Below are 56,208 nucleotides of genomic sequence, written 5' to 3'. Positions count from 1 at the left end.
CTCGTTCGACGTTAACCAGCATGAGGTCGTGGCGCTGCTCGGTCCGTCCGGATCGGGCAAATCGACGTTGATGAAATGCGTGAATCTTCTGGAGCAGGTGGATGACGGCCAGATCTGGCTGGCGGACACCGACATCACCGATCCGCGCGTGCATCAGGACGAGATCCGCTCCCGCATCGGCGTGGTGTTCCAGCAGTTCAATCTGTTCCCGCACATGTCGGTGATGAAGAACGTCACCCTCGCCGCGATCAAGGTCCACCATTGGCATAAGGACAAGGCGGAGGCCCGTGCGCTGGAGCTGCTCGACCGCATCGGCATGCGGGCCAAGGCGGGCGCCTATCCGGACCAGCTGTCCGGCGGACAGCAGCAGCGCGTGGCCATCGCCCGCGCGTTGATGACGAATCCGGAACTGCTGCTGCTCGACGAGATCACATCGGCGCTCGACCCGATGCTGGTCGGCGAGGTGCTTGACATGGTATCCGAGCTCAAGGAGCAGGGAACCACCATCCTCATGGCCACCCACGAGATGAGCTTCGCCCATGATGCGGCGGACCGTATCGTGCTGCTGCGCCATGGCGTCATCGCCGAGAACGGTTCGCCTCGGGAGGTCATGGACGAATCGCAGGATCCGGAGACCCGGGAATTCTTCTCTCACTTCCGCAACTAGGCCACGCGTTCCACGTCGTCTTTGCAAAACGGCCGTTGCCTCTTTGAATGCGCCTGCATTCCAGAGAGGCAACGGCCGTTTTCCATAGACCTGTGACGAGCCTGTACGGTCAGCGTCCCGGATTGACTCGTCCTTCGGCCACCATATCGATGACGCCCAGTCCTATCGAAGCGGCCGCCCGCGCCGCGTCGACCAGATCGTTCTGGTGGTCGTCCAACGATTCGTAGGATTCACCGCACTGGTTGCTGATGGCCCGGATGGCCAGGAACGGCACGTAGTTCTTCGTGCAGATGTGCGCCGCGGCGGTTCCTTCCATCTCCTCGCAGTCCGCATGCACCGTGGCCCTGATGCGTTCGAGGACGTCCGGATCCGTATTGAATTGGTCGCTTGTCGCGATGGTGCCGCATACGAAACGCCGTCCCCCGTCTTCCGGCGACCCGGCCGGCGATCCGTCGGAAGCGGCATCCTGCCCCATCGCAAGTTCACGCAGCGACGGGACCCTGCCCCATCCCTGCCGTAGCAGCACGTCCAAGGCAGCGTCGCGCAGCGCCTCGTCGGATGTGAAGGATTCCTTCCAAGGCGCGCATTCCGCGATGATCGGAGTGTTCGTCTCCAAGTAATGCAACTGGTCTCCGACCACGATGTCCCCGACCCGCAAAGCCGGATTCAGTCCCCCTGCGATGCCGCTGAAGACGAGGACGTCCGGCTCATAACGGTCGATCAGCATCTGGGATGCCGCTCCGGCGCTGACGGAGCCCATGCCGCCTTCGCCCACGACCAGCCGGATGCCACGATACGTTCCGACACCCACATCGACACCGCCGTGCCGTTCATGGGACGCGTCCTCGATCCGTTCGAGGAATGGCTTGGTTTCCTTGGCGAGCGCGCATTGCACGGCCACAGTGATGGTGTCGTTCATAAGCGCCGATTCTGTGCCAAGGCGCAGACAAACGTCAGGGGGTAATTCCGTTGAACACGTCATAACTATTCCCCATATCCCGCGCAGCATGTCGGTCGCATCGAAACGGTAATCTCCGAATGTTCATATATCCCAACTCACCAAATCGAGGTTTCCATTGTCCCGTTCACCACGTTTCCTTCGTCTGACAGCCGCGTTGCTGACCGTCGCCGCACTGGCCGGCACCAGCGCCTGCGGTTCCGGTTCCTCCGACCAATCCGCCCAGGACACGGTCTCCGCGGACACGCTCACGGTCGCCACCGGAGAACCGGCCTATGAGCCGTGGGTGATCGACAACAAACCGGAAAGCGGCAAGGGATACGAATCGGCCCTGATATACGCCATCGCGGACAAACTCGGCTATTCCAAGAAGCAGGTCACGTGGAAACGCACCACGTTCGACGCCGCCATCGCTCCGGGAACCAAGGACTGGGACCTCAACATCCAGCAGTTCTCCATCACCGACCAGCGCAAGAAGGCCGTCGACTTCTCCCCGAGCTACTACAATCCGACGCAGTCCATCGTGGTGCGTGGCGATTCGAAGTACGCGTCGGCCACGTCCCTGAACGATTTCAAGGGCGCCACGATCGGAGCCATGGTCGGCACCACTTCCTATGACTATGCCAAGCAGAAGCTCAGCTCCGACGTGCAGACCTTCAACGACAACGCGACGCTGGCCCAGGCGCTGGACGCCGACCAGATCGACGCGCTGGTCATGGACACTCCGGCCGCGGTCAATGTGGCGACGTCGTCACAGGTGAAGAACGGCAAGGTCGTCGGCCAGATTCCGGGTTCCGAGGACAAGCAGGGCATGGGCATCGTGCTGCCGAAGGATTCGCCGCTGACCTCGAAGGTGTCCAAGGCCCTCAACGAGCTGAAGAAGGACGGCACGCTGGAGAAGCTGCAGAACACTTGGCTGAAGGCGTACACCACGGATATCCCGACGTTGAAGTGACGGTTACCGGACGCCCGTAGACATGGGCGAAGAAATGTGCCGGATGGCGATGACGTCATCCGGCACATTTTTTAAATTTCGCGCGATTCAGGATTCGCGCGATACTGGCTTTCACGCGGTGAGGCGCTTCGTTTCCTCGACGTTGCGTTTCAGCTCAGCGACAAGGTCGTCGGCCGAATCGAATCTAATCTGCGGGCGCAGGAAGCCCACGAATTCCACACGCGCCTGATGGCCGTACAAATCCAGCCAATCGTCGGTGATGGCGTAGGCCTCGACCACTCGTTGCGCGTCCCCGTTCTCGTTGAACGTGGGTTTGGTGCCGATGGAGATGGCGGCAGGCCAACGATATGGCGATTGCGTGGCCAGTCGCGCGGCCGCCGAGGATGAATCATATTGCCGGGATACGCCGTCCGCCGGCTTCTCTTCGGCTTCGGCCGGTTTCTCCCCCAGATCGACCAGCCATCCGGCGTACACGCCATCCACCGGCAGGTATCCCTCCACGTTCTCGCTGAGATTGGCAGTGGGGAATCCGATGGTGCGGCCGCGTTCCTCGCCATGCACCACGGTTCCCTCCACGGCATGCGCGTGTCCGAGAATCGCGTCGGCGTCCTTGATACGGCCCCGTCCCAGCAGATAACGCACATTGGTGGAGCTCCACACGCGGACCGCCTTGGCCTGGTGCTTCTTGCTCCATGCACGGCGTTCGGCCTTCGAGGCGCCTGCCAGCGGATCGGAGGGCTCGCCGGGTTCCAACGGCATGACGGGCTTGGCGTTGACGGGCACGCGGGTCTCCCCCGGCCCCAGATCGTTCACGACATCCAGCTGGAACACGCCAGTGGCGAGCGCGAGATTCTCGATGGCCTTCACGTTCCCCGCGCGTTCCGCGCCCATGGCCGCGTCGGCACCGAGCACCAGCGTGCGCATGCCAAGCTTGCCGACCAGCTGTCCAAGGAAGAAACGGTACGATTTCGCCGCGAACGCCATCGTGTAGCGCACGATGAGCGTGTAGTCCACGCCGATGGCGTCGATGGCGCGCAGACGCTCGTCCACACTGGTCAGCGCTTCCGTGTCGCGCACACCGGCTTCCGGATCCTGGCCGTCATGCTGGGCCGCATACGCATGCGCCATTGCTGGACGTGGATCGAACAGCACCACCACGGAGAACGCCTTCTCCTGCTCGGCGAGTTCGGCCACACGGCGGATGACCGCCTGATGGCCCTGATGCATGCCGTCGAACGAGCCGACGGTCACCACGGATTTCTTGTCATTGCTCAGGGTTGGCCAATCCACCATGCCGTTGGCATCGGGGGTAAGCGTGATCGTTTTCATATGTCCTTCTTGTTGTGGTTTGTCTCTGTCTGTCGATCCGCCGGTCCCGTCATATGACGGTTTGGGCCGGCCCATGGTTCAGTTGAATACCGCGACCGGCTTGGCTTCGCCTTTTTTTGCCCGTTCTACGATTGCGACCAAATCGTTGGTTTCGGGAACGTACGCCGCCATGGTTCCGCGGATGTCCCTGGCGATTCGGCGGCCGAACCGCAGGTCCGCCGCCTCCCGTTCGTACACTGGCAGCATATCCATGGAGGCGGCGGCGCTGGCGACCAGATCGAGCGCATAGTCGACCGCATGATCGGCGTCGTCGAGCACCGCGCGGTTGCGTGTCACTTCGACGCCGTCGCGGTTGATGAAGGTTTTGGATTCCGTGTGCGCGGTCATGACGTTCGGCGCGTCCACCGAGAAACGTCCGACGCGGATGCGCCGCAGCATCGTCAGATGGCCTCCGAGGCCGAGCTCCTCGCCCAAATCGCGACCCAGCGCACGGATATAGGTTCCCGCCGAGCAGGCCACCCGCACGTCGATTTCCATAACCGGTTGCATGTCTGGTTCAGTCGAACCGGCATTCCAAGCTTCGTCCGGGGAAATATCGGCCGCGACGTCAAGCGGAGCTCCCGCGCGTGCGGACGATGCATAGCCGTAGCGCACGGCGGAGACGTGGAATTCCGAGATGGTCACCGGACGGGCCTTGAGGTCCACGTCCTTGCCTTCGCGGGCCAGATCGTACGCGCGCTGGCCGTTGATTTTGATGGCCGAATAGGAGTTCGGCACTTGTTCGATACGCCCGGTGAAATGTTCGGCGATCGTCGCTTCGATGGCCTGTCGGGACGGGAATTCGATCGCAGTCCATTCCGTCGGCAGCAGTTCGCCGTCCGCATCGTCCGTGTCGGTGCGCTGGCCAAGCCTGATGGTGGCCAGGTACGTCTTATCGTGGTCCACGATGTAGTTGAGCAGACGGGTGGCATTGCCGAAACCGACCACCAACACACCGGTGGCCATCGGATCGAGCGTGCCGGCATGGCCGACACGCTTCATGTGCAGCGCTCCCCGCACGGCAGCGACGACATCATGGCTGGTGACGCCACGCGGCTTGTCGATGACCAGCAGACCGGAGATGTCAGGCTTCGTCATCGTCCCAATCCTCGACCTCGACGTCATCGTCATCGTCGAAATCGCGATCGTCGGATTCGTCGTCATGCTTATACGGGTCGGCGTCGCCGGCATACTGCGCGTTGGCTCGCGCCTTGGCGAGCTCCTCGTCGCGCTTGCGTGCCAGCGCAAGGATGTCCTCGATCTCGTGCGCCTCTCCCGGCACCTCGTCGAAGATGAATTCCAGCTGCGGGGTGAGACGCAGACCGGCCTTGGTGCCCACCAGGGAGCGCAGACGTCCCTTCGCCTGGTTCAGAGCCTGCTGTGCGCGGCGGCGTTCGCCCTGCTCGTGCCCCTCATGGCCAAGCTGGGTCCAGTAGACCTTCGCGATCTGCAGATCGTTGGTGACGCGCACCTCGGTGATGGTCACGTTGGCGAGGCGCTTGTCATGCAGTTGCGCCTCCATGGAGGATGCGATCACGCGCTGGATCAGCGCCGCGATGCGCGCGGCGCGGGGATTGGTTCCTGCCATTGGTTTCCTTTGATGAAAGTTCGTGTTGTATCACGGAACGCCCGCAGTCGTGAACCGGCTGTGGGCGTTCCTTTTTTTCAATGTCTATCGTCCGGAAGAACGAAGCGTTCGGCTACTTCCGCTCGATCTCGCGCATCTCGAAGGTCTCGATGATGTCGCCGATCTCGATGTCGTTGAAGGAGCCGAGGTTGATGCCCGCCTCGTAGCCTTCCTTGACGGACTGCACATCGTCCTTGAAACGACGCAGCGAGGAGATCTCGAGGTCGTTGACGGTGGCGATGCCGTTGCGCAGGATACGGCACTTCGTACCGCGCTTGACCTCGCCGTCCTGGACCATGACGCCGGCGATGTTGCCGAACTTGGAGGAGCGGAAGATCTCGCGGATCTCGGAATGGGAGGTGACGACCTCTTCGAATTCCGGCTTGAGCATGCCCTTGAGGGATGCCTCGATATCCTCGATGGCCTTGTAGATGACCGAGTAGTACTTGATCTCCACGCCTTCGCGCTCGGCCAGATCGGCCACCTGGCGGTTCGGACGGACGTTGAAGCCGATGATGACGGCCTTGTCCACGGTGGCCAGGTTGACATCGTTCTGGGTGATGGCACCGACGCCGCGGTGGATCACCTGGATGCCGACCTCGTCGGACACCTCGATCTTCATCAAGGAATCTTCCAGCGCCTCGACGGAGCCGGAGGAATCGCCCTTGATGACGATGTTGAGCATATCCACCTCGGACTTGGCGAACTGCTCCTTGAGGCTTTCGAGCGAGACGACCTTGCGGCGCTTGGCCAGCTGGGCGGCACGCTCGGTGGCCTGACGCTTCTCGGCGATCTGACGCGCGGTGCGGTCGTCGGAGGCCACCAGGAAGAGGTCGCCTGCGGTCGGCACGGAGGTCAGACCCAGCACCTGCACAGGAGTGGACGGGCCGGCTTCCTTCATATGCTTGCCGTTCTCGTCAAGCATGGCGCGGACACGACCATAGGAGGTGCCGGCCACGATGGCGTCGCCGATATGGAGGGTACCGGACTGCACCAGCACCGTGGCCACCGCGCCGCGACCCTTGTCAAGTCGGGCTTCGACGGTGGCGCCGCGGGCGTCCATATCCGGGTTGGCGCGCAGGTCGAGTTCCGCGTCGGCGGTGAGCAGCACCGCTTCGAGCAGCTTGTCGACGTTGGTGCCCTGCTTCGCGGAGATGTCGACGAACATGGTGTTGCCGCCGTACTCCTCCGGAACCAGACCGTATTCGGTGAGCTGTCCGCGGACCTTCTCCGGGTTCGCGCCCTGCTTATCGATCTTGTTGACGGCCACCACGATCGGCACATGCGCGGCCTGCGCATGGTTGATGGCTTCCACGGTCTGCGGCATCACACCGTCGTCGGCGGCGACCACGAGGATCGCGACGTCGGTGAGTTCGGCGCCACGGGCACGCATGGCGGTGAAGGCTTCGTGGCCCGGGGTATCGAGGAACGTGATCTTGCGCGGTTCGCCCTCGAGGTTGACGGTCACCTGGTATGCGCCGATGCGCTGGGTGATGCCGCCGGCCTCGCCTTCGATGACGTTGGTGCGGCGGATGGTGTCCAGCAGTCGGGTCTTACCATGGTCGACATGGCCCATGACGGTGACGACCGGCGGACGCGGCTTCAGGTCCTCGTCCTCCTGCAGCTCCTCTTCATCAAGGTTGATGTCGAACTGCTGCAGCAGCTCCTTGTCCTCCTCTTCGGCGGACACGATCTTGATGTTCCAGCCGATCTCCTCGCCGAGGATCTGGAAGGTGGCCTCATCCAAGGACTGGGTGGCCGTGGCCATCTCGCCGAGATGGAACAGCACGGTGACCAGAGCCGCCGGATTGACGTTGATCTTCTCGGCCAGGTCGGCAAGGGACGCGCCCTGACGCAGACGGACTTCCTGTCCGTTGCCGGTCGGAATGCGCACGCCGCCGATGACCGGAGCCTTCATCTCCTGGAATTCATGACGCTTCGCCAGACGGTTCTTACGGGCCTTCGAGGACTTGCCTCCCTGACGTCCGAACGCGCCGGCTGCGCCGCCACGTCCGCGTCCGCCACGTGCCGGACCGTTGCTCGGGGCGCTGTTGCCACCCTGGAATCCACCGCCGTTGCCGCCGAAACGGTTGCCGCCGGCAGGACGCTGACCGCCCTGACCCGGACGATGCTGTCCCCACTGTCCCGGCTTCGCGCCGCCCTGGCCCGGACGGCCGCGGAATCCGCCGCGCTGGCCCGGACGGCCGCCACGACGTCCCTCGCCATTGTTGACGGTCGGACGGTTCATCGGATGCGGACGCGGGATATCACCCGGAGTCGGGGTGTGCATGCCCTGCTTGCGGCTGAACGGGTTGTTGCCCGGACGCGGTCCCGGAGCGTGCGGCTTCGCGCCGTTGGCGCCATTGCCGCCCTGCGGGGCGTTGCCACGCTGGGAACGGGGTCCCGGAACGGCCGACGGACGACCGGACTGATGGCGTTCGCCGCCCTGCGGGCGCGGGGAGTTTCCGTTATTGCGATTGCCGTGCTGACGGGATTCGCCCGGACGCGGGGCGCGCTGGCCCGGCTTCGGAGCTTCGGACCGGGAACCGGGACGATGCGGCTTCGGAGCAGCCGGAGCGGACGGCTTCGGCGTGCCTGCGGCAACGCCCGGACGCGGTGCGGAATGGGAAGGCTGCGGAGTCGGCTTCCTGGCCGGCGCGGACTTCTTGGATTCGGATGCGTTGCCCTGCGCGTTGGATGCGAATGCGGCTTTCAGCCTACGTGCGACAGGGGGTTCAACGGTGGACGATGCGGACTTCACGAATTCGCCCATCGCCTCAAGTTTGTTCAAAACGGTTTTGCTATCGACGCCAAGTTGCTTGGCAAGTTCATATACGCGTGCTTTCGGCACTCAATTCTCCTATCCCGGGCCGCGCGCATACGGGCGCGACCGCTACTGATTCACGGCGAGCTTGTTCCTTCTCATCGTGCAACCATGTTCGTGATACCTCGTCTTTTCCCTGGGCGCGACGGGCTTGGCCGGCGCGCTTTGGACTGTCGAGTCCAGCATACTCAAGCCCGTGGATTGTACATCCACGGGCTTGTTGGTTGCTGGAAGTGTTGTTTATTCCGCGGTTTCGGCGTCGGAATGGTCCGCCTGCTCCGCCATCTTCTTGGCGTGCGCCTCGGCGGATTCGATGCCAATCTTCCAACCGGTCAGCTTGGCGGCGAGACGCGCGTTCTGTCCTTCCTTGCCGATGGCGAGGGACAGCTGGTCATCGTGGATGAAGGCGATAGCGGTCTTGTTCTTCTCGCTGATCACCTGCACGCCGGTGGCGACCGCCGGGGACAGCGCCGCGGCGACGAATTTCGCCGGGTCCGCGGACCAATCGACGATGTCGATCTTCTCGGGTCCGAGGTTCTCCATGACGGCGCGCACACGGGCTCCACCAGGGCCAATCAGAGCACCCTTCGGATTGACGCCCTCGGTGTTGGCGCGGACGGCGATCTTGGTACGGGCGCCGGCCTCACGTGCGATGGCCATAATCGAAACCGCGCCGGAAACCAGCTCCGGAACCTCACGCTCGAACAGGCGGCGCACCAGCTCCGGATGGGAGCGGGACACCACGATCTCCGGTCCCTTCAGACCTCGCGCCACATTCACCACATACACGCGGATGCGTTCGCCATGACGGTAACGCTCACCGGGCACCTGCTCACGACGCGGCAGTAACGCCTCGACGTCGCCCACCGCCACATGCACGTTGGACGTGTCCTTGACGTCCTGTTGGACGATGCCGGTGATGAGCTTGCCCTTCTGTCCAGAGAAGGCGCCGAACACTTTGTCGTCCTCGGCCTTGCGGAACAGCTGGCTGATCACCTGACGTGCGGTCGCGGCGGCCAGACGGCCGAAATCATGCGGGGTGTCGTCATATTCCTCGCCCAAGGTCGGCGCGGGATGCGGATTGTCCTCAGTCGGTTCGCCAGGAATCTCGTCCTGGGCCCAGACGGTGAAGCTTCCGGCGCGCGGATCAAGCTCCACACGGGCGTGCTTCGCAGCGTGCGGTGTTTTCAGATATGCCAGTCGCAATGCTTCCGAGAGTGCGGCATCCAGCGTCTCGGGATCGATTCCCTGCCCAGCGGCGAGCTGGTGCATTCCTGCCAGGTCCAGTTCCATACTTCCAAGACCTCCTGTATGAAGTTATTCCGAGCGCATGGCCCAATGGTCACAGTCGGATATTATTCTAATGATTCATGCAGACACGTGCCCCTTCCCTTCGTTCGATTCCTTCCATCGCGAAACGCGTCTGCGCGACCCTCTGCGTCGGACTCGCGCTGTCGTCGCTGACAGCCTGCTCCATGCCGCGAATCGCAGGCAAGGATGAGGCCGAACAGCAGCAGAGCCCCTGCGAAAAAGCGTATCTTGACGCCTCCGGAAACGACACCATCGCACTTGACCAACGGCAACCCATCATCCGCCGGCATTTCGCGGCGCATCAGGCAATCTCGTCATGGACGGATACCGCCGCATACTGCCCGTCCCGTTTCGCCGACGGCACATTGCGCAGCGCAAGGGCACGGCACATCGCACGCACGCTGGCCGACCGGCTGTCGATCGCCGTCGAGCCAATCACCCTGTCCCGATTCGACGACATCGAATCGCTCGATGTCGATTCCGCATCGCTTGATGCGATGGCCAAAGCCGAGGACAAGGCCGGATTCGCGATGACGCTGTTCGCCGCACGTTCCATCGGCCACGCGACCCTCGACATCGCGGATCGGCACAAGACAACGTCGCAACGGCTCGTTTCATTCTCCGGCGACGCCGACGACCGCGGAAAAACGTACGACACGACCAGCCTGCTCGCCAATCCCGACACGATCGTCGATCCGGCGACCGGTCTCCTGGCCCCCACCGACGCCACCATCGAAATGAACTGCGCGCGCGCCGAGATCGCGGCGATCGAGAAAAGCTCCAATGCCGCGAAATCGCAATCGACGAGCGCGAGGGAGCAATCCCTCGGCGTGCTTGCCGGGCTGATCGCGGACCGTGTCGAATTGGCGCTTGACTGGGGTTATCCGTCCTTCGACGAGGCGTTGTTCGGAGAGGACGCGCAGTAGCGGACAAAGCATGAACGCGCCGGGCACACCGGACGCGCAACGTGACACGCCTGAAATTCCGCCATCCAAGCCCAACCGATTTGACAATCACCGATGCTGTGGCAGAATAGTCAAGTTGCTTGTTCTCAGGCAACGAATGGATAAGTGTCCGAGCGGTCTAAGGAGCACGCCTCGAAAGCGTGTGAGGGCGAACCCCTCCGCGAGTTCGAATCTCGCCTTATCCGCAAGCAATAAAGGTTGGAACAATGGCGTTCCAGCCTTTTTGTTTATTCCTTGTTTATCGCCTTGCGCGTGTCATCGGACGTCCATTTTCCGTCCATGCACATCTACGCGTCCCGTTCATGCACGGAGGCGTTCACCCACTGGCTCTGCCGCACATCGCATCCGGAGAAGATGCCGATATCGAGCATGCAGTCGCGGTAATCACGGCCGTGGGCGATGGTGATGTAGTTGTCGTCGACCATGCGGTTATGTGTCGGGTCCAAGCCGATCCAGCGCCCGCCATAATAGACCTCCACCCATGCATGCGTGGCGCCTTCACCGCACAGCAGGCCCGCGATGTATCGCGCGGCGAGACCGACATGTCGGCAGACCGACAGCATGACGTGCGCGTAGTCCTGGCATACGCCTTTGCGCTGTGCAAACGCCTCCTCGGCGGTGGTGCGGATGGTGGTGGACGCCGGCGTGTAGACGAACGCGCGGTACACTTCATCCATCACCACCTTGGCTTGGTCGATGGGTGTGCTGTCGGATGGCAAGGTACCGATACGCGCCTTGCATATGTCGATCAGCCGTTCGATGGCGGGCCCCGGCACCGTCAAGGCCGAGTTGAACCGGTACAACGGCTTGAATATCTCGGATTTGATATGCGCGTTGTCCACGAAGGCGATGCCCGTCACCGAATAATTGAACATGGTGTGTGGTTCGGGGATGAACCCGGTCATCACCACGGAATCGAAGGAATCGATGGTGGTTTCAAGTTCCGTTTCCGGTTCGAGCTTGACGGCCACGTCGATCACCTGCTGGCGCGGACCGGTCGCCGGAATGCAACGCAACTGAAAACGATGGTCGGTCACAGGCGAGCTGAACGAAAGTTTCATCTCATAATCGAACGCCAGTTTCTTCACATCGTCTCCTCAACGGTATCGCCGATTCCCCAGGAAATGTCAGATGCGCGCCGCATCCATATCCATGGTATTCAGCATGCCGAGATCCTTCAGGCCCTTTGTTGAAATGCGGCCATCGAAATCGTCAAGCAGCACGCCGAGCTTTTCGGCGAGCGCGCCATATCCTCGCTGCGGCAACTGCCCGACCAGCCAACGCAATCCTTCGGCGAAGCATTGCGGCACGGGCAGTCCCTGCAGGGGCATGAGGTATTTGGCCAGCTTGGTCAGCGGCGCCTTGAGCTCGTCCATACGGTATCCGAAGCGCGTGTACAGGTCGAGACGCTCTATATATTTGCCTACGAAGATGAAGGATTTCAATGTCGGATCAACCGGCGAATCCTCCACTCCTCCCCAGAATGCGAGCATGTTGTCCGCGATGTCGCGATGTTTGAAGATATCGGCATCCGCGCCGGTGCATTCCGACGCCTCCACAATGGAGCCCATGGCCAGCTCCACCTGCTGCAACGAACGTGAACCGAGTTCCGGACGGAGAATCACCGCGTTGTTGAACGCGTAGACGATGGCGCTGCGCACGGAATCCGGATTGCTCTCGTCATAGAGGAAACTGTGGATGAACGCGTCGAAGTCCTCGAAATCCTCCGGCAGGTCGAGCGCGCGTGCGAACGGTCGGAACGCGTCCACATCCGTGTCCATCACGCGGTCGTAGAACGGGAAGAACTGGCTCAACGTGGTGAACACGCGTTCCGTGTACCGGCCAAGCCAGAACAGGTTGTCCGCCTTGGAGGCGGTGACGAGCGCCAGCGAATGCTTGCGCGATTGCTCCAGAACACGCACACTTTCCGAGCCCGGAGCGCAATCGTGCTCCACACCGGAACCTTTGGCCAGCACCCATGTGTCCTTGAAGCCACCGCCCTGCGACGAGTTGACGATCATCTGCCCCGGAACCGACGAATAGCGGGTCAATCCCGAATACCACACATGCGTGTTCTTGCCGGTCACCACAAATGCGCGAAGGTCGCATTTGCGCGGCTCCAGCTCGCCGGTCTCAGGATTGGCCACGTCGATGTCCCTGAATTGGATGACCTCCTGCGCTATGAACCGCCGGGGTTCGGCCTTGATGCGGTCGGCGAGCTCCTCGCGCTGTCTGGCATCGAGCGACGATCCGAACACCACTCCGTAACCGCCCGCTTCGGCGACGTCCTTGATGACGAGCTCGCCGAGCCGATCGAGTACTTCGTTGCGGTCCCGCTCGAACATCGGCATGTAGGTCGGCGCGTTGTGCAGAATCGGCTCCTCGCCGAGATAGTACCGGATCATGTCCGGCACGAAATAATAGATGGCCTTGTCGTCTGCCGCGCCGTTGCCGGGAGCGTTGACGATCGCCACATTGCCGGACCGGTAGGCGGACAATATTCCTGGCACGCCGATCACGGAGTCCGGATTGAAGGCGAACGGGTCGAGGTATTCGTCGGACAGTCTGCGGTAGACCACGCCGACCCGATGCCGTTTGCCTGAATAATCAAGGAAGTACAACTTGTTGTCCACCACTTCCAGATCTTCGGGGAACGCCAGGGCGGCACCGGTTTTCTCCGCCAGGTACGCATGTTCGAAGAACGCCGAATTGTATCGGCCCGGCGTCAACACGACTGCGATGCCGTCGGTGGAGACGAAGTCCATGGATTTGCGCAGCAGACGTGGATAATCGCGATTGTCGCGCACATGCACGTTACGGAACAGGCTCGGTGTGATTCTGCGTTCGATGTCACGCGCGAACAGCGGATAGCTGGCGCCCGACGGGATGCGCAGATTGTCCTCCAGCACCCACCATCGTCCATCCTGTCCCTGCACCAGATCCTCTCCGGCGATGTGGGCGAATATGCCGCCGGGAGGCATCACGCCGTTGACCTGCGGAAAATATCCGGAGGACGTGTACACGTACTCCTCCGGCACGACGCCGTCCTTGATGGCCCGCTTGTCGGAATAGATGTCGCGCAGATAGGCGTTCAATGCGTCGACGCGTTGTTTCAGACCGGCTTCCATCTCATCGAATTCGTCCGATTCGATGATGCGGGGAATCGGGTCGTACGGAAACAGACGGTCATGGTACGTGCCGTTCTGGTAAATGCCGAAACGCACACCGTTGCGGCTCAGCTCGCGATTGATGGCCTCCCTGTGGTCCACCAATTCCGTGGCCAACTTACGTGCGGCGGATTCAATCATCGTTTCACGCTCCTCTTCCCCACGCCGATGCGACGCATGCATGCCGTCGCGGCTCTCGCTGTGATAGAAGAGAACGTATCGGCCCACGGTTACCGGAAAGCGCAACGCATTGTTACGGCAATGTCTCGGTTATGGATTTGTTCGTTCGTCGTAACCCCATCGTGACATATCCCGCCGCATATCCCGTCACACGCACCAATCACAGCGTGCGTTTGGCGCGAATCGCCTCCGCCCGCACGGCGAGCTGGTCGTCGGCCGGATATTCGATATGCTCCAAAGTCAGCCCCTGCGGCGCGATTGGGCCTGTGGAACCTTCCCGCAATGGTGTGGCCATCTTTCCCGCGAACCAATCGAGCGAACGCTTGCCGATGCCGACCTGCACGCAGCCGTTGACGAGCGACCTGACCATATTGCGGGCAAAGGCGTCCGCGACGATCGTGAAGCAGACAAGTTCCGATTCCGCCGCCGGCGTGCGGTAGCGCTCCCCCATCGTCATGCCGTCACCGATCAGAGGACGCTGGGGAATGCGGCGCCAATACGCGGTCTTCACCTCGCGTATGGTGGTGCCTCCCGGATTGGGGGTTGCGAACGAGCCGAAATCGTGCAGGCCGATTGTCATCGCCGCGGCCTCGTTCATGGCTTCGATGTTGAGCCCGTTGTCGACGTGCAGGACGAAGTTCCTGGTACGGGGGTCGACTTCGCTGTTGCTGTCGGCGATGCGATACACATATGTGCGTTCCAGCGCGGAGAAACGCGCGTCGAAGCCGTCGGGGGCTTCGGAAATGGCATGTATCGAGATGTCGTCCGGCAGCATGCGACGCAGCCGTCGGGTCAGCGCGGTGATGGGCGGCACATCCATATGCCCGACGCAGCGCGCCAGCACGTCCTCATCGACGTCGAGATGGCATACCTGATGCGATGCGTGCACGCCCGTGTCGGTCCGACCGGCCACGGTCAGACGCAGCGGCTCGTCCGCGTCGTGCTCCGGCACGCGGAGCACGGTGTGCAGCGTTCGTTCGATCTCCCCCTGCACGGTGCGTATTTCGGGTTGTTTCGCCCATCCATAGAAATGGGTGCCGTCGTATGCCAAGTCGATGCGTAATCTCACGGCATCGAGCATAGCAAACGGCTGTCATAGCGGTACGTATACGAAAAGCGCATACAAAAAAGGCCAGGGACCTTTCGATCCCCGGCCTTCAATCAGCCAGAATAGTGACTCACTCGGCCTTTTCGGCAGTGGTCTCCTCGGCGGCGGCTTCCGGAGCCTCAGCAGCCGGCGCTTCAGCGGCCGGAGCTTCTGCAGCGGCGACTTTGGTCGCGGCTTCGGCTTCCTTCACCACGGCCTGCTTCGGGCTCACCGGCTCGGTGACGAGCTCGATGATGGCTGCCGGAGCGGCATCGCCGCGACGCGGAGCGATCTTGACGATGCGGGTGTAGCCGCCTTCGCGCTGCTCCATCTGCTCGGCGATCTCGGTGAACAGCTTGTGCACGACGGACTTGTTGCGGATGACGCGCATCACGCGACGACGGTTGTGCAGATCACCACGCTTGGCGAGCGTGATCAGACGCTCGGCCAGCGGACGAAGACGCTTGGCCTTCGGCAGGGTGGTGGTGATACGGCCGTTCTGGAACAGGCTGGTGGCCATGTTCGCGAGCATAAGACGCTCATGAGCCGGGCTGGAGGCCAGACGCGGACCCTTCTTTGGTGTAGGCATTGTTTCTCCTTGAAAGCCCCGTCGGATTCAGGTGGGCAATCGCCCGAACATCCGAATCCAACGAAGCGGTTAGGTCAAAAGTGGCGAATCACTCGTCTTCCGGCGAGAAGAAGGTGCCACCTTCGAGGTTGTTGGTATCGAAGTTGCCCAACGGGGAAGCCTTGAGGGCGAGACCCAGAGACTGGAGCTTCTCCTTGACTTCGTCGATGGACTTCATACCGAAATTGCGGATGTCGAGCAGATCCTGCTCGGTGTGGGTGACCAGCTCACCGATCGTGTGGATGCCTTCGCGCTTCAGGCAGTTGTAGCTGCGCTGGGTGAGGTTCAGATCCTCGATCGGAATGTTCATCTCCGGGTTGGTTTCCTCTGCTACCGGAGCAGGGCCAACCTCGACGCCTTCCGCCTGGGTGTTGAGCTCACGGCACAGACCGAAGAGCTCCACCAAGGTGGATCCTGCGGATGCGACCGCATCGCGCGGGGAGATTGCCGGCTTGGTCTCCACGTCCAGGATGAGCTTGTCGAAGTCAGTGCGCTGTTCAACGCGCGTGGCTTCCACACGATAGCTCACCTTGAGCACCGGGGAGTAAATCGAGTCGACCGGAATACGGCCGATCTCGGCATTATCCTGCTTGTTCATCTGGGCGGGCACATAACCGCGGCCACGTTCGACGGTGAACTCGATCTCGAGCTCGCCATCCTCCGCGAGGGTTGCGATATGCATGTCCGGATTGGCGATGGTGACGCCGGCCGGCGGGGTGATATCACCCGCGGTGGCCTCGCCCTTGCCGCTCTTGCGCAGATACATGACAACCGGCTCATCGTATTCGCTGGTGAGCACGATGCCCTTGATGTTCAGCAGGATCTCGGTAACGTCCTCTTCAACACCCGGCAGAGTGGTGAACTCATGCGGGACGCCGGAGATACGCACCGAAGTCACAGCCGCTCCCGGAATGGAGCTCAGGAGGGTGCGGCGCAGCGAGTTGCCAAGCGTATAGCCGAAACCAGGCTCAAGAGGCTCGATGGTAAAGCGGGAACGCTGAGGGTTGAGAGATTCCTCGGTAAGTGTCGGACGCTGTGCGATAAGCACTGTGGTTATCCTTTCAGCTTCAGGCCGGTGGTGCACTCACCGGCCATAAGCGGCGTTGGATTGATGATTTCTTCTAGTGCTCAGACGCGACGGCGCTTCGGAGGACGAACGCCGTTGTGTGCCTGCGGGGTGACGTCGGTGATGGAACCGACTTCGAGTCCGGCGGACTGCAGGGAACGGATAGCGGTCTCACGACCGGAACCCGGGCCCTTCACGAACACGTCGACCTTCTTGAGACCGTGCTCCATAGCCTTGCGGGCTGCGGATTCAGCGGCCATGCCAGCGGCGTACGGCGTGGACTTACGGGAGCCCTTGAAACCGACATCGCCACCGGACGCCCAGGACACGACAGCGCCGGACGGGTCGGTGATCGAAATAATGGTGTTGTTGAAAGTGGACTTGATGTGCGCCTGCCCAACCGGGACCGACTTGCGGTCGCGGCGACGCGGCTTGCGCGCGGCTTGCTTTTGAGCTGCCATTGACCCTCGTTTCCTAATAACGAATTTGCTTTGATGTCCAGACGATGGAACTCACGTCCCGTGGCCCGGACTGCCAACCACCGATTACTTGGTGGCCTTCTTCTTTCCGGCGACCGTGCGCTTCGGGCCCTTGCGGGTACGAGCATTGGTCTTGGTGCGCTGACCGCGCACAGGAAGTCCCTTACGGTGACGCTGGCCTTGATAGCAGTTGATCTGAATCTTACGACGGATGTCCGCATCGATTTCACGACGCAGATCGCCCTCGATCTTGTAATTGCCTTCGAGGTAATCACGCAGCGTGATCAGCTGCTCATCCGTCAGATCCTTGACGCGAGTATCCGGGTTGATACCGGTCGCGGCAAGCGTTTCCTTAGCGCGAGTGCGACCCACACCAAAGATGTAGGTGAGGGCGATCTCGATGCGCTTCTCATTGGGGATGTCGACTCCGGCAAGACGTGCCATTGCGATTCCTTCTGTTTTCCGCAGGTCTTGCACCGAGTCGTCCGGTTTCCCGGCCCGGGCCTGCGTACCCGGGGTTCATCTCGTTCTCACGAGCTGTGACTCAGCGCCTGTACTTTATTTGTGCCGCTGGATCTGCTCTCAGCCCTGGCGCTGCTTATGGCGCGGGTTGACGCAGATCACCATGACGCGGCCGTGACGACGGATCACGCGGCAGTTCTCGCAGATCCTCTTCACACTAGGGCTGACCTTCATGGTTTTCCTTTGCTTGTGTACCTTACTTGTAACGGTACGTAATACGGCCGCGGTTCAGATCGTATGGGCTCATTTCCAACACAACACGATCCTGCGGCAGAATGCGGATGTAGTTCTTCCTCATCTTGCCCGAGATGGTTGCGAGCACGATATGCTTGTTCTCGAGTTCGACACGAAACATCGCGTTCGGCAGTGCCTCCACCACCTGTCCTTCGACTTCAATCACACCGTCTTTAGCCATGAGCCTCGTTCCGTTCTTTGGCGATTACTACGCGTGCCCGAAGACACGCCAACTTGTAAGAGTACACGAAAGCGGGAACCAGGACACGTTCGGCGTGTCGCGATTCCCGCTTTCGTTGAAAATATGTTATTCTGCTTGTTTTTGCTTTCAGCCAAGCTCGGCCACGATGGTGGCCTGGATCTCGTCCACAGCGCCGACACCGTCGAAGGTCTTGAGCAGTCTGCGCTGACGATAGATGTCCAGCAGCGGCGCAGTTTCCTTGGCGTACACGTCAAGACGCTTGGCGATGGCCTCCGGAGTATCGTCGGAGCGGCCTTCGATCTCAGCACGCTTCTTCATGCGCTCCATAAGCACGTCATGGTCCGCATCAAGGGCGACCACTGCGTCAAGCGGGGTTCCCAGCTCGTCCAGAATGGCGTCCAGAGCTTCCACCTGGGAGGCATTGCGTGGATATCCATCAAGGATCCAGCCGTTCTTGGCATCGTCCATGGCCAGACGGTCCTTGACGATCTTGTTGGTGAGCTCGTCCGGAACGAGTTCGCCCTTGTCGATGTACTTGAGCGCCTCGACGCCCAGCTCGGTCTTGTTCTTGATGTTGTAACGGAAGATGTCTCCCGTGGAGATGGCAGGAATCCCGTAATGCTTGCTCAGCAGGGCGGCCTGGGTACCCTTGCCAACGCCTTGCGGTCCCATGATCAGCAGTCGCATGTTGTTTCTCTCCGTTTCGCTTGGTCCGTGAAGGACATTCGGATAATCGGTTGGTTACAAAAAATCGTGATACCGCCCCATTGCCGGGACGGTATCACGATCAAGTGGTTACTTGCCTTCCTTGTGGTCGGTGTCCTCGAACAGGAAACCGGCGTACTGGAACTGTTCGGTCTGGGCCTTGGCCTGACGCAGGGTGTCGAGGCCGACGCCTGCGATGATCAGGATGGTGGTGCCACCGAACGGCAGCTTGGTGTTCAGGTTCAGAGCCATGATGAGCACCGTCGGGATGAGTGCCACGAACAGCAGGTAGACCGCGCCGACCGTGTTCAGACGGTTCATCACATAGCTCAAGTAGTTGCTGGTGGCACTACCGGCACGAATGCCTGGAATGAATCCACCGTACTGCTTCATGTTGTCGGCGGTCTCATCTGGGTTGAAGGTGATCTCGGTGTAGAAGAAGCAGAAGAACACGATCATCAACGCGTACAGGACGATGTACCACACGGATGTGGTGTTGGCCAGATTGCTGTTGATCCACTTGACCCAGGACTGGTCGGAATTGCCGAACTGCGCGATCAGAGTCGGCACAGCCAGAATGGAGGATGCGAAGATGGGCGGGATGACGCCGCTCATGTTGATCTTCAGCGGCAGATAGGTGGAGGAGCCGCCATACATCTTGCGGCCGATCATACGGCGGGTGTACTGCACCGGGATACGACGCTGGGACAGCTCGACGTAGATGACGAGGATCATGATGACCAGAAGCACGCCGACGACCGCGGCGAACTTGCCCCAATTGCCGTCGGTGCCGTTGGTTCCCCAACCGATCTCCCACAACTGCGGGAGGAAGCCGGAGCAGATGGACATGAAGATAAGGATGGACATACCCTGGCCAAGTCCCTTATCGGTGATCAATTCGGCCATCCACATGATAAGGCCGGTGCCGCCGGTCATGATCAGCACCATGACGATAAGGTTCCAGACGGAGCCGTCAGGGACGACCTGGGAGCACTGGTAGTTGAACAGCGCGCCGGAGCGTGCGGTCACCAGAATGGTGGTGGACTGCAGCACGGCAAGGCCGATGGTCAGATAACGGGTGTACTGGGTCAGCTTGGCCTCGCCCGACTGTCCTTCCTTGTGCAGCATCTCGAAACGCGGGATGACCACACGGAGCAGCTGGATGACGATGGACGCGGTGATGTACGGCATGACGCCCAGCGCGAAGATCGACAGCTGCAGCATTGCGCCACCGGAGAAGAGGTTCACCAAGCCAATGAAGTTCTCGGAGGTGTTGTTCATCTTGCCGACGCACTGCTGGACGACGGTATAGTCGACGCCAGGGGTCGGAATGAACGAACCGATACGATAAATGATGATGATGCCAAGAGTGAAGAGGATCTTGTTCCTCAACTCCTTGGTCTTCAAGGCCTGGATTAACGTCCTCACCTGGGATTCCTTCCATCGTCGTGCGCACCTGCGCACACGTGCAAAAACAGACTCTAAAAGCCGAGTTTAGCGTATGGCGTCTACCGATACGCCCTATTTCTCCAGTATTTGTCCGATTTTGCATTCTTCACGCGGTTTTCCTCCGCGTGGATTCTCTATTGAGAAAACGAATGAGGCTCCCTCGCATAAGCGGGGAAGCCTCATTTGTTTTCGAGCTTTAGTCAGCTACGTTTCCTGGAATCAGTCCTCGGAAACGGAACCACCAGCAGCTTCGATCTTGGACTTGGCGGAAGCGGAAGCCTTGACACCCTTGATGGTGTAGGCGGCCGAAACCTCGCCGTCGCCCAGGACCTTGACCGGATAGCCACCGCGGACGGCGCCCTTGGCGACCAGATCGGCCACGGTGATCTCTCCACCCTGCGGGAACAGTTCCGCGAGGGAGGCCACGTTGACGACCTGGTATTCCTTCTTGAACGGGCTCTTGAAGCCACGCAGCTTCGGAAGGCGCATGTACAGCGGCAGCTGGCCACCTTCGAAGCCCGGGCGGACCTGGTAACGCTTCTTGGTGCCCTTGTCGCCACGGCCCGAGGTCTTACCCTTGGAGCCTTCACCACGACCGACGCGAATGCGGTCCTTCTTGGCGCCCGGAGCCGGCTTCAGGTCATGCATCTGCAGAATGTCTGCCATAATCAGTCAGCCTCCTCAACGGTGATCAGGTGACGGAGGACCTGCAGCTGGCCACGAAGGGCCGGGGTGTCCTCACGAGTCACGGTCTTGCCGATCTTGTTCAGGCCCAGAGTCTGAGCCGCAGCGCGCTGCTTCGGAGTGGAATTCACCAGACCGTGGTGCAGCTTGATGTTCAGGTTAGTCATCACTCACCGTCCTTCTGAGCAGCCTTGGCCTGAGCCTCTTCACGAGCCTTGCGGGCCTCGGCGATGCCTTCAGCACGAGCACGCAGCAGCGCGTCCGGAGCCACCTCTTCAAGGGACATGCCACGACGTGCGGCGATCTCCTCCGGCTCTTCGAGCTTCTTGAGAGCGTCGACGGTAGCGCGCACCACGTTGACGGCGGTGGCGGAGCCCATCGACTTGGTCAGGACGTCGGTGATGCCAGCGCATTCCATGACGGCGCGGACCGCACCGCCGGCGATAACGCCGGTGCCCGGAGCGGCCGGACGCAGCAGCACGGTGCCAGCGGCGTCATGACCAATCACCGGATGGGTGACGGTACCCTTGATGCGCGGCACGGTGAACATGTGCTTCTTGGCATCCAGCTGGCCCTTGGCGATTGCGGCCGGGACCTCACGGGACTTGCCGTAGCCGACACCAACGGTGCCCTTGCCGTCGCCGACCACCACGAGGGCGGCAAAGCTGAACGTACGACCACCCTTATGGGTCTTGGACACACGGTTGATGGTCACCACGCGGTCGAGCATCTCGTTCTCGTGAGAATCCTCACGACGGTTGCGACGCTCGCCACGGCGACCCTCACCGCGCTGGCCACGACGGGACTTGCGGTCCTCGTTGTTGGACTCAGCGGCAGCCTGAGTGTTCTGAGTTTCTTCAGCCACTTGGGTTTCCTTTTCGTTGTCGCTCACAGTGCCAGACCTCCCTCGCGGGCGCCTTCAGCGACAGCTGCGACGCGGCCATGATACTTGTTGCCGCCACGATCGAACACGACCGCGGTGATGCCTGCGTCCTGAGCCTTCTTGGCAATCAGTTCGCCGACCTTCTTTGCGGCTTCGGTCTTGGTGCCCTCGAAACCAGCGAAATCGCTGGTCAGAGTGGATTCGCTCACCAGGGTGACGCCCTTGGTGTCGTCGATGATCTGGGCAACCATGTGACGGTTGGAGCGGGTGACCACCAGACGCGGAAGCTCCGGGGTGCCGCTGATGTGCTTGCGCAGACGAGCGTGGCGGCGCTTCAGCGCGACCTTCTTGCCCTTACCGAGAATCTGGATGCTCATTACTTACCAGCCTTTCCAGCCTTGCGCAGAATGTGCTCATCCGCGTACTTGATGCCCTTGCCCTTATAGGGTTCCGGAGCGCGAAGCTTGCGGATGTTGGCGGCGCACTGGCCAACAGCCTGCTTGTCGATGCCCTTGACGATCACCTGGTTCGGGTTCGGCAGCTCGAATTCGATGCCTGCCGGAGGCTCGACGGTGATGGTGTGGGAATAGCCGAGGGAGAACTCGATGCCCTTGCCCTTCATCTGGGCGCGGTAACCGGTACCGACGATCTCCAGAGTCTTGGCGTAGCCTTCGTGCACGCCCTTGACCATGCCTGCCACGATGGAACGGGCCAGGCCGTGCTTGGCCCTAGTCGGACGCAGGTCATCGGCCGGGGTGAGGACGACTTCATTGCCCTCGACCACAGCGGTGATGCCCTCAGGAATCTCATAGGAATCAGTGCCCTTAACACCCTTTGCGGTGAAGGACTGACCGTCGATCTTGACTTCCACGCCAGCCGGAATGGTGACGGGGAGCTTACCAATATGCGATGCCATGTTTCAGCTCTCCTTTCTCACCAAACGAAAGCGACGATCTCGCCGCCGATGCCTCGATCGAGGCATTCCTTCTGGGTCAGCAGTCCCGAGCTAGTCGAGATGATTGCGATGCCAAGACCACCGAGCGGCATCGGCAGAGCATCGGACTTTGCGTAGCGACGCAGGCCCGGCTTGGAGATGCGCTTGATGCCCTGGATGGAACGCTCGCCGTTCGGGCCGTACTTGAGGGTGACCTCAAGAGTCTGGCCGACCTTGGCTTCCTTGGCGGTGAAGTCCTTGATGTAGCCTTCACGCTTCAGAATCTCGGCGATGTTCGCCTTGAACTTGGAGTACGGCATATCCACGGTCTCGTGCTTTGCCGCGCTCGCATTACGCAGACGCGTAAGCATGTCTGCGATCGGATCTGTCATTGTCATTTGGGCTAACGCCCTTTCTCGCCATGGTTTCCGCCGCCCTCACGCCTTATTGGCGATCGGGCCGCGGACCTTCAGCGTCGATATTTACCAACTGGACTTCGTAACGCCGGGCAGCTCGCCGCGGTGGGCCTTCTCACGAAGGCAGATGCGGCAGAGGCCGAACTTGCGGTAGACGGAGTGGGGACGACCGCAGACCTGGCAACGCGTGTAAGCGCGCACCTTGAACTTCGGCTTAGCGGCCGCCTTGTTCTTAAGAGCGGTTTTTGCCATATCAGTTCTCCTTGAAGGGGAAGCCGAGGTGCTTCAGCAGCACGCTTGCTTCCTTGTCGTCCTTGGTGCTGGTCACCACAGTGATGTCCATACCGCGCTGGTGATCGATCGAATCCGGATCGATCTCGTGGAACATGGACTGCTCAGTGAGGCCAAAGTTGTAGTTGCCCTGACCATCGAACTGCTTGCCGTTGATGCCGCGGAAATCGCGGATACGCGGCAGAGCCATGGTCAGCAGACGGTCCAGGAACTCCCACATACGATCGCCGCGCAGGGTGACGTATGCGCCGATGGCCTGGCCTTCACGCAGATGGAACTGTGCGACGGACTTCTTGGCCTTGGTGATCTTCGGCTTCTGGCCGGTGATCAGGGTGAGGTCCTTGACCGCGCCTTCGATGAGCTTGGAGTCGCGAGCAGCGGCACCGACGCCCATGGAAACGACGACCTTCTGGACGCGAGCGACCTGCATCGGGTTGGAGTAGTGGAATTCCTTCTCCAGCTCCGGCACGATCTGCTCGTTGTACTTCTGCTTCAAGCGCGGAGTTGCCGGCGCTTCGACAGTGGTATCGGTCATGCCAGCTCCTTTCCGGACTTCTTGGCGACACGCACGCGCACGGTCTTCACCTTGCCGTCACGGGCCTCTTCCTTTTCGACGATGCGCACGCGGGTCGGCTGCTTGGTCTCCGGATCGATGACCATCACGTTGGAGCGATGGATCGGAGCCTCAACAGCCACGATGCCGGCCTGCTGGCCCTGCTGCGTGGCGCGGACGTGCTTCTTGACGATCTGCACGCCCTCGACGATCAGACGATCGTCCTTGAGCACCTTCTTGACGGTGCCTTCCTTGCCGCGGTCCTTGCCGCGGATGACCTTGACCAGGTCGCCGCTCTTGATCTTGGCTGCCATGTCAGATCACCTCCGGGGCGAGGGACACGATCTTCATGAAGCGCTTGTCACGCAGTTCACGACCGACCGGTCCGAAAATACGAGTGCCCTTCGGGTCACGGCCGGAGCCGAGAATGACGGCGGCGTTCTCGTCGAACTTGATGTAGGAGCCGTCAACACGACGGTGCTCCTTGACAGTGCGGACGACGACAGCCTTGACGACGTCGCCCTTCTTGACCGACCCGCCAGGGATGGCGTCCTTGACGGAGGCGACGATCACGTCACCGATGCCGGCATAGCGTCGCTTCGATCCGCCGAGCACTCGGATGGCGAGGAGTTCCTTCGCACCCGTGTTGTCGGCGACATGAAGCCGCGTTTCCTGCTGAATCATTGATTCTCCTTAGCCGAGCTGGTTCTCCCCAAGCACCCCGCCTGCCTGCTGGAAGCAGGCGGGGTGACTCACGGAGCCTTGCCGAACTTATTTACTTAGCGCGCTCGATGATGGTATCGAGACGCCAACGCTTGGTCTTGCTCAGGGGCCGAGTCTCCATAATACTCACGAGGTCGCCAACGTGCGCCTCGTTGTGTTCATCATGGACCTTGACCGTACGAGTGGAGCGCACAACCTTGCCGTAAAGCGGGTGGGTCGAACGCTGCTCGAGCTCGACGGAAATCGTCTTGTCCATCTTATCGGACACGACGTAACCGCGACGAACCTTGCGGAAGTTACGCTCTTCAGCCATTACTTCTCCTCAGCTTTCGTTTCGGTCGCCTCGGGGGCCTGGCTGATGCCGAGCTCACGCTCGCGCAGGACGGTGTACATCCTGGCGATGTCGTGCTTGACCGCCTTGAGGCGGGCGGTGTTTTCGAGCTGACCGGTTGCGGACTGGAAGCGCAGGTTGAACAGCTCTTCCTTGGACTTCTTGAGGAAGCCCTCAATCTCCTCATTGGTCTTCTCGTTCAGATTCTTCATGGTGTAGTCTGCAGTTCCGACTGCCATCAGATGTCACCGCCTTCACGAGCAATAACACGGCACTTCATGGGGAGTTTGTCGATTGCGCGGCGCAGAGCCTCACGAGCGACATCCTCGGACACGCCACCGATCTCGAACATGACGCGACCAGGGTGGACGTTGGCGATCCAGAATTCCGGAGTACCCTTACCGGAACCCATTCGGGTGCCGAGCGGCTTCTTGGTCAGCGGACGATCCGGGAAGATCGTGATCCACACGCGGCCACCACGCTTGATGTAGCGGGTCATGGCGATACGAGCGGCCTCGATCTGACGGTTGGTCACATAAGCCGGAGCCAGAGCCTGGATACCGAAATCGCCGAAAGCGATCTCGTTGCCGCCCTTGGACATGCCACGGCGGACCGGACGGTGCTGCTTACGATACTTGGTTCTCTTTGGGATAAGCATTTCTCAGCTCACTCCTTCGTTTCCGTTGCGGCAGGTGCCTCGGCGGCGGCCGGAGCCTCCGCTGCAGCGTTCTGCTGCGGAGCAGCGTTGCGCTGGCCACGACGCGGACGACGATCGCCGCGACGGCCCTGGCGGTTGTTGCTCTGCTGTGCCTGCTGCTCTTCGAACTCACGCTCGGTCATATCGCCCTTGTAGATCCAGACCTTCACGCCGATGCGGCCGTAAGTGGTCTTGGCCTCGAAGAAGCCGTAATCAATGAGGGCGCGCAGGGTCTGCAGCGGAACGCGACCCTCGCGATAGAACTCGGAACGGCTCATCTCGGCGCCGCCAAGACGACCGGAGAGCTTGATACGGATGCCCTTGGCGCCTGCGCGCATGGCATCCTGCTGGGCCTTGCGCATCGCGCGACGGAAGGTCACGCGGTTGGTCAGCTGCTCAGCGATGCCCTGGGCGACGAGCTGGGCGTCCAGTGCGGCGTTCTTCACTTCGAAGATGTTGAGCTGGACCTGCTTGCCGGTGAGCTTCTCGAGCTTCGCGCGGACGCGCTCAGCCTCGGCTCCACGGCGGCCGATGACGATGCCCGGACGAGCGGTGTGGATGTCCACACGCACGCGGTCGCGGGTACGCTCGATGACGATGCGGGACACGCCCGCACGCTCGAGGTCCTTGCTCATGGCCTTGCGGATGGCGTCATCTTCGAGGACGAAGTCGCGGTAGCGTTCGCCGACCTTGTTGGAATCGGAGAACCACTTGGAACGATGGTTCTCAGTGATTCCCAGGCGGTAGCCAAACGGATTGATCTTCTGACCCATCTTTAGCGGTTTCCTTCCTTGTTAGCGACGACGACCGTGATGTGGCTGGTGCGCTTGTTGATACGAGCGGCACGGCCCTGTGCACGAGCGCGGAAACGCTTCAGCGTCACGCCTTCGTCCACATAGGTCTCCTTCACGACCAGGTCGTTCTCGCGGAACGGCTCGCCGGCCTTGTCAGCCTTCACGCGGGCGTTCGCGATGGCGCTCTCCAGGACCTTGCGCACCGGAAGGGATGCGTCCTGCGGAGCGAACTTCAGAATGGTGATGGCTTCGGTCGCCTTCTTGCCTCGGATGAGGTCGACCATACGGCGAGCCTTGCGCGGCGTCACGCGGACGTGACGAGCGATTGCTTTAGCTTCCATGTGTCCTTACTCTCCTTTAGCGGCGTGCCTTCTTGTCGTCCTTCACATGACCCTTGAAGGTCTTGGTCGGGGCGAACTCACCGAGCTTGTGGCCAACCATGGATTCGGTGACGAACACCGGAACATGCTTGCGGCCATCGTGAACGGCGAAGGTGTGTCCGATGAAATCAGGGGTGATCATCGAACGGCGGGACCACGTCTTGATGACGTTGTGCGTGCCCTTCTCGTTCTGCTCGTCGACTTTCTTCTGCAGGTGGGCGTCGACGAAGGGGCCCTTCTTGATGCTACGAGTCATCTACTCGACACTCCCTTACTTACGGTTCTTACCATTCGGGCGACGACGAACAATCATCTTGTTCGAAGCCTTCTTCGGACGGCGGGTACGAACCTCGCCCTTGCCCCACGGAGAAACCGGCGGCTTGCCACCGCGGGTACGACCGCCGTGCGGGTGATCGACAGGGTTCATGGACTCACCACGGGTGATCGGGCGCTTGCCCATCCAACGAGCGCGGCCTGCCTTGCCGAGCTGGATGTTGGCGTGATCGGAGTTGCCGACCTCACCAACGGTCGCGCGGCAGCGGGCGTCCACGTTGCGGATTTCGCCGGACGGCATACGCAGCTGGGCGTAAGCGCCATCCTTGGCGACGAGCTGCACGGCAGCACCGGCGGAGCGGGCGATCTTGGCGCCACCCAGCGGGCGGAGCTCAATCGCGTGCACCACGGTACCGGTCGGGATGTTGCGCAGCGGCAGGTTGTTGCCCGGCTTGATATCGGCCTGGGCGCCGGTCTCGATGACGTCGCCCTGCTTGATGCCTTCCGGAGCGATGATGTAGCGCTTCTCGCCGTCTGCGTAGTGCAGCAGCGCGATGCGGGCGGAACGATTCGGGTCGTACTCGATGTGAGCGACCTTTGCCGGCACGCCGTCCTTGTCCCAACGCTTGAAGTCGATGAGACGGTACTGGCGCTTGTGACCGCCGCCGCGATGGCGGGAGGTCATACGGCCGTAGGAGTTACGACCGCCAGTCTTGCTGAGCTTGCGAACCAGCGACTTCTCAGGCGTGGAGCGCGTGATCTCGGAGAAATCCGAGACGGACGCGTTACGGCGGCCTGCAGTCGTCGGCTTATAAACGCGGATAGCCATAATCTAGTTCTTCCTTTAACTTTTCTCGGCTAGCCTTCAGTTACCGAAGATGTCGATCGTCTGGCCCTCGGCGACGGTCACGATAGCGCGCTTCTGATTGACACGCTGGCCGAAACCGTTGCGGGTGCGCTGACGCTTGCCGGCGCGGTTGAGGGTGTTGACGTTCGTCACCTTGACATTGAAGATCTCTTCGATTGCCTGCTTGATCTGAACCTTGTTCGCGTTCGGGGCCACCACGAAGGTGTACTGACCGCGATCGGACAGAGCGTAGCTCTTCTCAGAAACGACAGGCTTGAGGATGATGTCGTGTGCGGGCTTGTGAATAGCGACCATGAAAATCAGGCCTCCTTTGCAGCCGGCTCGGTCTTCGCGGCAATGAAGGCATCGAAGCCTTCCTTGGAGAAGACCACGTACTGAGCGGTGACCACGTCGTACGTGTTGAGCTGATCGGCGAAGATCGGGTGAACGGTCGGGATGTTACGAACGGAAAGCCATTCGTTCACATTCTCGCGAGAGAGCACCACGGTGGTGAACTTGTTCTCGGTCACCGGGGTAAGCGCGGCGATTGCGGTCTTGGTGGACGGGGCTTCGGACACACCGAAGTCCACGACGGCCACATGACCGGCATTGGCGCGATCGGAAAGCACGTACTTGAGAGCAGCGACCTTCATCTTCTTCGGGGTGCGCTGGGAGTAGTCACGCGGCTGCGGACCGAACACGGTGCCGCCGTGGTACCACTGCGGTGCACGGATGGAGCCCTGACGAGCACGACCAGTGCCCTTCTGCTTCCACGGCTTGCGGCCACCGCCGGAAACCATGCCACGGGTCTTGGTGGCGTGGGTGCCCTGACGAGCAGCGGCGAGCTGGGCGATGACGACCTGGTGGATCAGCGGGATGCGGGACTGGACTTCCTCGGCGGAGAAGCCGAAGATCTCAGCCGGCGCATCGACGGTGCCGGTGGCCTTGCCCTGGTTATCGGTGACGTTCAGAGTAACGTTTGCCATGATTTATCAGGCTCCCTTCACTGCCGAACGGACGAGAACGATGCTGCCCTTCGGGCCCGGAATGGCGCCCTTGATAGCCAGCACGCCGTTCTCAACATCCGACGAAACGATGGTGAGGTTCAGCGCGGTGTTGGTCACATGACCCATGCGGCCGGCCATACGCTTGCCCTTGAGGATGCGGCTCGGAGTGGCGCATGCGCCGACAGAGCCAGGACGACGCTCGTTCTTGTGAGAGCCGTGGGTACGACGATAGGACTTGAAGCCCCAACGCTTGATGGTGCCTGCGAAGCCCTTGCCCTTGGTGGTACCGGTCACGTCGACCAGGGTGCCCTCCGGGAACAGCTCAGCGGTCAGCTCCTGACCCGGCTCGAACTCTTCGGCGTTATCGGTGCGGACCTCAGCGAGGTGACGACGCGGGGTGACGCCAGCCTTGGCGAAGTGGCCGGCAAGCGGCTTGGTCACCTTGGTCGGGTCAACCTGGCCGTAGCCAAGCTGAACAGCCTTGTAGCCGTCGGATTCCTCGGACTTGACGGCGGTCACCACGTTGGTGGACACGTCAACGAGGGTCACGGGAACGAAGAAACCGTTCTCGTCCCAGACCTGAGACATGCCGAGCTTCTTGCCCAGCAGTGCAGTGCGATTAGACATAATGGTTCCCTCCTCCCTTACAGCTTGATCTCGATGTTCACGTCTGCGGGCAGATCAATGTGCATGAGGGAGTCCACGGCCTTCGGGGTCGGGTCCACAATGTCGATGAGACGCTTATGAGTACGCATCTCGAAATGCTCGCGAGAATCCTTGTACTTGTGAGGAGAACGGATAACGACGAACACGTTCTTCTCGGTCGGGAGCGGAACCGGGCCAACCACAGTTGCACCCGCGTTCGTCACCGTTTCGACGATCTTCTTCGCCGATTGGTCGATGACCTCATGGTCATAGGACTTAAGCCTGATGCGGATTTTCTGTCCCGCCATTGCCTTCCGCCCTTTCTAGCGATTCGTTAGTTACTGTTTACCAGCCTGCTTCCAAGGGCACCGGCGCAGAAAGACCCCCGGGACCGTGGAGTCCCGTGGCCATACCACATCAGTGCGCGGCCATGCAGTTCATCACCGGAGTGATTCACTGTGCCACGCTCGCTTTTTGAATTACAATTTGCGAGCCCTAAAATCAGGCAACTTCTTTATCTAAGCATCAGGGGTGAACAACTGAAATCCGCGCGTGTCGCGCATTTTCCAACGGTTTCTGCCATATCGTCCGCATGCGAGCCGACCACTCCGCATCGCCCCAGTCCGCATCAAAACAAGCTCCGGGAAAGACGCGGCAAGGACACTGTCACACCTTCCCCTATCTTGAAAAAACGAGAGGAAGCCCAGCGGTTTCCCGTCGGGCTCCCTCTCATGGTTCCTTATATATGTCCTATATATATAAGGTGTCACATCAATCCGGCAATCAGACGCGCTCGGAGGCTTCCTCCGTAGCGGCTTCGCCCTGGCGCTGAATGCGCAGCTGGTGGCCTTCCTTCTGGCTGACACCGTAATAGGCGGCGATGGCGATGTCCTTCATATCCTCGATCTGAGGGATACGCGGGTTCGCCGGAGCGCATTGGTCCTCGTAGGCGCGCATGCCGATCTGGTCGATGATGGACCAGTAGTAGTCCTCATCCACACCACACTCCTGGAAGCTCTTGTTCATGCCGAGCTTGTTGTCGCGGTAGTCCTCAACGGCCTTGGCCAGGTTCTCGACGCCTTCCTCAGGAGTCTTGCCCGGGTTGACGCCAAGGTTCTTGGCGATCTCCTGGTAGCGCTCCGGAGCGATGTACTTGTTGTACTTCGGCCAGCTGGTCGGCTCCTCCGGAACGGATCCGTTGTAGCGGATCACGTACGGCAGCAGGATGGAGTTGGTGCGGCCGTGGGCCACGTGGCACAGCGCACCGATGGTGTGGGCCATGCCGTGGCACATGCCGAGGAATGCGGAGCCGAATGCCATGCCGGCCATGGTGGCGGCGTTGTGCATCTTCTCCTGGGCACGGGTCTTCTCCTCACCCGGCTCGCCGTTGACGGACTCGGCGAGATTGTCCCAGACCAGCTTGGCCGCATGCAGAGCCATGGCGTCGGTGAAGTCGTTGGCATACACGGACACATAGGCCTCGAAGGCGTGGGTCAGGGCATCGAAGCCGGCGTCGGAGGCCAGCTTGCGCGGCTGGGTGCGGGCCAGCACCGGATCGACGATGGCGACGGACGGGGTCAGCGCGTAATCGGTGATCGGGTACTTGTAGCCGGTCTTGTGATCGGTGATCACAGCGAACGGCGTGACCTCGGAACCGGTGCCGGAGGAGGTCGGGATGCACACCAGCTTGGCCTTCTTGCCCAGCGGCGGGATCTTGAATGCGCGCTTGCGGATATCGAAGAATTTCTCGCGCACATCGGAGAAGGAGATCTCCGGGTGCTCGTACAGCAGCCACATGATCTTGGAGGCGTCCATCGGGGAACCACCGCCGACGGCGATGATGGTGTCCGGCTCGAACTCGTCACGCATCATGGCGGCGCCGCGCTCGACGGTCTCGACGCTCGGCTCCGGCTCGACATAGTCGATGATGCGGAAGGTCACGCGGTTGGAACGGGCGCGCAGCTGGTCGATGATCTTGTCGACGATGCCAAGCTGCTCCATCACCTTGTCGCACACGATGACGGCCTTTTCGATGCCGTACATGTCGCGCAGGTACTTGATGGCGTTCGGCTCGAAGTAGGTCTTGGCCGGAATCTTGAACCACTGCATGTTGTTGTTCCTCCGAGCAATGCGCTTGATGTTGAGAAGGTTGACTGCCTGGACGTTACCGGACACGGAGTTGCCGCCGTAGGAGCCGCAGCCCAGGGTCAGGGACGGAGCGATGGCGTTGTAGATGTCGCCCACGCCGCCGAGGGAGCTCGGGGAGTTCCAGATGATGCGGCAGGCGTGCATGCGCTGGCCGTATTCGCGGACCAGATCCTGGTTGTTGGTGTGGATGGCGGCGGTGTGGCCGGCGCCATGCTTCAGCATGGCCTCGCACATCTCGAAGCCCTGCTCCTTGTTGTCGGACTTCAGCACGGCCTGGACCGGAGCGAGCTTCTCCATGGTCAGCGGCTCGTTCTCGCCGACTTCCTTGCACTCTGCGGCGAGGATGGTGGCGTCTTCCGGAATCTCGAAGCCGGCGGCCTTGGCGATGTACTGCGGGGACTTGCCCGGCACCACGGAGTTGAGCTTCGGGGTCTGTCCGGAATAGGCGGTGCAGCCGAACATGTACTGCTCGAGCTTGGCCTTCTCCTCGTCGTTCACGAAGTAGGCCTTGCGGCGCTTGAGTTCCTTGACGAGCGGATCGTAGATGTCCTTGTCGGCGATGATGGCCTGCTCGGTGGCGCAGATCATGCCGTAATCGAAGTGCTTGGAAAGGATCAGGTCGTTGGCGGCGCGCACGACATCGACGTTCTTGTCGACATACGCCGGGGCGTTGCCGGCGCCGACACCCAAAGCGGGCTTGCCGGAGGAGTACGCGGCCTTGACCATGCCCGGACCACCGGTGGCGAGGATGGTGGCGATGCCATCATGCTTCATCAACGCGCCGGTCGCTTCGATGGACGGATGCTCGATCCACTGGATACAGTTCTCGGGAGCGCCCGCCTCGATGGCGGCATCGCGTACGATCTTGGCGGCCGCGACGGAGCAGTTCTGGGCGCCCGGGTGGAAGCCGAAGATGATCGGGCAGCGGGTCTTCAGCGCGATCAGGGACTTGAAGATGGCGGTGGAGGTCGGGTTGGTGACCGGGGTCACGCCGGCGACGACGCCGACCGGTTCGGCGATCTCGTCGATGCCCAGCACGTCGTCCTCACGGATGATGCCGACGGTCTTCTGCCCGGCCAGATAGTTGGTGACGTGCTCGCAGGCGAAGATGTTCTTGGTGGCCTTGTCCTCGACCAGACCACGATGGGTCTCCTCGACGGCCATCTTGGCGAGCACCAGGTGCTTGTTCAGAGCGGCGACGGAAGCCTTGGCCACGATGTGGTCGACCTGCTTCTGGTCGAGCTTTTCGAATTCGTCAAGAGCCTTCAGACCCTTCTTGACCAGGGCGTCGACCTCAGCTTCGGCTGCGGCGAGCTTCTCTTCCGGAGTCGGCTTGACCGGCTCTTCCTTCTTCTTTGCGTCTGCCACTTGAAGTCCTCCTCGATTCTTTGGGGAATTGCAAAGGTTTTTCAGTTATATCCGCCCGTCCATGGGACGGACGGCACGTTGCTGATCATGTTGTGACCTGAGTCACAATATACTCGAGAACAATGGCGTTACATATTCTTCGTCGTGTCGTGTGATTCATGTTCGTTTCTTATCTTTTTTTGTTATTTTTGTCGATTTTTTCAAACATTCCCCATGCCTAAAACTCTTTTTTGACGCGTTTTGTTCGCTTTACGTCCACTTATCGAACATCGTTTTCGCTATTTTCTAAGGAGCTTTTTTTAAAGTATTTTGCTTTTCTTGCGAATGACAGCACACTTCATAAAAATACTTTTGTAAAGGTATAATCGACAGAAGTAACATACACCCGCTAAGGAGCAGACATGAAAGCCGTTCCCACCATGGCCGTGAAGGAGCTCAACAAACGAGCTCTGACCAGATACCTGTACACGAATGGCCCAGCCACCAAACAGGTCCTGGAAAGGGAACTTGGCCTCAGCCTGCCGACCATCACCCAGAACCTGCGCGCGCTCGAACAGGAGGGCCTTGTGGGCAAGGGCGAGCAATTGGAATCCACCGGCGGCAGAAAGGCGCAGACCTTCGTGTTCGAATCGCGGTGCAAGGCGGCCATCGGCGTGGCCATGCGAGCCAACGGGCTGAACCTGTGCGCGATCGACCTGCACGGTCATGTCATCGCGCGGCACCACGCCGCGCTCCCCTACCGCAACACCGACGCGTACTACCAGAAAATAGGCGGCGTCATCAACGACTTCGCCGCGAAAATCGAACGCGGCGGCAGCGGCATCCTGGGAGTCGCGTTCGCCATCCAAGGCATCGTGTCGGCCGACGGAACGACCATCAGCTTCGGCAGCATCATGGGCAACACGGGTGTCAAACTGGGTACCATCGCACAGAACGTACGCTATCCGAGCATCATGATCCACGATTCCGACGCTTCGGCCATGACCGAGCTCTGGCTCGACCACGCGCTCAGCGATGCGGTCTGCGTATACCTTGAAATGCGTCCCGGCGGCGCGGTGATCATCAACGGCCAACTATATCAGGGGCCCAATCTGCGCAACGGCGTCATCGAGCATATGACGCTCGTCCCCGGCGGAAACAAATGCTATTGCGGCCAGTACGGCTGCATGGACACCTACTGCTCGCCGGAGACCCTGCTGGAGGACGGTGAAAGCCTATCCGGATTCTTCAGCGTGCTCAGACAGGGCGAGCACGGCCATCGGCAGCGCTTCGATCGCTGGCTGGCCAATGTGGCGCAGGCCGTGAGCAACGTCCGCGCGCTGCTTGCCGGAGACATCATCATCGGCGGCGAGGCGGCACGATATCTCGATTCGGATGATATCGACCATCTCAAGGCGCTGGTCGAGGAGAAAAGCGCGTTCCACGACACGCATTTCGTTCTGCGCAAGAGCCTGTGCGTGGAGGATCAGAACATCATCGGCGCGGCATTGCGGTTCGCGCAATCCTACGTGACCGATATCTGCAACACGGAAATCTGACGCGTTCCGCGTATATGAACTACGACAGGGGCGTGTCCCGACTTCGATAGTCGGGACACGCCCCTGTCGTAGTTCCGTCGTCTCAGACGATCTGGCAGAACTCGATGGTCTCGCCATTGGGACCGTACACGTTGAAGTAACGGATGCCATGATCCCAGAAGCTGTCGATGTGCTGGATCTCGGTGTCCTTGAACTTCAGTCCGAGCTCCTTGGCGTTCTCGAAGGCGGCTTCGATATCCGGAGTGTCGAACGCCCAGTGGTTGATGGCGCCGGTGGTCATCGGGGCAGGCTCACCCTCCCAAGTCTCGATGGTCAGATGGCCGTAGCGCAGGAAGGCGCAACGGTTCTCGCCGTTATGGAAGATGCCCGCCACCTCGAAGCCGAGCTTCTTGGTATAGAACTCGATGGTCTCGTCCAGGTCCTTGGCGACCATGCCGGAGTGCTGGAAATCGGTGGTGAATGCGGTCATGGGCTTGCTCATGATGATTCTCCTTTGCATGTGGTTGGGTTTAGTTGAGGTTTAGCTTAGCGAATATATTGCGTACAGGACTTGGCGAGACACCGCGGAACTTGCCGGTCTGTGGTATTTTATTGCGCCGTTTCAGCCGACCCTACTGCAGACGGTGCGTCCGCTCCCGTCTGACGCGCGGCATCGGTCGGCTGCTCATCCTTCTTGACCGACTTAATGCGGTGACCATGCTCATCGAATCCGGGCTGCTTCGGACGAATGAACAGCGTGAGCACGAACGCCAGGACATACAACGCGGCGTAGGTCCAGCACACACCGCCATAGCCAATGGTCGGCAACAGAATCGTGGCGATGCCGGGGCCGGCGAACGTGGTCAGGCCGGCGGCGAGGTTGTATGCCGACAGCGCGGCACCCTGCTTGCCTTCGCCCGCATACAGCGTCATGATGGTCGGCAGCGACGAGAACGCACAGGTGCCGATGCCCACGATGATGGAGGCGATGATCATCATCAGTGCGTTTGCGCCAAACCACTGCGGGATGTAGTAGAACGCCACCGAGCCGACGGCGAGCACCGCGCAGCCGAACCAGCGCATCGGCCACACCCAGCCGAAGCGATCCATGAACCAGCCCCAGAAGGTGTTGAAGATCAGGGTGACGACGAACACGAAGCCCCAGATACGCATCCATTCCTCGGTCTTGAAGATGTTGATGCCGCCGTTATGCGTGGTGCACAGGTACAACGGCATGATGACGGGGAAGCCGTACAGCAGTAGGTTGTTGATGATGCGGATAATGGCACAGATGAGGATCTTGCGGTTGGTGAACAGGATGGTGGCGCCTTCGGTCAGCTCCTTGAGCTGTTCCTTGCGGCTGAGCCCCTCGCCCTTGACGACCTTGTTCTTCGGTACGAAGAAGAAGCACATGAGCGTACCGATGATGGAGAAGGGCAATGCGAACCAGAACGTCTTGTATTCACCGAACACAGGCATGATGAAGCTTGGCAGATACGCGCCGAACACGCCGATGCCCAGCGAGAAGCAGGTCCAGAAGAAGCCGGTGGCCGAAGCGAGTCTGGATGGGGAGATGTACTGCGCCATCAGCACCACGAAGCTGTAGATGAACAGCGGGTAGCCGATGCCTCGGATGGCGTACAGTCCCAGGATCAACGGATAGATGTGGCTTGGAATGGCCACGCCAAGGAACAGCAGATGCACGCCGATCCACCAGCATGCGCCGAACATCATGACCTTGCGCGCGCCGAACATCTCCGCGAGCACGCCGGCGGACCAGCCGCCGAACGCCGCGAACAGGCCGTATACGGTGACCAGCAACGAGGCCTGGGAGGAGGTGAATCCCTGATCCACCATGAATTTCGACAGGAACGTCAGTTCGAAACCATCGCCGGTCATGAAGATCGCGACGGCGAGGAAGCCGAGCATCAGCGTACGCGGAACGCCGAGCCGTTCAAGAAGCTTAATCATGCGAGCATCCTTACCCGTTATCTTTCTCAACTATGAGAAAACATACAAACCAATATAGGTCTTCAATGGACGGGTGCCGTGGCCACCCTGCCATGGCACCCAATGCGAATTGAACGATGGCCGCCGCAAGAGAGGTAACGCGCGGCGGCCACGATTTCATCGAAACGATCGCGGAACCGTCCGCGACGTCACTTGCCGACCTTGACGACAGCCTTGGAAACGCCGGTGATCTTGCCGTCGAGGAAGTCCTGGACCTCTTCGAGCTTGAGCTCATGGCTGATAAGGCCGCCGATGTTCATCTTGCCGGAGGAGACCAGCGAGATGGCGTCACGGAAGGTCAGCGGGTTGATGAAGGAGCCCTGGATGGTGAGCTGCTTCTTGTAGATGTCGTAGGTGTTCATCTCGAAGTGGGCCTCCTGCGGGCCGACGCCGAACATCAGCACCTGCGCGCCCTTCTTGGCCGCGGCGACCGCCTGGGCCTGGGTGGCCGGCAGACCGACCGCTTCGACGATGACATCGTAAGCGTCCGTCGGAACCGGCTCCTTCGTGGTGTTGAAGGTCTCGGTCACACCGAACTGCTCCTTGTTGCGCTGCAGCTTCTCGTCGAAGATGCCGGCCAGATCCACCTGGTGCACACCATAGGCCTGCAGCAGCTGAGCGAAGATCTGCCCCATGAAGCCGTCGCCGATGACCAGAGCCTTCTGGTAGGGGCGCAGCTTGAGCAGGTCGAGGCCGTGCACGGCGCAGGACACCGGTTCGATGGCGGCGGCGTCGCGCAGGGAGACATTGTCCGGCAGCTTGTAGACGACAGTGGCTGGAGCGGTGAACTGCTCGGCCAGACCGCCGTCACGGGTGACGCCGACGGCGCTCAGATGGTCGCACAGCTCCGGACGCTGGGTCAGGCAGTACTCGCACTGGCCGCAGTAGATGTTCGGATCGACGGCCACACGGTCGCCCACCTTGACATTGGTGACCTCGGAGCCAATGGCGGCGACGACGCCGGAGTTCTCATGACCGAGCACAATCGGCGGAACGGCCGGTGCGGAACCCGGACGTCCGGCATACAGATCATGGTCGGTGCCGCACACGCCGGCGTATGCGGTGTTGATCAGCACTTCATTCGGCTGAATCTCAGGGGTAGCCAGTTCCTGAATCTCGAACTGCTTGATGCCAGTCAAAACCAAAGCCTTCATGATAATTCCTTCCTCGCTGAAAGATATTTTGTTTCCCGCAGTCTCTGCGTGATGAATCACACTATACGCTTTTTTAAATAGTTTTGCAAATTGCTTTTCTTAAAGTGTCTTATAAAGCGTGTCGCGCGTGTTTCCAAGGCTTTCGTCGATATGCATCAGCGACGAAAGTCCGAAATCGCCAATCAAAAACAAGAAAATGACGTCCCGCCCATGTATCACGCCGCGCCACACCCCGCACGTCGAACGATTGACGGCTTCCGGCACCTACAATGTAGATATGAAGAATCCTCCCCTGCATCGCTACGCCACACGTCCCGGACTGTATTTCACCGACGATGGCGGAGCGGACGCCGTCGTCCGTTCCGAAAGCGCCACACAAGCATGGTTCTGCGTGCTCGAACCGCTTGACCAGCCCAGCGTCTTCTACGCCGACGCCGTCCGCCTGTTCGATGAGCCAGACGCCACTTTCATCGACCAGGCGAAGGAACTCAGCATCTGCACGAGACGGATACCGTCACTCAACCTCAGGGAAACGCTGTTCCGCATGGATGGCCCGAATTACGGCCTGTGGTACGTGCATGTACCCAAAGCCTGGGATGGCATGCAATACGGATACCGCGTCAATGGGCCATGGGACCCGAACCATGGCGTGAGCTTCAATCCCTACAAACTGCTGCTCGACCCCTATGCCAAGGGCATCGAAGGCCAGATGGAGCTCGATCCGGGTGCGTTCGCCTACGCCTGCGAAATCAAGAACGGCAAGGTGTCTGGTTCTCCGTTCGGCCCGATGAGCACCATCGATTCCCTTGGACACATGCCAGTCTCCGTGGCCATCGACGACCGCGCCACCGACAAGCACGCTGGCGAGCCGTCCCATCCGCACGTGGCCTGGAGCAAAACCATCATCTACGAACTGCACGTGAAAGGCTTCACGGCGAACGCCCCCTGGCTCCCCAAGGAACTCCGCGGCACCTACGCGGGCCTCGCCCACCCGGCGACGCTCTCCTATCTGCAGGACCTTGGCGTCACGTCCATCGAGCTTCTCCCCATCCAAGCCAAACAGCCCGAACTGTTCCTGCAGGAACGCAATCGCACAAACTACTGGGGATATTCCACCCTCGGCTACTTCGCCCCCGAACCCTCATACGCCACCAAGCAGGCACAGGAAGCCGGCGCCGCGGCCGTGCGGCAGGAAGTCATCGACATGGTGCGCGCGATGCACGAAGCCGGTTTCGAAGTAATCATGGACGTGGTCTACAACCACACCTGCGAATCTGGTCCCGAAGGCCCCACAATCTGCTGGAGAGGCCTCGACAACCTCGCCTACTACCGGCGTACCAAAGACGAGATCAGCCGTCTCTACGACACCACGGGTTGCGGCAATTCGCTGGATTTCACCAATACGCACGTCACCACGTTCGCCGTGGATTCGCTGCGATACTGGGCCAAACGAATCGGCATCGACGGATTCCGCTTCGACCTTGCGACGACGCTGGCACGACTCGACGGCGAATTCACCAGGTACCACCCGTTCCTGTACGCGCTGCGTTCCGACATGCTGCTCGGCAACCTCAAAATGATCATGGAGCCTTGGGACTGCGGACCGGGAGGCTGGCGCACCGGCCAATTCGGCATTCCCTTCGCGGAATGGAACGACCGTTTCCGTGACTGCACCCGTAAATTCTGGTTGACGGATGTGGAACGCGCCCGCGGCGGCGAGCCCGGAGAGTCGACCATGCAGTCGCTGGCCACGCGTCTGTGTGGCTCGGCCGACCTGTTCGCCACGGATCCCGGACGCGGATCGACGGCTTCCGTGAATTTCGTGGCCTGCCACGACGGTTTCACCACCGCCGATCTGACCCGTTACAGTCACAAGCACAACGAAGCCAATGGCGAGAACAACCGGGACGGCAGCAACGACAATCATTCCGTCAACTTCGGGCACGAAGGCCCATGCGACGATCCGATCATCACGCAGCAACGCGAACGTGCCACCATGAACCTGCTGGGCACGCTGCTGCTTTCCCTGGGCACCCCGATGCTGCTCGCCGGCGATGAATTCGGCAATTCCCAGGACGGCAACAACAACGCCTACACGCAGGACAACGAGACCACATGGCTTGACTGGGATTGGCTATACAGCACCGAGCAGACGACGGAGCTCAGACTGTTCAACCTCACGTCGAGACTGATCGCCCTGCGGAAATCACGCGACCTGTACAACCATGAGGATTTCTTCACCCGCCTGAGCCGAATCGGCCTGTTGAAGAAGTCCGACAGGGTGCACTGGTTCATGCCGAACGGCAAGGCCCCGCACGATGCCGATTGGACCAATCCGTCCGTCCGATCGTTCGCCATGCAGCTGCTCTCCCCCGACGAGCCAAGCCTGCTGATTCTGGTCAACGGCTCCGACGAGAACGTCCGTTTCCATCTGCCGAGCGACATCGAATGGCAGATGCTCTGGTCCTCGGCGGAAATCGCCGGCGAATACCCCGGACAGGGCACACGAATCGAGAAACTGGCCGAATTTGACGAAGAGTCAGACGACAAGCCGGCCGGACGGTTCCGCAATCATCTGCAACTGCTCAACACGATGTACTGGCGTCTGAAGGAGGAGGATACCGACAATCTGAAATCCGTGGATGACGGACTGTCCGAGGACGATCCCACACTCTGGACGCTGCCGGCTTTGAGCATCAGCGTGCTAAAGCAGATGTCTAACTGAGACCTACCGACCGATATGCCCGGCCGATATGTCCGGCCGGTAGGCCCGGCCGACGAGGCAAAACGGACAAAAACGAGGAAACCCCTCGGAGACCAAATGGTTTCCGAGGGGTTTCGTAAAGCTTGATAAGCTTTAGCGCTTCGAGAACTGCGGAGCGCGGCGTGCCTTGTGCAGACCAGCCTTCTTGCGTTCCACGACGCGGGCGTCGCGGGTCAGGAAGCCAGCCTTCTTCAGGGTGGCGCGGTTCGCATCGCGATCGATGGCGTTCAGAGCGCGGGCAACGCCCAGGCGGATTGCGCCAGCCTGGCCGGTGGTGCCGCCACCGTCAACGAGGACGATAGCGTCGAACTTGCCTTCGAGCTTGAGCAGCACGATCGGGGAGTTGACCTCACGCTGCAGCAGCTTGGCCGGGAAGTACTCTTCCAGGGTGCGGCCGTTGATGGTCCACTTGCCGGTGCCCGGAACCAGGCGAACACGAGCGACGGCTTCCTTACGACGACCGGTGCCGTAGCCCGGAGCGATGGTGGAAGTACCGGTGCCAGCGCCAGCGTTGGTCTCGGTGGTGTACGAGGTGAGCTCCTCTTCGGTCTCGAGAACCGCGGAGTTGTTGGTGTTTTCAGCCATGTTTCTTATCTCCCTTCGGTTCACTTAGCCTGCTGCGAGACCTGAGCGATCTCGAAAACCTGCGGCTTCATGCCAGCGTACGGATGCTCGGCACCGCGAACGATGTGGAGACGATCCAGCTGAACCTTGGCCAGACGGTTCTTCGGCAGCATGCCCTTGATGGCAGACTTGATGATGCGCTCGGGGTTGGTCTTGAGCAGCTGAGCGTAGCTATCGCGACGCAGGCCACCCGGACGACCGGAGTGCATGTACAGTTCCTTGCCCAACTTGTTGCCGGTCAGAGCGATCTTGTCGGCATTGAGAATGATCACGTGGTTGCCGGAATCGGCGTGCGGAGCGTAGGTCGGCTTGTTCTTGCCACGCAGCAGGATCGCTGCCTGGGAAGCGAGACGGCCGAGCACCACGTCGGTGGCGTCGATGACGTACCAGTCGTGAGTCAGATCAGCTGGCTTCGGAGTGAAAGTTTTCACGATGTACCTTTTCTATATATTGTGTTCCGGACCATCCATCAGCATCATGCACGTTGGTTAGGCGCGGAATAATGCCGTTTTCAGGCCTCATTATCCGTGGGCTCCCTGAAAGTCCTCGATGGCGAGTGGGAAAAGCGCTTTGAAGGACCCCGTAGGGAAACACAACAATCTACTAGTGTATCGTCCGCCTTGACATTCGGCAACACGAAAAACAAGGGTGTCCACGGACAACTTGCCCGCGGACACCCTGTCACACTGTCACACGTTTTCGAAACGATCAGCCACGCATGATGGCGGTGATCTCCTGCAGACGCGGCTCGTCGAAGAGCTTTTCGAGCGGCACCACGTTGCCTTCACCGTCGGCCAGCGGGATGCGCCAGTTCGGGTATTCGTTGTTGGTGCCCGGCTGGTTCTGTGTGCGCTTCTCACCGACCGCATCCACGATGGAAGCCGCCATGAGCTTGCACGGGGAACCTTTCAGACCGCGGTACAGAGCATCGATGATCTCATTCTCGTTGGCTGCCTCATTCTCCAACGCTGCCTTGTCGAGATAGCCTTCCTCGACCAACATGCGCAGCATGGCGTTATGCTCGGCCGTCGCGGACTTCTGGAATTCCTCCGCCGGTCCGGACAGTAGTCCGAGTTCCTCGCGCAGTTTGACATGGCCGTACTCGAGATAACCGGCCGCCGGCGGCATGTCATGCGTGTTGACGGAAGCCAACGCGTACGGACGCCAATCCTTCGGCGCACGGAACACGCCGTCGTTCTGCTCGAACCATTCCACGGCGCAACCGAGAATGCCATGCTCGGACAGCGACTTGGACACGTAGGCCGGCACCACGCCGAGATCCTCGCCCACCACGACGCCACCGGCACGGGACGCTTCCAGAGCCAGAATGCCCAGCATGATATCGGAATCGTAATGCACGTACGTGCCGTCGGTGGCAGGCTTGCCTTCCGGAATCCACCACAGGCGGAACAGACCGAGGATATGGTCGATGCGCACCGCGCCGGCGTTGGCGAACATGCCGTGCACCATGTCGCGGTAGACCTGGAAACCGGTCTGCTCCAAGGCGATCGGGTTCAGCGGCGGCTGGCTCCAGTCCTGTCCCTGCTGGTTGAACATGTCAGGCGGAGCACCAACCGTGGCACCCTTGGCGAACCGTTCCGGATTCCACCACACATCGGAGCCCGCGGGATGCACGCCGACGGCCATATCCGCGACGATGCCAATCTTCATGCCGGCCCTGCGGGCGGCTTGCTGTGCCGCGTGGAGCTGCTCGGTGGCGACCCATTCCAGCCAACGGTAGAACTCCAAGGTGTCCGGGTACTTCTCACGCAGATGCGCGACTTCCTCGGAATCGCGATTGTATTTACGGACCCAATTGTCGGCGTCGTCGGCGGGTGCTCCCCACTTGTCGTAGCACAGGCACCACGTCGCGTAGGATTCGATCTCGTCGCCGCAATCGGCGAGATAGCGATCGAAATCCGCCTGACGCGTCTTGGTGCGTCCGGCCTTGTAGATGATCCACAGCGCATGCTTCTTGACACGCCACATGGCATCCCTGTCGATGAGGTTCGCATCGTCGTTCAACGATTCAACCTGCTCGTGCAGCGCGTCGACCTCGGCCCTGTCCCCATGGGAGAGCGTGAGGTATTCCGGCATGGATTCCGGACGGATGTAGCTGAAATTGACGAAGCGGCGGGAAATCGGCAGGTATGGCGACGGCGTCAACGGAGGCACTGGCTCCGCGGCGTGCATCGGATTGATGAGCATGAAATCGGCGCCGGTCTTCTTCTTGGACTCGACCAGCATGGTCTTGAGGTCCTCGAAATCGCCCACACCCCAGGAGCCCTTGGAACGGATGGAGTACAGCTGGCTCATCCAGCCCCACAGGGAGCCCTGCTTCATATCGTCGAGCAGTTCGATTTTCTCCGGAGCGCTGATAACGGTTGCAGTCTCCTTGCGATCGCCGACAGCGACAGTAAGGGTGTGGTATCCCTCAGGCAGGTCGGCCGGCAGCACCAGATACGACGTGCAGAAGAAATCGCCATCGACGTCATTAGCCGTCTTTTCGCCGCCCTCATGGGCGATGGCGCCGGCAAACTGCTCGCCGTTCTCCAGCGTGATGGTGGCTTCCGGCACGTCGAACACGCCGCCGTGAACCTCCACTTTGCTTTCCTTGCCGACGATATGCAGCACCGTCGGGGCCACGACGCGCGTCTCGCGCTCGGACTTGATGGATGTGATGGACTGTTTGATCGCCTCGTCGCTGGAAGCGTCAATACCAAGCGCCTTGAGCACCGCCACTAGAACATCGTCTTCGATTTCGTGGTAATCATGGCTCATACCGACATAGCTGGTGGCGACACCCACCAGCTTTGCCAGACGAATGAGCGGACGGGCGAGACGCGTTGCGTTTTCGGTCTGTTCTGTCATGCCTCCCAGTGTAGGCATAAACCGAACGCACCACGCGCGAAAATCTCATAAAAATGACAACGTATGCAACTATTTTTCCGCAAGGTGGCGCGCGGCCGCCTTCCGCACATCGTCAGCATCGTCCTGCGCCAGCTGTTGGAGCGTCCGATCGGAAACGTTCGGGTTCAGCGCGACGGCCCTACGCACCATGGTGGCGAGCACCACTGGGGCATCCGGCTCGATCTGCGTTCCCAACGCTCCGAGGAAGTCCAGTGTGTCAGCATCCATGCTTGGATCCTCGGCACCTTCAAGACGCATCTTCCACGACGTGCGCTTGTTGCGCAGCGCGGTCGCACGGACTTCAGGCGATTCGTCCTTGGTCAGTCTGCCGACCAACCAATTCTTGTCATCGGAATTTCCAGCAACGGCCTTACGCACCTCGGGCGATTCGTCGGTTGACAGTTTGACCAGGATATTCGGGAACGGCATGGTCTCGGCGAGGAACACGCGATCCTCCAGCGGCGTGTGGACGTTTCCCGCGACCGCCTCCAGCAGTGCGGTGGCCCGGGAGAATGCCGCCTGATCGGAGCGGTCCGGCAACGGACGCCTTGCGAACTCGCTCAAAGCGGCGGAATCATCGGAATGCCGCAACCGCTCGTATGTGGCGGTCAACGGCTCGAAATCCACGGTCTCATCGGCGTTCGAGGCGTCGGCCTGCGAATCATTCTCATGCTGCTCGTTCTCATCACTCATATTTTCACCTTACGACACTATATGCATGCGGCTCACAACGTGAACTCATACTTTGACCGGACGGTTGGACGTGCCCACCAGTCGCGGAACGACCGTAGCGTTGAAAGTTTCCACAACTCGGGATGCGAAGACATTCGCCTGTTCCTGCGGAACCACCACAGTCAAGGCGATGCGGTCAGTGTACTGCGCGTCGGTCTGCTCGCCTTCCACCGTTGACAACAGATTCTGGAAGCTGCCCAACTGCGGATAATCAAGAGTTACCTGATATTCGCCGCACGGTACGATTTTCGCCTTGGAAGCAGCCTTGACCGCAATTGACGCACCTGTGGAATACGCACGAATCAGGCCGCCGGAACCAAGCAGGATACCGCCGAAATACCGTGTGACCGCGACCACGCAATCAGTCATTTCGTTTGCCCGCAGCACGTCGAGAATGGGCTTGCCGGCGGTTCCGGACGGCTCGCCATCATCGCTCATGCGTTCCGCAAGACGTCCATCGGATCCACCACACACCGCGGCATAGGCGACATGCCGGGCTTTCGGATGCTGGTCACGGATCGTCTGAACGAAAGCGAGCGCCTCATCCAACGAGCTGATATGACAGGCGTCTCCGATGAATTCCGATTTCTTTTCGACGAAGGCGTCGTGCGCCGGCCGATCGGCGGAATCGAGTATGGTCTGCATGCTGTTCAACCTACCTAACCTCACCGACCGCGCGCATATGCTGCTTCCCGGTTATTTTTTCAGACGACGACGTTGAAATCCTCGCCCTTGAAGAAGGCTGCGATGGACTGCACGACCTGCTTGGTCAAACCGATGTACGCGCCATCGGTACGCCATGCGATGTGCGGGGTGAGCACGATGCCGGGAATCTTGCACAGCGGATCGTCGGCGGTCAGCGGCTCATGTTCGAACACGTCAAGCGCCGCCGGAATGTCTCCGCGCTGGAGCCTTGTCAGCAGGGCACCCGGTTCGATCACTTCGGCTCGCGCGGTGTTGACGAACAAGGTTCCTGGGCGCAGCGCCTCGAGATTTTCCGCGGTGATGATGCCACGGGTGGAATCAAGCAGCGGCATGTGCACGGAGACCACGTCGGAACCAGCGATCAGCTCATTCATGTCGTCCACCGGGTTGACGCCCAGATCCGAGAACACCTGTGCCGGCACATGGGAGTTCCATGCGGACACCTTCATGCCGAAGGCCTTGGCGATGCCGGCCACGGTCTGTCCGATGCCACCAAGTCCGATGATGCCGAGCTTCTTGCCGAACAGCTCGAAGCCGTCGGCGCCGTCCCAATCCCCTTGCTTGACCTGCGTGTCGAGCGCGCCGGCATGCCTGGTCAGCTCCATAAGCAGCGCCATCGTGTGCTCCGCGACGGCATGGTCGCCATAATGCAGCACATTGCAGACGCGGATGCCGCGTTCCTTCGACTTGTCCAGATTGATATAACTGGCCACGCCGGTGCCACCGAACGCGTAGCATTTGACGTTCGGAAGGCGGTCGAGGATGGCGTCGGTGCAGTGGAATCCGATGACCATGACGGCGTCCGCATCCTCGCACCGCTCCACGATGGTGTCCTCGTCGAGTGTGAAATCCTCGTACATGCGTACGCGGGCCACGTTCTCAAGCATCGCAAAGTTCTTCTTGAACGGTTCGATCATCGAAGCGATGACCACCGGCATGACCACCAACGGCAAATCCGTCCGTTCGGGTTGGGTCTCGAAGATTCCATCCATGTCTTTCACCTCACACAGCGCGCGGAACCGCGCATATCATTGCAGCTTCTACATGGCACATTGTGCCACGAAACGTTACTTCCCGGACGAATCCGTCTGCTCCGCGGTGATATTCCACTCGCGGACCACCTGCTGGTCGGCGCCCATGGAGTAGATCACGTTCCAGATGCGCTGCCGTTGGTTGGCATCCTCGGTCTCGTTCCAACAGGCTCCATCCGGATGGTCGCTGGATATCGGGCACCACTGGTACCGTCCTTGGCGCATGTTCGCGGTCGGCACCCAGTCGATGCGGCTGACTCTCCACGAACCGGCCACGCCCTTCTTGCCGGCGAACTGGACGCGGGCCGTCACACCTTGGTTGTTGACCAGGGTCTCCGGCGTATTGGCCGACTCGGTCACCGCATTGCCCAAACCGTAGATGATCCATGTGCCGTTATAGTTCTCAATGGGCTGGGCGCAATGGCATCCGGCGCCGTAAATCACGTCGAACGCGCCCGTATCGGCCAATTCATGGGCTTCGGACTGCTGCCAGGAGTCAGCGTAGTCGAGGTATTCCTGCACGGAATGCATGGCGATGGCCACCACGTCGGCTCCCTGCTTGCGGGCTTCCTTGGCTTTGGCCACGGCTTTGTCAATGTCGGATTGGTGGTTCGGATCGCCGCTTTCACGCAGACGGTCCACGCGCCAGTCGTAGTCGGGAGTCTGCGCGTTCAGCGAGACAGTGCCAGCGACCAGTCCCAGCTTGCCGCCTCCGGTCGGGGAATCGATGACCAGCGGCTTGGTCGAGTCCTCTTCGGTCTTATACGAACCCGTCTGGGCAATGCCGTCCTGTTCAAGGGTGTCCCATAGGCGCGCGATGCCGTCCGCGCCCTGATCCCACGAATGGTTCGATGCGTGCGTGCAGGCGCGGTATCCGACTTTCGCCGCCGCATCGGCGACTTCCGAAGGAATGTTGAAGACCGGATATCCGGCGTACGGACCTCCACGAGGCGCGATCGGCGTCTCGAATTCGCAGACCGCGATGTCGGAAGCGTCGATGTATTTGCGCATCGGCTCGAACAGGCTGGTGAAATCATAAGCCGTTCCATCGGTCGCGGTGGTGTCGGCCCCGGCAAAGTTGTCCCACAGACCAGGGTGGAACAGCAGATCGCCATTGACCATCATGGCGATGCAATCGGTATCCGGACAGTCCGGCGAATTACCGTGATGTTCCTTCGGCTCGGCCTTTTTCACCACATGCTTTTTCTGCTTGGCCACGTCCATCTGCGTTGCGGCCCCCTGCCCGGCTTGGGACTGTGATGAATGCAAGCACCGCGTCAGGAACCACCCACCTACCGCCAGCAATACAACAAGCACGACGGCTGCGACGATGGCCAGCCTGCGACGTCCTGCAACCAGCACTTCCGGGTTGCGGGCATGCACCGCCTTGTCCCTGTATCTCATGGCACTCCCCCTGTTTCTTCTCATGCTCCATATCACTCTCAATGTTCAAGATTACCTGATGGCCCCGTACGCCATACGCCAAGACGCACGCTTCCTTTACCGTATTTGAGCCGTACCGCGTCTAATGCCGCTTCCGCACCGCGTAGCCGTTCCGATTGGGTCGACGGTTCGGTATCCGTTCCACGACCCCGCTGCGCCTCGTTCTGCTCTTCAAGCATGTCATCAAGCGAAAGCTGAACCGCCGCATCCGCCGCTTCGACCAAACCGCCCGCGCTCATGCCGGCAAGTCGCACCGGTCTGGTCAAGGAAATGGCGTCGATAGAGCTTTCCGGCATGCCCATCATGGCCAGCAATAATGCGACACATTGCGGATACAGCATGCTTGCCGCATCCGTCGGACAGTCCAGCGTATGTCCTTTCGTCGCATAGCTCAAATCCGGGAATCGCAGCTTCACCATGACCTTACGCGCCATCAACCCTCGTCTGCGCAGCGTGCCGGCCACATCATCGCAACACCAGCGGAGCATGGATGTCACCTGCCGCATGTCTTGGGTGTCCTTGTCGAACGTGCGTTCCGCGCCGACGGATTTCTCCTGCGCACGCGGTGCGACAGGGCGGTCATCCAATCCGCGTGCCGCCATGTACAACCCGCGCGCGCTGATGGCTGACCCCGTCGCCTGCTCAAGCGATTCCATGCTCATCTTCGCCAAGTCAGCCACGGAATCAACGCCCCATGCGTTCAGTCGTTTCTCCAAGGACGGACCGATGCCAGGTATGCCACGCAACGGCATCATCTGCACGAATTCGGCATGTCTGGCCACGGGGATCATGAGCATGCCATCCGGTTTGGCATTGGTCGAAGCCATTTTGGCGACAAGCTTGTTCGCCGCGATGCCGACGGAACAGGTGATGTGGTACCGTCTGGCGACCTGATCGCGTATCCAAGCTCCGATGGCGCGGGGACTCTTCCACCGCAGCAGCGCGCCGGAGACGTCCATATAGCATTCATCCACGGAAACCTGTTCGATGCGATTGGTGACGCGGGAGAACACCTCTGTGAAGATACGTCGGGACATCTCACGGTAGTAGTGGATGTCCACCGGCAGAAAGACGCCGTTCGGGCATAGTTTTCTTGCCCGGGAGCTTGCCATCGCCGAATTGATGCCGTATTTGCGTGCCTCATAGTTCGCCGCGGACACCACGGAACGGTTGCCGATGCCGATGATTACCGGTTTGTCGGCGTATTCCGGATGCCGCGCCACTTCGAGGGATGCGAAAAAAGCGTCCATGTCGATATGCAGCACCGTGCATCCGACCTCATCGTGACCCCAGTCACGTTTGGCCGCTGCGATTCTTGGTGCCGTGCTCATGATTCCATGATAGACAACGATTCGGCAGTTTTGGAACAAATGTTCGAATATGGCGAAACCTGCGGGCATACCGGCGTGTCGCATATCGATGAGACCGCTCGACACGGCTTGCGCGTTCGAGTCCCACTGACATCACCACACGTTTTTCTCTCATTTTTTCACAATATGGTGTTTCGCACGCGGATAGATGCTATAGTTACATGCTGTTGCGTCGTAACGCAACAGTGGAGTCATGCCTGAGTGGCCGATAGGGGCACCCTGCTAAGGTGTTAGTCGTGTTTAGCGGCTCGAGGGTTCGAATCCCTCTGACTCCGCCTTGAGGGTTTTCGGAGAAATCCGGAAGCCCTTTTTTTCATGCCAAAACGGCGGAATACCAACGATTTCAAGACATACGGCGCAAACAGAGAATGTACGAAAATGTACGCCAATGCCAACATTTCCGGTACCCAGCAAGGTACCCGAGTTGGGTACCCAACAAGACAGCCGACGACTGCACTGCAAATAGGCCATCGTGTCGGCAATGGTCATGAGCGGGGGGTTCAGTCTTCCTCATAATCACCCCCGTTCACGCTCACCGCAACGTCCAACAATTGAGACGCCACATCCGACGGAATCCACGCAGACACGCCCCTATACGGCGAAACGTCCGGCCTAGAACACTTCAAACAGCTCCTAGCCTGCACAACGCCGAACAGGGTCTTTAATGGCCCGAGCCTCCGCGAGACGCCACCGACGAACCAGACGACAGAAACGGTGAAAAGTCGGATAATCAGTCTCGAAATCCTCCTGCACGCGCAACGGCAAATCATTATGCGGCAGGGACGATCCGCAAAGACCGTCCCTGTTTACATATCAGTATTTATACATCAACGGCATGCCGTCACAGGCCAAATGCTTTTCGATCCGTTTCGGTAAGCCAATCCGTCCGCATGCCCGGTTCTTGGCACAAATGCATGGCGGGGCATTCCTCACCGATGCAAGGATCCCATACAGGAAGCGGCGTTCCGTCACGGTCCGTTCCGTTGGGATCGCCATTGGCGGCGAAATTGGTCCAGTACAGCCCCATTCGCCTTGCCAGATCGTAATGCCATCCAACGAACGGACGCCAGCATTTCGCAAGGCTTCCAAAGGAGAACCACAGATCGGACGAGTGAAAGGCTCCGGCATCATCCCCCGGCATAGCGACATCGAAATGATAGTAGTATGGCGCGGTCCCACCGCTTGCGGTCCATTTGCGGATCAACGTGAGATTGCCGAGCTGGCCGACATGCACAGGCTTCCCATCTTCAGTCGAAGCGATGAACTCATTGGTCGTGTTGCCGACCAGCATGTCGACGTTGTTGGCCTTGCAGCTCTCGACGATACGCTCCTCCTGATCGGGAAGGAACAGGCCGTCCACGCATGGCACCCAATTGACGATCATCGACCAGTCATCTTCACGTCCGCTGTCCGGTGGAACAGGCAGGGACTCGGCGGCTTCCAATACCGTTCGGGCCGGGATTGCACGGGCCTGCTCCAGCGTGGAGACACCCAATGCTTCGAACAGACGGATTCCGTTGGCCTGCGCATGCTCCAGCGTGTCCTGCCGCGCATTGAAATACCCTAAGCCTGCGCCGGATTGCATGATGGCTTTCTGAAACAGGCCATGATTCATCGGCGAGCAGATCTGGGCCAAGACGCTGGCGGCACCGGCCGATTGGCCGAAAACCGTGATGTTTTCCGGATCTCCGCCGAACTTCGCGATGTTTTCCTTCACCCATTGGATTCCGGCACGCTGATCCAGGAATCCGAAATTCGCATATGGTTCGCCGTCGCCGCGTTCTACGGCCTCCTCATGAAGCAAAGGGTGCGTCATAAACCCAAATGCATTCAGACGATAGGCCACACTGACCACAACGACGCCGTTCGCGGCGAGATGCGTGCCGTCGAATTCCTTTTCAAATGTGCCGCCGCATTGATAGGCTCCGCCGTAGATCCAGACCATGACCGGCAGCTTTTCGGAGGCTACCATGCTATCCGCGCCATATCCGCGTAATGCCGGAGTCCAAATATTCAGGTAGAGGCAATCCTCGCTCATCGGCGCGGCCGGATCGGTGCCCCATTCACGATCATAGAAATCATCGGAGGCGCCCGGCGTCGGCTGCATCGCGGTAGGCCCGAAATCGAAGGCTTGCAGCACACCATCCCATGGCAGGGCCGGCTGCGGCGCACGCCAGCGCAGACCGCCGACGGGAGGCTGGGCGAACGGGACCCCTCGGAACACGGTGATGCCCTGATCTTCAGCCGCCAAGCCTTCGACAGTTCCTTGCGCCACTATGACCTGTCGCTTCATTGCTCTCTTTCCTTCGTACCCGGCGTCGAATACGCAAAGTCGTAAAAATCGGCGATTCCACCAGTCTCTTTTGTCGAATACAGGAACAATCCGATACGGCAACCTGTGAAATGATCCATTTTGAAGACCATCCGGTGCGCTGTTCCCAATGGACACCATTCGGATTCCGGCGTATCCGCATCGCGGTAGAAGAACGTCACTTCATCCTTGCAATCGGTGAAATCATATACCGCGCGCAGGCGCATGCAATCCGCATCCGCCATGATTTCCGCATCCGTTACGGCTGGACTGTCCCAATCATCGTCGGAGAAGATGGAATCGTCATTCACCGGCTTGTATTGGACGGTCAGCATCGTGCGGCCGTTCCTTCGCGTAAGCGCGATGTAGGAATAGCATCCTTGGAACGCCGCCAATCCGGCGAAGTCGCCATCATGCAATGTCGACGCGTCGACGGTGACTTCGGCCACCGTCACCGGCCCCATCGTGCGCTGCGTCAGCGTGTTCCATGCATGATTGAGATTCGAGCTGATGCGTCCGGAATGCAGGCGGAATGCTCCCGGACGTTCCGTCAGTGACCAGTATTCGTCATGTGGGATGTGATTGAACTGCCAGTATGGCTGCAGACAGTTGGCATCGACTCCGCCTTCGGCGTTATGCCGGGCTATGAATTCGCTTCCGTTGATGGGCGCGACAGGTTCGGCACAGCTTGCAGCCGGCACGCTGACCGACTGCGGCACTTTGCCGTTCTCGCCGACAACGGGGAATCCGTCCTCGCCGAACCGCATCGGCATCAGTATCGGCACGCGTCCCACACCGCCGCGGTCCTGCATCATGAATGCATACCAGTCGCCGTCCGGAGTGTCCACCATACCGCCTTGCGCGACTCCGTAACCGTGGAAGGACAGGTCGTCTTCGATAATTTCACGCACTTCGAAAGCGCCATCCAAGGATTCGGCCATCAAGCAGGCTTCTGTTTTGCCCTTGCCTTGCGGGAAGTGACAGGTGAAGACGTAATAGCGTCCATCATGCTTGTACAGGTGACTGCCCTCATAACCAAGGTCAGCCTGCGGATCGTCCTGCACGATGACCCGGTCGAGCCCACCCGGCATCGGCCCGCTTAATTCAGGATTCAACTCCGTGATGCGCAATGTCGACTGCCCATATACGACATAGGCTCGATCATCGTCGTCAAAGAACAGTCCGCTGTCGTGATAGAAGCCGTCAAGCTCACGCTTTCGCCATGGGCCGCATGGATCGTCCGCCGTCAGCAGATAGCTGGCATGCGTATCGTTGGCGGCGAACAACACATACCAGGTGCCCCGATGGTAACGCAGTGACGGCGCCCACATGCCTCGACCGTAGGCGTTGGCACCTTCACATTCCAAACGTTCTTCAGGGGTATCCGCCACGATATTCAATGCGTGCGCAATGAATTCCCAATGCACTAGGTCATAGCTGCGCAGAATATCGCACCCGGGTGTGAAATGCATAGTCGTAGTGGCCATGTAATACACGTCTCCGACCCGGATGATGTCCGGATCAGGAAAATCCGTGTAGACCATAGGATTAGTTGAGGTAATCATCATTCATACCGATACTTTCCGCTCAACGCCAGCATGGCGAAAGCATAGAGGAAATTGTCATAATAACGACGCGTGCCGGTTCGCATCGGCGTATTCCACAGCATGCGCACCCATTCACGGGCATTATGCTCCGCGTCAGGCTGGGCCGAATGCACCGCCGCAAGTGAGCCTTGCGCGGTCGCGGCCAGGAATCCGACCGGATGAAGCACGACCTCGTCCACGGCGGTGCCGTCGATGGCGTAGACGCTAGTACGGTCGTGGGTCAGGAAGAATCGCTGCAGCGCGGCGACGCGGTCGCACAGCACTTCCTGCGGACCGTTCCAGGCTGCATCCAGTCCGATATTCGCCGCGGTACGGTAGGCGTCGGAATAGAAATGCCAATGATTGGACTCGTCGACATGCGGCTTTCCGTCATAATCCGCGTATTCAGCGTTCATGCCGGTCCGCTCGTCGCAGGCCGCCTGCAGATAACGACGGCTTGCGGCGGCTGCCTCATGCCAAAATGGACGGTCTTCTTCGTCGGCTTCTTCGGCGAATACTTCATAGAAGTGCGGCAGATGGTAGGACGGATCGCTCCACTCGGTTTCAGGAATGAACTTGATGAGCTTGTTGTCGGGATTCCACATGGGCTCGCCGTCGTAGCGTTCGCCCTTATGAACGCAATATCTCAAGATCTCGCGTCCCCATGCGGAATATTCGTAGATATCCTCGCCATCACCCCAGCGACGGGAGGCGAGGAACAGGTCCATCGCGAAATATTCCTCGCCGTCAGGTGCAGGACCATTCGAGTTCGGCGTACCTTCCGGCGCGACCGACCATGCGAAATAATGCGCATGATGACCGTCCTTCATGTACATGTGACGCATTACCCAGCCCCACAGCTTGTCGAATACGTCCTTACGGTCGTATTGCAGGGCGATCATCATCGCATAGCTCATACCCTCGGTACGTACATCGTTGTTGCCGGTGTCCATCACATAGGCAAGACCTTCGTCGTTCTCCCAATAGAATTTGTTCGGACCTTCGAAAATTTCATGCCAGACCTGTGACACGCGCCTATCGATGGCGTCCTGGGCATATCCGCACTGTGCGAACATGGACTCGCCCAATGTCTTGTTGGTATCGGTTGCATTTGTCATATCAGTTGTTCCATTCCCAGATTCGGATGCGATTCTCTCCGGAGACAAGACCATTCAACGCCCCGGCCTTGCGTTCCGTTGCCGTCAAGGCTTGTCCCAGCAAGTCGGTGTCCAGCACATAGTCACTGCCATCGGGCTGTCCATAGCGTTCCTCCACGATGCGAGGCACGCCGAGCATATCGCTGGTGACGACCTGCATCCTGGTATCGGCGACGGCCTGTGGCACAGTGCACTGCAGGTACAGTCCATCGGGTTCTTCGACCAATGTCACCGGCATGGGCTCATCACACGCAACGCTCGTGGAGGCGGTGCCGCCGAAGAACGGGGCGTCCTCCTGCATGCGTTCCGAATCGTCGGCCGCACCTTCCTGCTTGTTCAGCCCCTGTGCGCCGGACAGATAGATGTTGCCGCCCGCGTATAGAGACTGCAGAGGATTGCGCTCGCCACCACCCTGCGAAGGATCTGCCCACATGGCCCGCTGGCGTTCCAAGTATTCATGCATCGACATCGGGCAATCGCCGTAGGCGGACAAACCATATTCACCGACAGTCGGTTTCACCGGTTGCGGCGCGAACATGTTGTTCAGCCAACGCTCATCGCCGCCGGATACCACAGCGCACCCGGCCACCTCGGTGGTGTGCGGATAGTGATACGGCGTGGAACGGTCGGGGACGGTATGCGGTTCAATGCCGCCGCAAATCAGATTGTTGACGAAGGCACCACCTTGCGACCAGTTCTGGAACATCACCGGCGAGGCGAAAACGTTATTGTCCACCAGATACGGCCCATGACTCACTTCAATCATGAGGTCACGGACGTTATCGTGGAACACATTGCGCGTGATGCGTGTGCCCTGCGTCTGCCAATCCATCCACATGCCCAGCGAGCAGTCGTGGATGTTGTTGTTGGCAATGACCGTATCCAATGCGGCATGGAATTTGATGCCAGCGACCTCCCATCCGAAGAATTCACGCTTCAACGCAATGTGATGGACATGGTTATGCTCGATACGGCAGAATGCGCTGCCCATATGTCCGACGATGGCATTCTGTCCGCACTCGTAGATGTCGTTGTTGCGTACGATATGACCGCCGATCAGCCCCTTTTCCCAGCCGATGCGGCGGGCTTTGAACACGGCCTCCAACTGGTACTGGTAACCGGTCTTGCGCTCGGTTTTCGCCCACTCGTTGTCACCGGATGAGATTTCCTTGCCCAATGACACCGCGGAGAATTTGGCGTCATGCAGCACGTTGTCTTCGATGATCCAGCCATACGACCAGTTCGGGCCGATCATGCCCCACTGCTGCGAGGTAGGCGGCGCCCAATCTCCAGTGGCCTGCGCCATTTCAAAGCCACGCACGGTGATGTAGTTGACATGGTTGCGGGAAGGGAAGAAGCATGTGCGACGAACACTGACCTCCACCAGTTCCTCATTCGGATCGGCACCTTGGAAATTCGCCCAGATCGTTGTGGTGCCGGCATTCTCGTCCACTTCGGCATGCCATACATAACGTGTACGGTCCACATCCGGCACAGGGCAGGGAATCTTCAACGCGAAATCCTCA

The 56,208-nt window shown here is 60.1% G+C and carries 59 protein-coding genes and 2 tRNA genes (2 of these 61 only partly in view); 7 read left to right on the top strand and 54 right to left on the bottom strand.

Annotated features, from left to right (window positions below):
- Positions 1-667 carry the 3' portion of an amino acid ABC transporter ATP-binding protein gene (locus tag AC1ATL_RS02180; protein WP_476568094.1) on the top strand. It extends 80 nt beyond the left edge of the window, so 667 of the gene's 747 nt are visible here — the last part of the coding sequence; its start codon lies off the left edge, out of view; its stop codon occupies positions 665-667.
- 109 nt (positions 668-776) lie between these two features.
- On the opposite strand, the gene AC1ATL_RS02175 is transcribed toward AC1ATL_RS02180, so the two are convergent.
- A complete protein-coding gene (locus tag AC1ATL_RS02175) occupies positions 777-1,586 on the bottom strand; it encodes a 5'-methylthioadenosine/S-adenosylhomocysteine nucleosidase (protein WP_476568092.1) in 810 nt (269 codons plus the stop codon).
- A gap of 157 nt (positions 1,587-1,743) precedes the next feature.
- Here AC1ATL_RS02175 and AC1ATL_RS02170 point away from each other — a divergent pair, with 157 nt between their 5' ends.
- Complete coding sequence (locus AC1ATL_RS02170; protein WP_476568090.1) at positions 1,744-2,580, top strand: ABC transporter substrate-binding protein; 837 nt, start codon at positions 1,744-1,746, stop codon at positions 2,578-2,580.
- Positions 2,581-2,691: 111 nt separating this feature from the next.
- Here AC1ATL_RS02170 and ribF read toward each other — a convergent pair whose 3' ends face one another.
- From ribF to nusA, 5 genes are all read right to left on the bottom strand, one after another.
- Entirely contained in the window at positions 2,692-3,909 is a 1,218-nt protein-coding gene (gene ribF / locus AC1ATL_RS02165) for a bifunctional riboflavin kinase/FMN adenylyltransferase (protein ID WP_476568088.1), read from the bottom strand.
- 78 nt (positions 3,910-3,987) lie between these two features.
- Complete coding sequence (gene truB / locus AC1ATL_RS02160) at positions 3,988-5,046, bottom strand: tRNA pseudouridine(55) synthase TruB (RefSeq protein WP_476568086.1); 1,059 nt, start codon at positions 5,044-5,046, stop codon at positions 3,988-3,990.
- Positions 5,033-5,536 carry a 30S ribosome-binding factor RbfA gene (gene rbfA / locus AC1ATL_RS02155; RefSeq protein WP_432623042.1) on the bottom strand — a complete coding sequence of 168 codons (504 nt, stop codon included), beginning with the start codon at positions 5,534-5,536 and terminating at the stop codon, positions 5,033-5,035. Before rbfA ends, truB begins: the two co-directional genes overlap by 14 nt.
- A 112-nt stretch (positions 5,537-5,648) precedes the next feature.
- Positions 5,649-8,426, bottom strand: a complete 2,778-nt coding sequence (gene infB, locus AC1ATL_RS02150) for a translation initiation factor IF-2 (RefSeq protein ID WP_476568083.1) — start codon at positions 8,424-8,426, stop codon at positions 5,649-5,651.
- A 213-nt stretch (positions 8,427-8,639) separates the two neighbouring features.
- On the bottom strand, positions 8,640-9,692 hold the full coding sequence (nusA, locus tag AC1ATL_RS02145; RefSeq protein WP_026646490.1) for a transcription termination factor NusA: 1,053 nt from the start codon (positions 9,690-9,692) through the stop codon (positions 8,640-8,642).
- 77 nt (positions 9,693-9,769) lie between these two features.
- Here nusA and AC1ATL_RS02140 point away from each other — a divergent pair, with 77 nt between their 5' ends.
- Both AC1ATL_RS02140 and AC1ATL_RS02135 read left to right on the top strand, forming a co-directional pair.
- Positions 9,770-10,636: a hypothetical protein gene (locus AC1ATL_RS02140; protein WP_476568081.1), complete on the top strand. Its 867-nt coding sequence runs from the start codon at positions 9,770-9,772 to the stop codon at positions 10,634-10,636.
- A gap of 138 nt (positions 10,637-10,774) precedes the next feature.
- Positions 10,775-10,860, top strand: a tRNA-Ser gene (locus tag AC1ATL_RS02135).
- Positions 10,861-10,962: 102 nt separating this feature from the next.
- Here AC1ATL_RS02135 and AC1ATL_RS02130 read toward each other — a convergent pair.
- The 33 genes from AC1ATL_RS02130 to adhE form a co-directional block, all read right to left on the bottom strand.
- Positions 10,963-11,763, bottom strand: coding sequence for a transglutaminase family protein (locus tag AC1ATL_RS02130; RefSeq protein ID WP_476568079.1), 801 nt, complete (start codon positions 11,761-11,763; stop codon positions 10,963-10,965).
- 39 nt (positions 11,764-11,802) lie between these two features.
- On the bottom strand, positions 11,803-13,983 hold the full coding sequence (locus tag AC1ATL_RS02125; protein WP_476568077.1) for a circularly permuted type 2 ATP-grasp protein: 2,181 nt from the start codon (positions 13,981-13,983) through the stop codon (positions 11,803-11,805).
- 199 nt (positions 13,984-14,182) lie between these two features.
- A complete protein-coding gene (truA, locus tag AC1ATL_RS02120) occupies positions 14,183-15,103 on the bottom strand; it encodes a tRNA pseudouridine(38-40) synthase TruA (protein WP_476568075.1) in 921 nt (306 codons plus the stop codon).
- Between the two features lie 97 nt (positions 15,104-15,200).
- A complete protein-coding gene (rplQ, locus tag AC1ATL_RS02115; protein WP_432623054.1) occupies positions 15,201-15,698 on the bottom strand; it encodes a 50S ribosomal protein L17 in 498 nt (165 codons plus the stop codon).
- 88 nt (positions 15,699-15,786) lie between these two features.
- The gene (locus tag AC1ATL_RS02110; protein WP_476568072.1) at positions 15,787-16,785 is read right to left on the bottom strand and encodes a DNA-directed RNA polymerase subunit alpha; all 999 of its coding nucleotides are present in this window, start codon (positions 16,783-16,785) and stop codon (positions 15,787-15,789) included.
- Positions 16,786-16,865: 80 nt separating this feature from the next.
- Positions 16,866-17,264, bottom strand: coding sequence for a 30S ribosomal protein S11 (gene rpsK / locus AC1ATL_RS02105; RefSeq protein WP_003808141.1), 399 nt, complete (start codon positions 17,262-17,264; stop codon positions 16,866-16,868).
- Between the two features lie 84 nt (positions 17,265-17,348).
- On the bottom strand, positions 17,349-17,726 hold the full coding sequence (gene rpsM / locus AC1ATL_RS02100; RefSeq protein WP_026641530.1) for a 30S ribosomal protein S13: 378 nt from the start codon (positions 17,724-17,726) through the stop codon (positions 17,349-17,351).
- A 138-nt stretch (positions 17,727-17,864) separates the two neighbouring features.
- Positions 17,865-17,978, bottom strand: a complete 114-nt coding sequence (gene rpmJ, locus AC1ATL_RS02095) for a 50S ribosomal protein L36 (RefSeq protein ID WP_003808136.1) — start codon at positions 17,976-17,978, stop codon at positions 17,865-17,867.
- Between the two features lie 22 nt (positions 17,979-18,000).
- Positions 18,001-18,219: a translation initiation factor IF-1 gene (gene infA / locus AC1ATL_RS02090; protein ID WP_003808114.1), complete on the bottom strand. Its 219-nt coding sequence runs from the start codon at positions 18,217-18,219 to the stop codon at positions 18,001-18,003.
- Between the two features lie 147 nt (positions 18,220-18,366).
- Positions 18,367-18,927 carry an adenylate kinase gene (locus AC1ATL_RS02085; RefSeq protein WP_476568067.1) on the bottom strand — a complete coding sequence of 187 codons (561 nt, stop codon included), beginning with the start codon at positions 18,925-18,927 and terminating at the stop codon, positions 18,367-18,369.
- Positions 18,928-19,035: 108 nt separating this feature from the next.
- Complete coding sequence (secY, locus tag AC1ATL_RS02080; RefSeq protein ID WP_476568065.1) at positions 19,036-20,373, bottom strand: preprotein translocase subunit SecY; 1,338 nt, start codon at positions 20,371-20,373, stop codon at positions 19,036-19,038.
- Between the two features lie 240 nt (positions 20,374-20,613).
- Positions 20,614-21,060, bottom strand: coding sequence for a 50S ribosomal protein L15 (rplO, locus tag AC1ATL_RS02075; RefSeq protein ID WP_432623069.1), 447 nt, complete (start codon positions 21,058-21,060; stop codon positions 20,614-20,616).
- A gap of 2 nt (positions 21,061-21,062) precedes the next feature.
- On the bottom strand, positions 21,063-21,248 hold the full coding sequence (gene rpmD, locus AC1ATL_RS02070; protein WP_011742827.1) for a 50S ribosomal protein L30: 186 nt from the start codon (positions 21,246-21,248) through the stop codon (positions 21,063-21,065).
- Positions 21,245-21,970: a 30S ribosomal protein S5 gene (gene rpsE / locus AC1ATL_RS02065; RefSeq protein WP_432623072.1), complete on the bottom strand. Its 726-nt coding sequence runs from the start codon at positions 21,968-21,970 to the stop codon at positions 21,245-21,247. The genes rpmD and rpsE overlap by 4 nt, the downstream gene beginning before the upstream one ends.
- A complete protein-coding gene (gene rplR, locus AC1ATL_RS02060; protein WP_476568062.1) occupies positions 21,967-22,338 on the bottom strand; it encodes a 50S ribosomal protein L18 in 372 nt (123 codons plus the stop codon). Before rplR ends, rpsE begins: the two co-directional genes overlap by 4 nt.
- Positions 22,338-22,877 carry a 50S ribosomal protein L6 gene (rplF, locus tag AC1ATL_RS02055; protein WP_026646501.1) on the bottom strand — a complete coding sequence of 180 codons (540 nt, stop codon included), beginning with the start codon at positions 22,875-22,877 and terminating at the stop codon, positions 22,338-22,340. Before rplF ends, rplR begins: the two co-directional genes overlap by 1 nt.
- Positions 22,878-22,894: 17 nt before the next feature.
- Positions 22,895-23,293, bottom strand: a complete 399-nt coding sequence (gene rpsH / locus AC1ATL_RS02050; RefSeq protein WP_003808048.1) for a 30S ribosomal protein S8 — start codon at positions 23,291-23,293, stop codon at positions 22,895-22,897.
- Between the two features lie 84 nt (positions 23,294-23,377).
- Complete coding sequence (locus AC1ATL_RS02045) at positions 23,378-23,563, bottom strand: type Z 30S ribosomal protein S14 (protein WP_003808046.1); 186 nt, start codon at positions 23,561-23,563, stop codon at positions 23,378-23,380.
- A 1-nt stretch (position 23,564) separates the two neighbouring features.
- Positions 23,565-24,137: a 50S ribosomal protein L5 gene (rplE, locus tag AC1ATL_RS02040; protein WP_026646502.1), complete on the bottom strand. Its 573-nt coding sequence runs from the start codon at positions 24,135-24,137 to the stop codon at positions 23,565-23,567.
- On the bottom strand, positions 24,134-24,469 hold the full coding sequence (gene rplX / locus AC1ATL_RS02035) for a 50S ribosomal protein L24 (RefSeq protein WP_026646503.1): 336 nt from the start codon (positions 24,467-24,469) through the stop codon (positions 24,134-24,136). Before rplX ends, rplE begins: the two co-directional genes overlap by 4 nt.
- Before the next feature lies 1 nt (position 24,470).
- Positions 24,471-24,839: a 50S ribosomal protein L14 gene (gene rplN / locus AC1ATL_RS02030; RefSeq protein WP_026646504.1), complete on the bottom strand. Its 369-nt coding sequence runs from the start codon at positions 24,837-24,839 to the stop codon at positions 24,471-24,473.
- Positions 24,840-24,930: 91 nt separating this feature from the next.
- Positions 24,931-25,191, bottom strand: a complete 261-nt coding sequence (rpsQ, locus tag AC1ATL_RS02025; RefSeq protein ID WP_026646505.1) for a 30S ribosomal protein S17 — start codon at positions 25,189-25,191, stop codon at positions 24,931-24,933.
- The gene (rpmC, locus tag AC1ATL_RS02020) at positions 25,191-25,448 is read right to left on the bottom strand and encodes a 50S ribosomal protein L29 (protein WP_003835994.1); all 258 of its coding nucleotides are present in this window, start codon (positions 25,446-25,448) and stop codon (positions 25,191-25,193) included. The genes rpsQ and rpmC overlap by 1 nt, the downstream gene beginning before the upstream one ends.
- Positions 25,448-25,867: a 50S ribosomal protein L16 gene (gene rplP / locus AC1ATL_RS02015; RefSeq protein ID WP_003835996.1), complete on the bottom strand. Its 420-nt coding sequence runs from the start codon at positions 25,865-25,867 to the stop codon at positions 25,448-25,450. Before rplP ends, rpmC begins: the two co-directional genes overlap by 1 nt.
- 8 nt (positions 25,868-25,875) lie before the next feature.
- Positions 25,876-26,679: a 30S ribosomal protein S3 gene (rpsC, locus tag AC1ATL_RS02010; protein ID WP_026646506.1), complete on the bottom strand. Its 804-nt coding sequence runs from the start codon at positions 26,677-26,679 to the stop codon at positions 25,876-25,878.
- 2 nt (positions 26,680-26,681) lie between these two features.
- A complete protein-coding gene (rplV, locus tag AC1ATL_RS02005) occupies positions 26,682-27,041 on the bottom strand; it encodes a 50S ribosomal protein L22 (protein ID WP_003808026.1) in 360 nt (119 codons plus the stop codon).
- 16 nt (positions 27,042-27,057) lie between these two features.
- A complete protein-coding gene (gene rpsS / locus AC1ATL_RS02000) occupies positions 27,058-27,336 on the bottom strand; it encodes a 30S ribosomal protein S19 (protein WP_003808025.1) in 279 nt (92 codons plus the stop codon).
- Positions 27,337-27,351: 15 nt separating this feature from the next.
- Positions 27,352-28,182: a 50S ribosomal protein L2 gene (gene rplB, locus AC1ATL_RS01995; protein ID WP_204441770.1), complete on the bottom strand. Its 831-nt coding sequence runs from the start codon at positions 28,180-28,182 to the stop codon at positions 27,352-27,354.
- A gap of 36 nt (positions 28,183-28,218) precedes the next feature.
- Positions 28,219-28,515 carry a 50S ribosomal protein L23 gene (gene rplW / locus AC1ATL_RS01990; protein ID WP_003808021.1) on the bottom strand — a complete coding sequence of 99 codons (297 nt, stop codon included), beginning with the start codon at positions 28,513-28,515 and terminating at the stop codon, positions 28,219-28,221.
- A gap of 5 nt (positions 28,516-28,520) precedes the next feature.
- Positions 28,521-29,186 carry a 50S ribosomal protein L4 gene (gene rplD / locus AC1ATL_RS01985; RefSeq protein WP_446476334.1) on the bottom strand — a complete coding sequence of 222 codons (666 nt, stop codon included), beginning with the start codon at positions 29,184-29,186 and terminating at the stop codon, positions 28,521-28,523.
- A 6-nt stretch (positions 29,187-29,192) separates the two neighbouring features.
- The gene (gene rplC, locus AC1ATL_RS01980; RefSeq protein ID WP_003808016.1) at positions 29,193-29,834 is read right to left on the bottom strand and encodes a 50S ribosomal protein L3; all 642 of its coding nucleotides are present in this window, start codon (positions 29,832-29,834) and stop codon (positions 29,193-29,195) included.
- Between the two features lie 17 nt (positions 29,835-29,851).
- The gene (rpsJ, locus tag AC1ATL_RS01975) at positions 29,852-30,160 is read right to left on the bottom strand and encodes a 30S ribosomal protein S10 (RefSeq protein ID WP_003808013.1); all 309 of its coding nucleotides are present in this window, start codon (positions 30,158-30,160) and stop codon (positions 29,852-29,854) included.
- 475 nt (positions 30,161-30,635) lie between these two features.
- Positions 30,636-33,368: a bifunctional acetaldehyde-CoA/alcohol dehydrogenase gene (gene adhE, locus AC1ATL_RS01970; RefSeq protein ID WP_446476329.1), complete on the bottom strand. Its 2,733-nt coding sequence runs from the start codon at positions 33,366-33,368 to the stop codon at positions 30,636-30,638.
- A gap of 401 nt (positions 33,369-33,769) precedes the next feature.
- On the opposite strand from adhE, the gene AC1ATL_RS01965 reads away from it, so the two are divergent.
- Complete coding sequence (locus AC1ATL_RS01965; protein ID WP_446476328.1) at positions 33,770-34,906, top strand: ROK family transcriptional regulator; 1,137 nt, start codon at positions 33,770-33,772, stop codon at positions 34,904-34,906.
- Positions 34,907-34,988: 82 nt separating this feature from the next.
- Here AC1ATL_RS01965 and AC1ATL_RS01960 read toward each other — a convergent pair whose 3' ends face one another.
- The 3 genes from AC1ATL_RS01960 to AC1ATL_RS01950 all read right to left on the bottom strand — a co-directional run bounded on the left by AC1ATL_RS01960 (position 34,989) and on the right by AC1ATL_RS01950 (position 38,049).
- The gene (locus AC1ATL_RS01960; RefSeq protein WP_446476327.1) at positions 34,989-35,387 is read right to left on the bottom strand and encodes a VOC family protein; all 399 of its coding nucleotides are present in this window, start codon (positions 35,385-35,387) and stop codon (positions 34,989-34,991) included.
- Between the two features lie 107 nt (positions 35,388-35,494).
- Complete coding sequence (locus AC1ATL_RS01955; protein WP_446476326.1) at positions 35,495-36,856, bottom strand: MFS transporter; 1,362 nt, start codon at positions 36,854-36,856, stop codon at positions 35,495-35,497.
- A gap of 188 nt (positions 36,857-37,044) precedes the next feature.
- Positions 37,045-38,049, bottom strand: a complete 1,005-nt coding sequence (locus AC1ATL_RS01950) for a zinc-dependent alcohol dehydrogenase family protein (RefSeq protein WP_281775109.1) — start codon at positions 38,047-38,049, stop codon at positions 37,045-37,047.
- A gap of 277 nt (positions 38,050-38,326) precedes the next feature.
- On the opposite strand from AC1ATL_RS01950, the gene glgX reads away from it, so the two are divergent.
- Positions 38,327-40,774, top strand: coding sequence for a glycogen debranching protein GlgX (gene glgX / locus AC1ATL_RS01945; protein ID WP_476568051.1), 2,448 nt, complete (start codon positions 38,327-38,329; stop codon positions 40,772-40,774).
- A gap of 132 nt (positions 40,775-40,906) precedes the next feature.
- On the opposite strand, the gene rpsI is transcribed toward glgX, so the two are convergent.
- The 8 genes from rpsI to dinB form a co-directional block, all read right to left on the bottom strand.
- Positions 40,907-41,398, bottom strand: a complete 492-nt coding sequence (gene rpsI / locus AC1ATL_RS01940; RefSeq protein ID WP_026646515.1) for a 30S ribosomal protein S9 — start codon at positions 41,396-41,398, stop codon at positions 40,907-40,909.
- Positions 41,399-41,418: 20 nt separating this feature from the next.
- Positions 41,419-41,868 (bottom strand): 50S ribosomal protein L13, encoded by a 450-nt coding sequence (rplM, locus tag AC1ATL_RS01935; RefSeq protein ID WP_204441774.1) that lies wholly within the window; start codon positions 41,866-41,868, stop codon positions 41,419-41,421.
- Between the two features lie 277 nt (positions 41,869-42,145).
- Positions 42,146-44,308, bottom strand: a complete 2,163-nt coding sequence (gene malQ / locus AC1ATL_RS01930) for a 4-alpha-glucanotransferase (protein WP_432624052.1) — start codon at positions 44,306-44,308, stop codon at positions 42,146-42,148.
- Positions 44,309-44,377: 69 nt separating this feature from the next.
- Positions 44,378-45,040, bottom strand: coding sequence for an AbrB family transcriptional regulator (locus AC1ATL_RS01925; protein WP_476568048.1), 663 nt, complete (start codon positions 45,038-45,040; stop codon positions 44,378-44,380).
- A gap of 45 nt (positions 45,041-45,085) precedes the next feature.
- A complete protein-coding gene (locus AC1ATL_RS01920; protein ID WP_476568046.1) occupies positions 45,086-45,724 on the bottom strand; it encodes an IMPACT family protein in 639 nt (212 codons plus the stop codon).
- A gap of 59 nt (positions 45,725-45,783) precedes the next feature.
- On the bottom strand, positions 45,784-46,776 hold the full coding sequence (locus AC1ATL_RS01915; protein ID WP_476568044.1) for a D-2-hydroxyacid dehydrogenase family protein: 993 nt from the start codon (positions 46,774-46,776) through the stop codon (positions 45,784-45,786).
- A gap of 75 nt (positions 46,777-46,851) precedes the next feature.
- The gene (locus AC1ATL_RS01910) at positions 46,852-48,219 is read right to left on the bottom strand and encodes a CapA family protein (protein WP_476568042.1); all 1,368 of its coding nucleotides are present in this window, start codon (positions 48,217-48,219) and stop codon (positions 46,852-46,854) included.
- 38 nt (positions 48,220-48,257) lie between these two features.
- The gene (gene dinB / locus AC1ATL_RS01905) at positions 48,258-49,589 is read right to left on the bottom strand and encodes a DNA polymerase IV (protein WP_432624048.1); all 1,332 of its coding nucleotides are present in this window, start codon (positions 49,587-49,589) and stop codon (positions 48,258-48,260) included.
- 226 nt (positions 49,590-49,815) lie between these two features.
- On the opposite strand from dinB, the gene AC1ATL_RS01900 reads away from it, so the two are divergent.
- Positions 49,816-49,903, top strand: a tRNA-Ser gene (locus tag AC1ATL_RS01900).
- A gap of 566 nt (positions 49,904-50,469) precedes the next feature.
- On the opposite strand, the gene AC1ATL_RS01895 is transcribed toward AC1ATL_RS01900, so the two are convergent.
- The 4 genes in view from AC1ATL_RS01895 to AC1ATL_RS01880 are tightly spaced (at most 1 nt apart) and all read right to left on the bottom strand, a layout consistent with a single transcriptional unit that may run on beyond the window.
- On the bottom strand, positions 50,470-51,921 hold the full coding sequence (locus tag AC1ATL_RS01895; protein ID WP_432624047.1) for a carboxylesterase/lipase family protein: 1,452 nt from the start codon (positions 51,919-51,921) through the stop codon (positions 50,470-50,472).
- Complete coding sequence (locus AC1ATL_RS01890; RefSeq protein WP_432624046.1) at positions 51,918-53,507, bottom strand: glycoside hydrolase family 43 protein; 1,590 nt, start codon at positions 53,505-53,507, stop codon at positions 51,918-51,920. The genes AC1ATL_RS01895 and AC1ATL_RS01890 overlap by 4 nt, the downstream gene beginning before the upstream one ends.
- Entirely contained in the window at positions 53,504-54,643 is a 1,140-nt protein-coding gene (locus tag AC1ATL_RS01885) for a family 8 glycosyl hydrolase (protein WP_288637477.1), read from the bottom strand. Before AC1ATL_RS01885 ends, AC1ATL_RS01890 begins: the two co-directional genes overlap by 4 nt.
- 1 nt (position 54,644) lies before the next feature.
- Positions 54,645-56,208: the 3' portion of a right-handed parallel beta-helix repeat-containing protein gene (locus tag AC1ATL_RS01880; RefSeq protein ID WP_476568038.1), read on the bottom strand. The gene runs 479 nt beyond the window's last position; 1,564 of the gene's 2,043 nt are visible here — the last part of the coding sequence; its start codon lies beyond the right edge, outside the window — the gene reads right to left on this strand; the stop codon is at positions 54,645-54,647.

This window comes from Bifidobacterium sp. LH_743, from assembly GCF_056355775.1.
This window is presented reverse-complemented; position numbering and strand designations above follow the sequence as displayed.

Excerpts from the sequence above, each read along its gene's own strand:
- AC1ATL_RS02175 (WP_476568092.1), bottom strand. The coding sequence starts at position 1,586 with ATGAACGACACCATCACTGTGGCCGTGCAATGCGCGCTCGCCAAGGAA.
- ribF (WP_476568088.1), bottom strand. The coding sequence starts at position 3,909 with ATGAAAACGATCACGCTTACCCCCGATGCCAACGGCATGGTGGATTGG.
- truB (WP_476568086.1), bottom strand. The coding sequence starts at position 5,046 with ATGACGAAGCCTGACATCTCCGGTCTGCTGGTCATCGACAAGCCGCGT.
- rbfA (WP_432623042.1), bottom strand. The coding sequence starts at position 5,536 with ATGGCAGGAACCAATCCCCGCGCCGCGCGCATCGCGGCGCTGATCCAG.
- nusA (WP_026646490.1), bottom strand. The coding sequence starts at position 9,692 with ATGGAACTGGACCTGGCAGGAATGCACCAGCTCGCCGCTGGGCAGGGA.
- AC1ATL_RS02140 (WP_476568081.1), top strand. The coding sequence starts at position 9,770 with ATGCAGACACGTGCCCCTTCCCTTCGTTCGATTCCTTCCATCGCGAAA.
- AC1ATL_RS02125 (WP_476568077.1), bottom strand. The coding sequence starts at position 13,983 with ATGATTGAATCCGCCGCACGTAAGTTGGCCACGGAATTGGTGGACCAC.
- truA (WP_476568075.1), bottom strand. The coding sequence starts at position 15,103 with ATGCTCGATGCCGTGAGATTACGCATCGACTTGGCATACGACGGCACC.
- rplQ (WP_432623054.1), bottom strand. The coding sequence starts at position 15,698 with ATGCCTACACCAAAGAAGGGTCCGCGTCTGGCCTCCAGCCCGGCTCAT.
- rpsK (WP_003808141.1), bottom strand. The coding sequence starts at position 17,264 with ATGGCAGCTCAAAAGCAAGCCGCGCGCAAGCCGCGTCGCCGCGACCGC.
- rpsM (WP_026641530.1), bottom strand. The coding sequence starts at position 17,726 with ATGGCACGTCTTGCCGGAGTCGACATCCCCAATGAGAAGCGCATCGAG.
- rpmJ (WP_003808136.1), bottom strand. The coding sequence starts at position 17,978 with ATGAAGGTCAGCCCTAGTGTGAAGAGGATCTGCGAGAACTGCCGCGTG.
- infA (WP_003808114.1), bottom strand. The coding sequence starts at position 18,219 with ATGGCTAAAGACGGTGTGATTGAAGTCGAAGGACAGGTGGTGGAGGCA.
- AC1ATL_RS02085 (WP_476568067.1), bottom strand. The coding sequence starts at position 18,927 with ATGCGACTGCTGATCATGGGACCGCAAGGCGTTGGCAAGGGTACCCAG.
- rplO (WP_432623069.1), bottom strand. The coding sequence starts at position 21,060 with ATGGCAGACATTCTGCAGATGCATGACCTGAAGCCGGCTCCGGGCGCC.
- rplR (WP_476568062.1), bottom strand. The coding sequence starts at position 22,338 with ATGAGCATCCAGATTCTCGGTAAGGGCAAGAAGGTCGCGCTGAAGCGC.
- rplF (WP_026646501.1), bottom strand. The coding sequence starts at position 22,877 with ATGGCATCGCATATTGGTAAGCTCCCCGTCACCATTCCGGCTGGCGTG.
- rpsH (WP_003808048.1), bottom strand. The coding sequence starts at position 23,293 with ATGACAATGACAGATCCGATCGCAGACATGCTTACGCGTCTGCGTAAT.
- AC1ATL_RS02045 (WP_003808046.1), bottom strand. The coding sequence starts at position 23,563 with ATGGCAAAAACCGCTCTTAAGAACAAGGCGGCCGCTAAGCCGAAGTTC.
- rplE (WP_026646502.1), bottom strand. The coding sequence starts at position 24,137 with ATGACCGATACCACTGTCGAAGCGCCGGCAACTCCGCGCTTGAAGCAG.
- rplX (WP_026646503.1), bottom strand. The coding sequence starts at position 24,469 with ATGGCAGCCAAGATCAAGAGCGGCGACCTGGTCAAGGTCATCCGCGGC.
- rplN (WP_026646504.1), bottom strand. The coding sequence starts at position 24,839 with ATGATTCAGCAGGAAACGCGGCTTCATGTCGCCGACAACACGGGTGCG.
- rpsQ (WP_026646505.1), bottom strand. The coding sequence starts at position 25,191 with ATGGCTGAAGAGCGTAACTTCCGCAAGGTTCGTCGCGGTTACGTCGTG.
- rpmC (WP_003835994.1), bottom strand. The coding sequence starts at position 25,448 with ATGGCAGTCGGAACTGCAGACTACACCATGAAGAATCTGAACGAGAAG.
- rplP (WP_003835996.1), bottom strand. The coding sequence starts at position 25,867 with ATGCTTATCCCAAAGAGAACCAAGTATCGTAAGCAGCACCGTCCGGTC.
- rpsC (WP_026646506.1), bottom strand. The coding sequence starts at position 26,679 with ATGGGTCAGAAGATCAATCCGTTTGGCTACCGCCTGGGAATCACTGAG.
- rplV (WP_003808026.1), bottom strand. The coding sequence starts at position 27,041 with ATGGAAGCTAAAGCAATCGCTCGTCACGTCCGCGTGACGCCGCGCAAG.
- rpsS (WP_003808025.1), bottom strand. The coding sequence starts at position 27,336 with ATGACTCGTAGCATCAAGAAGGGCCCCTTCGTCGACGCCCACCTGCAG.
- rplB (WP_204441770.1), bottom strand. The coding sequence starts at position 28,182 with ATGGCTATCCGCGTTTATAAGCCGACGACTGCAGGCCGCCGTAACGCG.
- rplW (WP_003808021.1), bottom strand. The coding sequence starts at position 28,515 with ATGGTCGCTATTCACAAGCCCGCACACGACATCATCCTCAAGCCTGTC.
- rplD (WP_446476334.1), bottom strand. The coding sequence starts at position 29,186 with ATGGCAAACGTTACTCTGAACGTCACCGATAACCAGGGCAAGGCCACC.
- rplC (WP_003808016.1), bottom strand. The coding sequence starts at position 29,834 with ATGTCTAATCGCACTGCACTGCTGGGCAAGAAGCTCGGCATGTCTCAG.
- rpsJ (WP_003808013.1), bottom strand. The coding sequence starts at position 30,160 with ATGGCGGGACAGAAAATCCGCATCAGGCTTAAGTCCTATGACCATGAG.
- AC1ATL_RS01965 (WP_446476328.1), top strand. The coding sequence starts at position 33,770 with ATGAAAGCCGTTCCCACCATGGCCGTGAAGGAGCTCAACAAACGAGCT.
- AC1ATL_RS01960 (WP_446476327.1), bottom strand. The coding sequence starts at position 35,387 with ATGAGCAAGCCCATGACCGCATTCACCACCGATTTCCAGCACTCCGGC.
- AC1ATL_RS01955 (WP_446476326.1), bottom strand. The coding sequence starts at position 36,856 with ATGATTAAGCTTCTTGAACGGCTCGGCGTTCCGCGTACGCTGATGCTC.
- AC1ATL_RS01950 (WP_281775109.1), bottom strand. The coding sequence starts at position 38,049 with ATGAAGGCTTTGGTTTTGACTGGCATCAAGCAGTTCGAGATTCAGGAA.
- glgX (WP_476568051.1), top strand. The coding sequence starts at position 38,327 with ATGAAGAATCCTCCCCTGCATCGCTACGCCACACGTCCCGGACTGTAT.
- rpsI (WP_026646515.1), bottom strand. The coding sequence starts at position 41,398 with ATGGCTGAAAACACCAACAACTCCGCGGTTCTCGAGACCGAAGAGGAG.
- malQ (WP_432624052.1), bottom strand. The coding sequence starts at position 44,308 with ATGACAGAACAGACCGAAAACGCAACGCGTCTCGCCCGTCCGCTCATT.
- AC1ATL_RS01925 (WP_476568048.1), bottom strand. The coding sequence starts at position 45,040 with ATGAGTGATGAGAACGAGCAGCATGAGAATGATTCGCAGGCCGACGCC.
- AC1ATL_RS01920 (WP_476568046.1), bottom strand. The coding sequence starts at position 45,724 with ATGCAGACCATACTCGATTCCGCCGATCGGCCGGCGCACGACGCCTTC.
- AC1ATL_RS01915 (WP_476568044.1), bottom strand. The coding sequence starts at position 46,776 with ATGGATGGAATCTTCGAGACCCAACCCGAACGGACGGATTTGCCGTTG.
- AC1ATL_RS01910 (WP_476568042.1), bottom strand. The coding sequence starts at position 48,219 with ATGAGATACAGGGACAAGGCGGTGCATGCCCGCAACCCGGAAGTGCTG.
- dinB (WP_432624048.1), bottom strand. The coding sequence starts at position 49,589 with ATGAGCACGGCACCAAGAATCGCAGCGGCCAAACGTGACTGGGGTCAC.
- AC1ATL_RS01895 (WP_432624047.1), bottom strand. The coding sequence starts at position 51,921 with ATGAAGCGACAGGTCATAGTGGCGCAAGGAACTGTCGAAGGCTTGGCG.
- AC1ATL_RS01890 (WP_432624046.1), bottom strand. The coding sequence starts at position 53,507 with ATGATGATTACCTCAACTAATCCTATGGTCTACACGGATTTTCCTGAT.
- AC1ATL_RS01885 (WP_288637477.1), bottom strand. The coding sequence starts at position 54,643 with ATGACAAATGCAACCGATACCAACAAGACATTGGGCGAGTCCATGTTC.